Source organism: uncultured Bradyrhizobium sp., assembly GCF_936928535.1.
GTDB lineage: Bacteria > Pseudomonadota > Alphaproteobacteria > Rhizobiales > Xanthobacteraceae > Bradyrhizobium.
Window position 1 is genome coordinate 1 of the sequence record NZ_CAKZHY010000091.1, and the last position, 56,498, is coordinate 56,498.

The 56,498-nt window shown below is 64.2% G+C and carries 54 protein-coding genes (1 of these 54 running past the window's edge); 24 read left to right on the forward strand and 30 right to left on the reverse strand.

Going from position 1 to position 56,498, the window contains the following annotated elements; translation table 11 throughout:
* Positions 1-55: 55 nt before the first annotated feature.
* Positions 56-3,112, reverse strand: a complete 3,057-nt coding sequence (locus tag Q0687_RS13710; RefSeq protein WP_298877480.1) for an adenylate/guanylate cyclase domain-containing protein — start codon at positions 3,110-3,112, stop codon at positions 56-58.
* A gap of 299 nt (positions 3,113-3,411) precedes the next feature.
* Positions 3,412-4,161: a trypsin-like peptidase domain-containing protein gene (locus Q0687_RS13715; RefSeq protein ID WP_298877482.1), complete on the reverse strand. Its 750-nt coding sequence runs from the start codon at positions 4,159-4,161 to the stop codon at positions 3,412-3,414.
* Positions 4,162-4,423: 262 nt separating this feature from the next.
* Between Q0687_RS13715 and Q0687_RS13720 the strand changes: the two genes are divergently transcribed.
* Together Q0687_RS13720 and Q0687_RS13725 are read left to right on the forward strand one after the other, a co-directional pair.
* On the forward strand, positions 4,424-4,639 hold the full coding sequence (locus tag Q0687_RS13720; protein ID WP_298877484.1) for a hypothetical protein: 216 nt from the start codon (positions 4,424-4,426) through the stop codon (positions 4,637-4,639).
* Between the two features lie 20 nt (positions 4,640-4,659).
* A complete protein-coding gene (locus Q0687_RS13725; protein WP_298877486.1) occupies positions 4,660-4,797 on the forward strand; it encodes a hypothetical protein in 138 nt (45 codons plus the stop codon).
* 42 nt (positions 4,798-4,839) lie between these two features.
* On the opposite strand, the gene Q0687_RS13730 is transcribed toward Q0687_RS13725, so the two are convergent.
* A complete protein-coding gene (locus Q0687_RS13730) occupies positions 4,840-5,598 on the reverse strand; it encodes a CBS domain-containing protein (RefSeq protein ID WP_298877488.1) in 759 nt (252 codons plus the stop codon).
* Between Q0687_RS13730 and Q0687_RS13735 the strand changes: the two genes are divergently transcribed.
* The gene (locus Q0687_RS13735) at positions 5,597-6,424 is read left to right on the forward strand and encodes a cytochrome c (RefSeq protein ID WP_298877490.1); all 828 of its coding nucleotides are present in this window, start codon (positions 5,597-5,599) and stop codon (positions 6,422-6,424) included. The genes Q0687_RS13730 and Q0687_RS13735 overlap by 2 nt on opposite strands.
* A gap of 52 nt (positions 6,425-6,476) precedes the next feature.
* On the opposite strand, the gene Q0687_RS13740 is transcribed toward Q0687_RS13735, so the two are convergent.
* Positions 6,477-7,292, reverse strand: a complete 816-nt coding sequence (locus tag Q0687_RS13740; RefSeq protein ID WP_298877492.1) for a hypothetical protein — start codon at positions 7,290-7,292, stop codon at positions 6,477-6,479.
* 208 nt (positions 7,293-7,500) lie between these two features.
* On the opposite strand from Q0687_RS13740, the gene Q0687_RS13745 reads away from it, so the two are divergent.
* Positions 7,501-8,037: a helix-turn-helix transcriptional regulator gene (locus Q0687_RS13745; protein ID WP_298877494.1), complete on the forward strand. Its 537-nt coding sequence runs from the start codon at positions 7,501-7,503 to the stop codon at positions 8,035-8,037.
* Here Q0687_RS13745 and Q0687_RS13750 read toward each other — a convergent pair.
* Both Q0687_RS13750 and Q0687_RS13755 read right to left on the reverse strand, forming a co-directional pair.
* Complete coding sequence (locus tag Q0687_RS13750; RefSeq protein ID WP_298877497.1) at positions 8,034-10,025, reverse strand: primary-amine oxidase; 1,992 nt, start codon at positions 10,023-10,025, stop codon at positions 8,034-8,036. The two genes, Q0687_RS13745 and Q0687_RS13750, sit on opposite strands and share 4 nt — an antisense overlap.
* A 15-nt stretch (positions 10,026-10,040) precedes the next feature.
* Positions 10,041-11,237, reverse strand: coding sequence for a serine hydrolase (locus Q0687_RS13755; protein ID WP_298877499.1), 1,197 nt, complete (start codon positions 11,235-11,237; stop codon positions 10,041-10,043).
* A gap of 180 nt (positions 11,238-11,417) precedes the next feature.
* Between Q0687_RS13755 and Q0687_RS13760 the strand changes: the two genes are divergently transcribed.
* Entirely contained in the window at positions 11,418-12,401 is a 984-nt protein-coding gene (locus Q0687_RS13760) for a helix-turn-helix domain-containing protein (RefSeq protein WP_298877500.1), read from the forward strand.
* Between the two features lie 6 nt (positions 12,402-12,407).
* Here the strand turns inward: Q0687_RS13760 and Q0687_RS13765 are convergent, their stop codons facing one another.
* The 4 genes from Q0687_RS13765 to Q0687_RS13780 form a co-directional block, all read right to left on the reverse strand.
* Positions 12,408-13,073 carry a methionine ABC transporter permease gene (locus Q0687_RS13765; RefSeq protein ID WP_298877502.1) on the reverse strand — a complete coding sequence of 222 codons (666 nt, stop codon included), beginning with the start codon at positions 13,071-13,073 and terminating at the stop codon, positions 12,408-12,410.
* On the reverse strand, positions 13,063-14,184 hold the full coding sequence (locus Q0687_RS13770) for a methionine ABC transporter ATP-binding protein (RefSeq protein ID WP_298877504.1): 1,122 nt from the start codon (positions 14,182-14,184) through the stop codon (positions 13,063-13,065). The genes Q0687_RS13765 and Q0687_RS13770 overlap by 11 nt, the downstream gene beginning before the upstream one ends.
* 232 nt (positions 14,185-14,416) lie before the next feature.
* The gene (locus Q0687_RS13775) at positions 14,417-15,907 is read right to left on the reverse strand and encodes a DASS family sodium-coupled anion symporter (protein ID WP_298877507.1); all 1,491 of its coding nucleotides are present in this window, start codon (positions 15,905-15,907) and stop codon (positions 14,417-14,419) included.
* Between the two features lie 102 nt (positions 15,908-16,009).
* The gene (locus Q0687_RS13780; RefSeq protein WP_298877510.1) at positions 16,010-16,816 is read right to left on the reverse strand and encodes an enoyl-CoA hydratase/isomerase family protein; all 807 of its coding nucleotides are present in this window, start codon (positions 16,814-16,816) and stop codon (positions 16,010-16,012) included.
* A 121-nt stretch (positions 16,817-16,937) separates the two neighbouring features.
* Between Q0687_RS13780 and nthA the strand changes: the two genes are divergently transcribed.
* The 3 genes from nthA to Q0687_RS13795 are packed head-to-tail and all read left to right on the forward strand — an operon-like array spanning position 16,938 to position 18,603.
* Complete coding sequence (gene nthA / locus Q0687_RS13785) at positions 16,938-17,570, forward strand: nitrile hydratase subunit alpha (protein WP_298877512.1); 633 nt, start codon at positions 16,938-16,940, stop codon at positions 17,568-17,570.
* Positions 17,567-18,226 carry a nitrile hydratase subunit beta gene (gene nthB, locus Q0687_RS13790; protein WP_298877514.1) on the forward strand — a complete coding sequence of 220 codons (660 nt, stop codon included), beginning with the start codon at positions 17,567-17,569 and terminating at the stop codon, positions 18,224-18,226. The genes nthA and nthB overlap by 4 nt, the downstream gene beginning before the upstream one ends.
* The gene (locus Q0687_RS13795) at positions 18,226-18,603 is read left to right on the forward strand and encodes a nitrile hydratase accessory protein (RefSeq protein ID WP_298877516.1); all 378 of its coding nucleotides are present in this window, start codon (positions 18,226-18,228) and stop codon (positions 18,601-18,603) included. The genes nthB and Q0687_RS13795 overlap by 1 nt, the downstream gene beginning before the upstream one ends.
* Positions 18,604-18,777: 174 nt before the next feature.
* Here the strand turns inward: Q0687_RS13795 and queC are convergent, their stop codons facing one another.
* A complete protein-coding gene (queC, locus tag Q0687_RS13800) occupies positions 18,778-19,491 on the reverse strand; it encodes a 7-cyano-7-deazaguanine synthase QueC (protein WP_298877518.1) in 714 nt (237 codons plus the stop codon).
* A 125-nt stretch (positions 19,492-19,616) separates the two neighbouring features.
* Here queC and mazG point away from each other — a divergent pair, with 125 nt between their 5' ends.
* Positions 19,617-20,471, forward strand: a complete 855-nt coding sequence (gene mazG / locus Q0687_RS13805) for a nucleoside triphosphate pyrophosphohydrolase (protein ID WP_298877521.1) — start codon at positions 19,617-19,619, stop codon at positions 20,469-20,471.
* A gap of 24 nt (positions 20,472-20,495) precedes the next feature.
* Here mazG and hflX read toward each other — a convergent pair whose 3' ends face one another.
* The 8 genes from hflX to Q0687_RS13845 all read right to left on the reverse strand — a co-directional run bounded on the left by hflX (position 20,496) and on the right by Q0687_RS13845 (position 30,367).
* Positions 20,496-21,878: a GTPase HflX gene (gene hflX, locus Q0687_RS13810; protein ID WP_298877522.1), complete on the reverse strand. Its 1,383-nt coding sequence runs from the start codon at positions 21,876-21,878 to the stop codon at positions 20,496-20,498.
* An 11-nt stretch (positions 21,879-21,889) separates the two neighbouring features.
* Complete coding sequence (gene hfq, locus Q0687_RS13815; RefSeq protein WP_007591126.1) at positions 21,890-22,138, reverse strand: RNA chaperone Hfq; 249 nt, start codon at positions 22,136-22,138, stop codon at positions 21,890-21,892.
* A 248-nt stretch (positions 22,139-22,386) separates the two neighbouring features.
* Positions 22,387-23,757: a sigma-54 dependent transcriptional regulator gene (locus Q0687_RS13820; protein ID WP_298877524.1), complete on the reverse strand. Its 1,371-nt coding sequence runs from the start codon at positions 23,755-23,757 to the stop codon at positions 22,387-22,389.
* A gap of 17 nt (positions 23,758-23,774) precedes the next feature.
* Positions 23,775-26,171, reverse strand: a complete 2,397-nt coding sequence (locus Q0687_RS13825) for a PAS domain-containing sensor histidine kinase (RefSeq protein WP_298877526.1) — start codon at positions 26,169-26,171, stop codon at positions 23,775-23,777.
* Positions 26,172-26,357: 186 nt separating this feature from the next.
* A complete protein-coding gene (locus Q0687_RS13830; protein ID WP_298877527.1) occupies positions 26,358-26,534 on the reverse strand; it encodes a hypothetical protein in 177 nt (58 codons plus the stop codon).
* 75 nt (positions 26,535-26,609) lie between these two features.
* Entirely contained in the window at positions 26,610-26,960 is a 351-nt protein-coding gene (locus tag Q0687_RS13835) for a phasin (RefSeq protein WP_298877528.1), read from the reverse strand.
* A 27-nt stretch (positions 26,961-26,987) separates the two neighbouring features.
* The gene (locus Q0687_RS13840) at positions 26,988-27,851 is read right to left on the reverse strand and encodes an alpha/beta hydrolase (protein WP_298877530.1); all 864 of its coding nucleotides are present in this window, start codon (positions 27,849-27,851) and stop codon (positions 26,988-26,990) included.
* An 8-nt stretch (positions 27,852-27,859) separates the two neighbouring features.
* A complete protein-coding gene (locus tag Q0687_RS13845; protein WP_298877532.1) occupies positions 27,860-30,367 on the reverse strand; it encodes an alpha/beta hydrolase in 2,508 nt (835 codons plus the stop codon).
* Between the two features lie 131 nt (positions 30,368-30,498).
* Here Q0687_RS13845 and Q0687_RS13850 point away from each other — a divergent pair, with 131 nt between their 5' ends.
* From Q0687_RS13850 to Q0687_RS13870, 5 genes are all read left to right on the forward strand, one after another.
* Positions 30,499-31,425 (forward strand): alpha/beta hydrolase, encoded by a 927-nt coding sequence (locus Q0687_RS13850; protein ID WP_298877534.1) that lies wholly within the window; start codon positions 30,499-30,501, stop codon positions 31,423-31,425.
* Positions 31,422-32,030, forward strand: coding sequence for a hypothetical protein (locus Q0687_RS13855; RefSeq protein WP_298877536.1), 609 nt, complete (start codon positions 31,422-31,424; stop codon positions 32,028-32,030). The genes Q0687_RS13850 and Q0687_RS13855 overlap by 4 nt, the downstream gene beginning before the upstream one ends.
* A gap of 76 nt (positions 32,031-32,106) precedes the next feature.
* On the forward strand, positions 32,107-32,754 hold the full coding sequence (locus tag Q0687_RS13860; RefSeq protein WP_298877538.1) for a CoA transferase subunit A: 648 nt from the start codon (positions 32,107-32,109) through the stop codon (positions 32,752-32,754).
* 4 nt (positions 32,755-32,758) lie between these two features.
* Positions 32,759-33,409, forward strand: coding sequence for a 3-oxoacid CoA-transferase subunit B (locus Q0687_RS13865; RefSeq protein WP_298877540.1), 651 nt, complete (start codon positions 32,759-32,761; stop codon positions 33,407-33,409).
* Positions 33,410-33,422: 13 nt separating this feature from the next.
* On the forward strand, positions 33,423-33,881 hold the full coding sequence (locus tag Q0687_RS13870) for a MaoC family dehydratase (RefSeq protein WP_298877542.1): 459 nt from the start codon (positions 33,423-33,425) through the stop codon (positions 33,879-33,881).
* Positions 33,882-33,887: 6 nt separating this feature from the next.
* On the opposite strand, the gene fabI is transcribed toward Q0687_RS13870, so the two are convergent.
* From fabI to Q0687_RS13890, 4 genes are read right to left on the reverse strand one after another with little or no spacing between them, the layout of a single operon-like run.
* Positions 33,888-34,676, reverse strand: coding sequence for an enoyl-ACP reductase FabI (gene fabI / locus Q0687_RS13875; protein WP_298877543.1), 789 nt, complete (start codon positions 34,674-34,676; stop codon positions 33,888-33,890).
* A complete protein-coding gene (locus Q0687_RS13880; protein WP_298877545.1) occupies positions 34,673-35,887 on the reverse strand; it encodes an acetate/propionate family kinase in 1,215 nt (404 codons plus the stop codon). The genes fabI and Q0687_RS13880 overlap by 4 nt, the downstream gene beginning before the upstream one ends.
* Positions 35,888-35,892: 5 nt before the next feature.
* Entirely contained in the window at positions 35,893-36,855 is a 963-nt protein-coding gene (locus tag Q0687_RS13885) for a phosphate acetyltransferase (RefSeq protein WP_298877546.1), read from the reverse strand.
* 29 nt (positions 36,856-36,884) lie between these two features.
* Positions 36,885-39,107 (reverse strand): DUF3141 domain-containing protein, encoded by a 2,223-nt coding sequence (locus Q0687_RS13890; RefSeq protein ID WP_298877548.1) that lies wholly within the window; start codon positions 39,105-39,107, stop codon positions 36,885-36,887.
* Between the two features lie 232 nt (positions 39,108-39,339).
* Here Q0687_RS13890 and Q0687_RS13895 point away from each other — a divergent pair, with 232 nt between their 5' ends.
* Complete coding sequence (locus Q0687_RS13895) at positions 39,340-39,486, forward strand: hypothetical protein (protein WP_298877550.1); 147 nt, start codon at positions 39,340-39,342, stop codon at positions 39,484-39,486.
* A gap of 194 nt (positions 39,487-39,680) precedes the next feature.
* Here the strand turns inward: Q0687_RS13895 and ntrC are convergent, their stop codons facing one another.
* The 3 genes from ntrC to dusB are packed head-to-tail and all read right to left on the reverse strand — an operon-like array spanning position 39,681 to position 43,300.
* Positions 39,681-41,123, reverse strand: a complete 1,443-nt coding sequence (ntrC, locus tag Q0687_RS13900; protein WP_057754959.1) for a nitrogen regulation protein NR(I) — start codon at positions 41,121-41,123, stop codon at positions 39,681-39,683.
* 9 nt (positions 41,124-41,132) lie between these two features.
* A complete protein-coding gene (locus tag Q0687_RS13905; protein WP_298877552.1) occupies positions 41,133-42,302 on the reverse strand; it encodes a nitrogen regulation protein NR(II) in 1,170 nt (389 codons plus the stop codon).
* Entirely contained in the window at positions 42,299-43,300 is a 1,002-nt protein-coding gene (gene dusB, locus Q0687_RS13910) for a tRNA dihydrouridine synthase DusB (protein ID WP_298877746.1), read from the reverse strand. Before dusB ends, Q0687_RS13905 begins: the two co-directional genes overlap by 4 nt.
* Positions 43,301-43,581: 281 nt before the next feature.
* Between dusB and Q0687_RS13915 the strand changes: the two genes are divergently transcribed.
* The 8 genes from Q0687_RS13915 to Q0687_RS13950 all read left to right on the forward strand — a co-directional run bounded on the left by Q0687_RS13915 (position 43,582) and on the right by Q0687_RS13950 (position 50,750).
* Positions 43,582-44,763 carry a bifunctional 2-C-methyl-D-erythritol 4-phosphate cytidylyltransferase/2-C-methyl-D-erythritol 2,4-cyclodiphosphate synthase gene (locus tag Q0687_RS13915; protein ID WP_298877553.1) on the forward strand — a complete coding sequence of 394 codons (1,182 nt, stop codon included), beginning with the start codon at positions 43,582-43,584 and terminating at the stop codon, positions 44,761-44,763.
* 3 nt (positions 44,764-44,766) lie between these two features.
* On the forward strand, positions 44,767-45,375 hold the full coding sequence (locus Q0687_RS13920) for a CinA family protein (protein ID WP_298877554.1): 609 nt from the start codon (positions 44,767-44,769) through the stop codon (positions 45,373-45,375).
* A 254-nt stretch (positions 45,376-45,629) separates the two neighbouring features.
* Positions 45,630-46,337 carry a c-type cytochrome gene (locus Q0687_RS13925; RefSeq protein ID WP_298877556.1) on the forward strand — a complete coding sequence of 236 codons (708 nt, stop codon included), beginning with the start codon at positions 45,630-45,632 and terminating at the stop codon, positions 46,335-46,337.
* An 11-nt stretch (positions 46,338-46,348) separates the two neighbouring features.
* Positions 46,349-47,581, forward strand: coding sequence for a cytochrome c (locus tag Q0687_RS13930; protein ID WP_298877748.1), 1,233 nt, complete (start codon positions 46,349-46,351; stop codon positions 47,579-47,581).
* An 8-nt stretch (positions 47,582-47,589) separates the two neighbouring features.
* The gene (locus Q0687_RS13935; RefSeq protein ID WP_298877557.1) at positions 47,590-47,766 is read left to right on the forward strand and encodes a hypothetical protein; all 177 of its coding nucleotides are present in this window, start codon (positions 47,590-47,592) and stop codon (positions 47,764-47,766) included.
* Positions 47,763-48,326, forward strand: a complete 564-nt coding sequence (locus Q0687_RS13940) for a cytochrome C oxidase subunit II (RefSeq protein ID WP_298877558.1) — start codon at positions 47,763-47,765, stop codon at positions 48,324-48,326. The genes Q0687_RS13935 and Q0687_RS13940 overlap by 4 nt, the downstream gene beginning before the upstream one ends.
* Positions 48,313-49,935: a b(o/a)3-type cytochrome-c oxidase subunit 1 gene (locus Q0687_RS13945; protein WP_298877560.1), complete on the forward strand. Its 1,623-nt coding sequence runs from the start codon at positions 48,313-48,315 to the stop codon at positions 49,933-49,935. Before Q0687_RS13940 ends, Q0687_RS13945 begins: the two co-directional genes overlap by 14 nt.
* Positions 49,935-50,750, forward strand: a complete 816-nt coding sequence (locus tag Q0687_RS13950) for a c-type cytochrome (RefSeq protein WP_298877562.1) — start codon at positions 49,935-49,937, stop codon at positions 50,748-50,750. Before Q0687_RS13945 ends, Q0687_RS13950 begins: the two co-directional genes overlap by 1 nt.
* On the opposite strand, the gene Q0687_RS13955 is transcribed toward Q0687_RS13950, so the two are convergent.
* Positions 50,751-51,233 (reverse strand): SRPBCC family protein, encoded by a 483-nt coding sequence (locus Q0687_RS13955; protein ID WP_298877564.1) that lies wholly within the window; start codon positions 51,231-51,233, stop codon positions 50,751-50,753.
* Between the two features lie 6 nt (positions 51,234-51,239).
* The gene (gene lipA / locus Q0687_RS13960; protein WP_298877566.1) at positions 51,240-52,196 is read right to left on the reverse strand and encodes a lipoyl synthase; all 957 of its coding nucleotides are present in this window, start codon (positions 52,194-52,196) and stop codon (positions 51,240-51,242) included.
* 130 nt (positions 52,197-52,326) lie between these two features.
* Between lipA and Q0687_RS13965 the strand changes: the two genes are divergently transcribed.
* Positions 52,327-52,929: a DNA-3-methyladenine glycosylase gene (locus Q0687_RS13965; protein ID WP_298877568.1), complete on the forward strand. Its 603-nt coding sequence runs from the start codon at positions 52,327-52,329 to the stop codon at positions 52,927-52,929.
* Between the two features lie 92 nt (positions 52,930-53,021).
* Here Q0687_RS13965 and Q0687_RS13970 read toward each other — a convergent pair whose 3' ends face one another.
* On the reverse strand, positions 53,022-55,898 hold the full coding sequence (locus Q0687_RS13970) for a valine--tRNA ligase (protein ID WP_298877570.1): 2,877 nt from the start codon (positions 55,896-55,898) through the stop codon (positions 53,022-53,024).
* 129 nt (positions 55,899-56,027) lie between these two features.
* Positions 56,028-56,498, reverse strand: partial view of a DUF2497 domain-containing protein gene (locus Q0687_RS13975; RefSeq protein ID WP_298877572.1) — the 3' portion only. The gene runs 303 nt beyond the window's last position; only the last 471 of its 774 coding nucleotides appear in the window; the start codon falls outside the window, past its right edge — the gene reads right to left on this strand; it ends in the stop codon at positions 56,028-56,030.

Consider the following 56,498-nt stretch of genomic DNA (forward strand, 5'->3'; position numbering starts at 1 on the left):
TACAAGCTCGCCGAGGCTGCCTGATATGATTCGAACTAAGGAAACGCCCGACTAGTCAGGCTCGGCCGGCGGCTACACCGCTCATGGATCGAATTGCCCGTTCCGCGTGCCAATGCATTCCGAGTGCATGGAGCTTCTCGGCAGCTTCGGCTGCAGTCTGGTGGGCCGCTTCGCCCTGCCCTTGCAACGCGTGAAGCTCAGCGCGTGCGGCGAGATTGAGCGCAGCATCGCGCAGCGAGCCGCGCCAGCCTGCCGAGGTTTCGGCCCGCAGCAACCAGCGCCGGCTTCGTACAAAATCCCCGCGGCGTGCCGCGAGCTTCGCAAGCGCGCGGCACGCCATCGCCTCGCCCAGCCGCTCGCCCTCGCGCGCGCGGCCGAGGACATGGGCTGCGTATCGCCGCGCCGTATCGACGTCGTTGGCATCCGCCGCCGCCTCGACCAGCCAGCTATATTGAACCGAGGTGTAGAAGTGGAAGTTGCGCCGTTCCATCCATTGCGCGGCATCTCGCAGCTGTTGCAAGCCGTCGGCATCGCCGGATGTCGACCAGCGGGCAAATCCTGATGCAGCGCGGCACGCCGCCAGCATCAGCAGGCTGCGCATGTTCTCGGCGGCGCGCGCGCCCTCCACCGCCAGTTCCTCCGCCTCCCGCCAGCGCCCTTGCCAGACCAGCGCAACCGAGATCCAGTTACGCACTGAGCTGACGACCGGATGGGTCGAATCTTTGACCAGGCTCATCGCTTCGGCGAAGCACTCGTGGGCGCCATCAAAATCGCCGCGGTCGGCCAGGATACTGCCTTTGCAGGACAACGAATAAGCCGAGCCGACGGCGATCGCATTATGGGGGCGACTGCGCTTGGTCGAGATGGCAGCCTCGATCAAGGCGGTGGCTTCGTCGTATTGGCAGCTCGCGGCGAGAATCTGACCCAGCACGGCTTCGATCCGGGCAATCAGGCGGCGCTCGCCGAGCTTGCGTGCCCATTCGAGTGCGGTTCGTGTATGTGTCGCTCCCTCGCGAAAGCGGCCGAACCCGTAACACATGTAGCCGAGCCACTCATAAGCGGTGGCCGTCGCGCCGATGTCGCCGAGCGAGGACGCGATCGCGACCGCTTTTTCGAACACGCTGGTGTCGTCGGTCAACGACAGCGGATCGAAGATGTTGGCCATTCCAAGTTTGTTCGCCAGCAGGCACCAGCGCAGCGATTGCTCGCGCGAGCGGTCCGGCACCTGATCCAGCGCATCCATCGCAGCCTTATATTGGGACCCGGCGACGTCCAAGGCGAAAGCCGCCATGGCCTTGTCGCCGGCGCGTTCGGCATAATGGGCCGCGTTTTCCCAATGCCCTGCGCCGCGCGAGTGGTAGGCCAGGGCTTCCAGCGTGTCTTCGCGTTCGGCCTGCTCGGACCGCGCCAGCAGACCGGCTTCGATCCGCCTGTGCAAGGCCTGACGTTCGTGCAGGCCGATGGTGTCGTAGACCGCATCCCGCGTGATGCCGTGTTTGAAGCGAAGCACGTCGCCAGCTGGATCGGCGAAGAGAAAATCCGCGTCGGCCAAGGCCCGCAGCGTCGCCGGGTCGGGCTCGCTGCCGCAGGCCGCAAACAGCAACCCTTTCGGCACCGTGTTGCCGATGACTGCCGCGGCGCGGACCACGTTGACCTGGTTCGGCGGCAGGCGCGCCAGGCGCGAGGCGACCAGCGTTGCGATCCATCCTCCTTGTTTGTTGCGCAATTCGAACGAGGCGGGATCGTTGGCCGCGATGGAATGGCACAGCTCCTCGATGAACAGCGGCACGCCGCCCGCATAGGCGTGAACGCGGGCCACCAGGAAGGGATCGGCTTGCGGCACCCAGCGCCGTACGGCGAGATCTGTTTCCTGTCCCCCGAAGGGCTCCAGCCGCAGCTGCGGTGCGCCGGAAATCCACTCGGTGCCGTCGTCGCGCGGCCGGGCGGCGAGGATGAAGCGCGGTCCATTGGGCAATTGCAGGAGCTTCTCCAGCAACTGCCGGCTTGCGTCATCAGACCATTGCCAGTCGTCGATCACGAGCACCAACGCGCCCTGCTCGGACAGGACGGCAAAGAAGCCCAGCAGGGCACCGACGACGCCGTTGACGGTCATGTGGCCGCCGCGCGCATCGGCGCCGGTCGAGGCGAGTGCGATGATCGCCTCCGCGCGCGGACCGAGCTGGGCGAGCCATGGCTGCAGGGCGTCACGGGCCGCATCGTCCGCCTCGGCAATCGAGGCGTCGGGCCGTATCCCAAAATAGGCGCGCAGCATCTGCAGAAATGGTTGCAGCACCTCGGCACCGACATAGCTCTCGCAACTGCCACGCAGCAGCTTGAACTGATCGGTCTCACAGTGGCGCAGCACCTCTTCGAGCAGCCGCGTCTTGCCGAGACCGGGACCGCCGACGACGATCGCGCAACGTTGCGAGGCCGGCTGAGGCTCGTCGAGAAACCCGGTCAGATAGTCGAATATCTCGTCGCGCCCGATGAAGGGCGTCAGGCCCCGCCGGGACGTTGCGTCGAACCGCCGCGTCACCATGCTTCGTCGCAGCACCGCCCGCGCCTGCGGCATGCCCGAAGCAGCTTCAACGGGGGCACCGAGCTCGAAGAAATTCGCGTGCGGCCCGAGGGCATCGACGCTGGCGAGGATCTGGCCCGGGGCAGCCTGGCGCGACAAATGCGCCGCCGTGTTCACGACATCGCCGATCAGGTCATACCGGCCTGACTCGATGTCTCCTTCCGTCAGGAGCAGGGTGCCAGCGTGGATACCCGAATGCATGCGAAGCGGCATCAGAGCCGCGGACACGCCATCGGGCCGCAACAGCCCGACCCAACGGTGAATATCGATGGCGGCTTCGGCCGCACGACGACCGTCATCCTCGCCCGACCTGGGATAGCCGAACACGGCAAGGACACCATCTCCCTGTGTCCGGATGACGCGGCCGCCATGCTTGGCCACCGCGCGATGCCAGATATCCCTGAGCTGGCCGAGCAGCTCGGAGAGATGTTCCGACTCGATATCCCGACCCAGCACGGTGGACCCGACGAGGTCAGAGAAAAGCACCGTCAATCGATGACGTTCGCCTTTCGGGTCGTGGGTCTGTGTGTTCATCGTCGCTGTCGAGGCCAGCTCGTTCCCAAACAGCAAACACGGCCAAAGCTGGCGCCAGACCGGATGCCGCAAGGCATCATACACACCCACAGGATGTCGGCTAGCGTCCGCAGGTACAAAGGTAAATCTCGCACGGCGGCATATGCAATCGGCAGATTTGCTGCCGCGACCGCCCTAAAATCCAACTCCAACCCGTCAAAACCTGACGAATTTCCTCGGCGGATCACGCAAAGGTTCGCCGGGACACGAAGGCCGGTCCGCACCTGCCGTCCCGAAATGGCCGGTTGAGTTTTGGCTTCCTATTGTGCGGCCACAAAGAGCCTCCTGACCGCGGCAACCGGCGCAGCAAAGGCAAAGCCGCTGCGTCGTGCAAGCACGACCCCGATCAGCTTCCCCTGCAGATTGACCAACGCACCGCCCGAACTGCCTTGGGCGACGCGAACATCCGATTGGATCAGATCGCTATTGGCGATCCCCGGGCAGGAACGATGCAGGGCCGACACGATGCCAAGTGTCACGCTCTGTCCCCAATCCCCGGGATTTCCGATCGCCAGGACCGGCTCGCCCACCTCGAGGGCGCCAGCGTCATCGAGCGTCATCGCGCGAAGATTGTCGGGAGCGACGCGGAGCAGCGCAACGTCGTCTCGATCGGATCGCGCGAGCACAAGGGCCTCCAACGCACGGCCATCCTGGAGCTGAGCCTTCACGACAGATGCGCTGGCGACCAGGTGATTTGCCGTCACGATGAAGCCCGCCAGGGCGTCTACAATGACACCCGCGCCCTGCCATTCCCGGAGCGTGGGAGGATCAGGAAATCCGGCTTCCGGATCAAATATTCGGGGTTCCGATGGCACGCCCCAAGCCCGGATTCCGACCACGGCCGGCGAGATGCGTTTCACGAGAGGCGCAAGGTTCGTCGTCGAGAGCGTCTCTGCCTGCTCCCTATAGAATTCATTGGCTCGGCAGACGCCGGATCCGAGGAGAAGCGCCAGGCTCAATGCCGACGCGACCGTCCATTTGAGGGACCGGTAGAAGGTACCAAGCGGCATGAGAGACGCCTCCGTCGATCCGAGTGACGCTGCTCCAGCAGCCTAACGACAGCGGTCAGGCGCGGTTTGAGGTGTCTCAAGTCCGCCATGCCAGGCTTCGGACTCTCCACGCCCATGTCGGGCCACCGCACGCGCCGGCGCCCTCCTTCGTGCCGACTTACGGATATTTCCTTAGGTGACATGCCCGAATTTCGGGATTCCGACTGATGCGTTAGACGTCTACTGGCAGCACGAATTCGGCTCGTTGACGATGGAGCCTGCAGTGAATCACTCGATCTACACCGCAGACAAGACAACGCACCTGAAGGTGGTGGTCCTGGTGCTTGTCGGCAGCATCGCCCTGATGGTGATGATGCTGACCGCCCGCGTGGCTCATCCAGAATTCAACGCGCGAGCGACGGCGACCCGGACCGTCTACGAGCCTCATCCAGACCGTGCCCTGACCGCGCTGACCCGACCAGAGAAGCATCCAATCTAGATCATTGACGGAGAGCCCCGATGACCAACGAAGCGATCAAGGCGTTGATGGTACTTGCGCTCTACGGAATCCTCGAGATCGCACTGTTCTCCCCGTCCATTGGCAAATTTGCCAAGCGCATTGTGCCGTCGGGAAACCGTCGCGCTCGCGGCAGGTAAATTCAGGAGATCGCACCCCGCGATTGCGGCGTGCGCTTTCGACTACAACGGTTCGTCGTCCAGCGTGGACGGCTCCATCTGAAGCGACACGAAGTCGCCGCCGCCGTAATCATCCTCGGGATCCGGTCGGTCGGGCTGGAGATAAAGCCGGTCCTCGACCGCTCGAACGCCTGCAACATTCTCGCACGCCACGATAAGCGCCCGATGCGCGTTTTCCCCCCTGACGACGCCACGTAGCGTGACCGTGCCGTCCTTCACGCTGACGTTCAGGCAGACCGGCTGCCACGGCGCCCCGGCCAGCGCGGCCAGGACGGAGCGGCGAATCTGACCATCATCCCTGGAGTAGCCGGAGGCGCTGGTCAGCGGGCCGGCAACTGCGGACAGGAAGTCGGATCGGGTGATGATCCCGACGATGCGTTCGCCACGCATGACCGGCACATGATTCAGCCGCCGTCGCTCCATCATGTCGGCAACCTCCACAAGGGACGCCTGCTCAGTGGTGGAAAGCGGCTCGCGGGTCATCACCTGCTCGACCGTACGTCCGTGCTCCTTCACGAACTCGGCTGCGGTCCGATCGGCTCCACGCAACATCGTCAGCAAACGGTTGCGTTCGTGCGCCGTGCCGATTTCGGCCCGCCTCAGGAAATCGCTTTCGCAGAGGATGCCGACGAGTTTGCCGGCCGGGTCGACCACGGGCAGGCCGCTGATGTGATGGGCAAGCATCACCTTGATGGCCTCGGCGACCGGCGCCTCCGGCCGTATCGTCAAAACGCGTCTGGACATGATCTGGTGTACGCGCATGTATTCCTCCGAGAGAGATACAACAGGTATTTGCCGTGACGAACGACGTCTTGATCAGGATCAACGCCCGCGCGGTCTACGATGCCATCCTGAAATCAGACATCGGAACATTTCGAACATGCGCCTACGAACGGTTCTGCTGAGTGCGATCATCGTCGCGCTGTCCGCCTCCGGCGCAGCCGCGCCGGCCGAGCTGTCTGCGACATTGTCCGACCTCATGACCAGACTTCAGCTTCAGCACGCAAAGCTTTGGTTTGCGGGCAAGCTGAGCAATTGGAACCTAGCCAATTACGAGATTCAACAGATTGACGCCAATCTTGAAGCGACCAGCCGGTTGCTCGCGAATCCCTCACAAGCCGATCGCGCCAGGGAGCAGATCAGGGCCGTACGCCAGGCGCTCCAATCGAAGGACGGTCCCGCGTTCATGACATCGTATGCCGGCCTGACAAACGAGTGCAACGGTTGCCACCGGAGCAGCGGGTATGCCTGGATCGCCATGCAGATCCCGCTCACCCTGCCCGTTCCCAATCAGTTGTTTGTCGACCAGGTGTCCGAGGGGCGCGCAATCGCCAACGCATCTTGCGGGACGTGCCATGTCGTCGCCGATGCTGCGAAGGAAGCACCTGCGTTCCGGCCGTCCCCACCGCCTTTCCCGGAGATCATCAGCAGACCGTCCTTCTCCGCGGACAGTCTGCGGCATTTCCTGACGTCGGGCCATCGGCGGCTGGGGCCGGACCAGGCCATGCCGAATCCGCGGCTCTCCGAATCCCAGATCGAGGCTGTGGTCGCCTATCTGGAGACATTGCGAGCCGATCCGCGGCGTTGAGACGGGCTCCATCTGCTCCGGCGCCCGTCGCAGAGCCTCCGGCCGATGCACGCTAGCGCAGCGGCAGCAATTCCAGTTGGCCTTGCGCCGTCTTGACCGCGGCTCCGAACCAGCTCTGGCTCGGCGCCTCCTTGGCGAAACACTTGGTATAGGCCGCCATCGCCTGGTCTTCCTTGGCCATGGCGTCTTCCGGCATCTTCCTGGCCATCATCTGCTTCCAGACCTTTTCGCAGGCCGGGATTTCAGCCGTCTTGACGGCCTCGGTCGCGGCAAGGAAGTAGACCTTGTCGCCCCTGACAGCGACGACGTCGATCTCGTGCGGCGGTCCCTTCAGGTCGCCATTGCCACGCACGCCGAGCACCGCGACCGCGGCGCTCACCGATGCCGGCTTGGTGATAGGAAGCTCGGCATATTTGGCGAAGGCGGCGTCCTGGATGGCGGCATAGTAGAAGGTATCGGATCTGAACGCCGCGTCGATCTCTTGCGGCATGGGATCCTTGCGGTGCTCGGCAAGCCAGTGCTTGATCAGCGTCGTCGTCGTCACCACGGCCTGCTGCTTGTCGCCCTCAGTGGCGAAGGCGAGCCCGTCCAGGTGGCCAAAGCCGGAGTCGCCCTTGAACAGCGTATCGACATTCGACTTGCCCGCTGCCGGCAGCCCCTTGATGGCCACCGTCCCGACCAGGCCACGCAGCACGCCGGTCAACTCGTCGAGCGCCGCATCGTGCTGCTTGCTGGTCTCGTCGCTCTCCTTGGCCTTCGAGAATTTTGCGATGTAGCGGTCGCGCAGATCGAGATAGTGCTGCTCGGGAGAGGCTGCGCGTGCAGGCGTGGCGAGGGCAAGCAGGCAGAGCAGAACGATCAATTTCATCGCGGTATCCGAAGCGCTTCTGGGTAATCTTCAATCTTGGTGACGTGACCGACCCGGAAGGTTCATCGCCGGCAGCATGCCCTGCTCCGACGGACAACCAATCCTTCACCATGCCCGCCGGGTTCGATTGAGCGCCGGGAGCCCGACAGGTAAAATCGGCGACTGATTTTTCGGCAAGTGCCGGTATCTAGGTTCGGGAATGACTTCCATGAGCGACTTGCGCGCTGCGACCAGGCAACCCACGGCGAGAACCGGAATCATCGAGTTCGAAGGCGCCAGGGGCGCGGTGAGCATCCCCTGCACCATCGCCGATGTCTCCGGCACCGGCGCACAATTGAAGCTCGACTGGTCGCTGGCGTTTCCGAAAGAGGCCACGCTGATCTTTGCCGACGGCTTGCGCAAGACCTGCCGCGTGGCCTGGCAGAAGCGGCGGCTGCTCGGCGTCGCGTTCGCTGACGGGGTCGCCAGCGCGGACGAGCAGGCCCTGATGATGACGGAGCAAGAGCAGGCCCTGCACCGGCGGCACATCGGCGCCCAAGTCAAGGGTGCGCGCGAGGCGCGTGGCTATACCGAAGCCCAGATTGCTAATCTCGTCGGCGTCTCGCCTGAGTTCATCTCGCGCGCCGAGCGTGGCGAGATCAGCATTCCGCTGCACCAGCTCACGCACATGGCCGAGCTGTTTCTGGTTGACCTCGACAGTCTCGTCGCAGGCCCGGCGTCGTTTGCTCTGCCGCCGGCAGCTTAAGGCTTGTGGCAGCACGAGCTGCTGGCGGTGTCCTGTTCGCCTGCGAGCACGCTGCGGCTGTTACGCTCCGGCGGGATATCGCCGGCTGCATTGGCGGCGAAGAAGCCGGTCGGCTTCAGCGTGAAGCCGGCATATTCGACCGGCATGATCGGAAAATCCTCGGGCTTGCAGATGTGGGTGTGGCCGAAGGAGTGCCACAGCACGATGTCCGTGTTCTCGATGTTGCGGTTCTGCGCGGCATAGCGCGGCAGCCCATCGCCGCCGGCGTGGTTGTTGGGATAATCGCCGCTGGCGTATTTCTCGGCCCTGTCGAACGCGGTGACCCAGACGTGCCTAGTTGCGAAGCCGCCCCGCTTGCGTACATAGCTGCCCTCCTGCGCCAACATCAGCGGGCTCGGATTGACCATGAGCTTGTAGGCCGGCGCATTGCCGACCGAATTGACCTCGTTGGGATTACTGATCTTCCAGAACCGGCCGGTTTCGCCATTGGCGATGGAGGCGGCATCCCGCTCGCGTGAGAGCACGCGCGTGGTCGTGTCGAATGCGTTGCCGTGGGGATTGTCCGCGCCCCAGGGCCGCGGCACGAACTCGTGCTCGCTGACGGTGTTGCCGCCGCCATCGAGATCCATGTGCATGCGCACGTTGAAGAAGTGCTGGTGCGTCGGGCCGCCGAGGCCGTCGTCGACCATGCCGCCCCATTTGTATGTCTCGCCGGGCTGCACGGCGGCGGTCTGGATGATGCCGGTGAGCTTTGTCTCGAGCTGGATCGTGCCGTCCTGGTAGAGGTACCAATAGAAGCCGTAGTCGTAATTGCCGACGGTGGCGAAGAACGAGATCACGAGCCGCCGGGACCTGCGCACCTCGAACAGGCCGTTGCGGAATTCGTAGTGTTTCCAGGCAATTCCATAGTCTTCTTCATGCATGCAGATGGCGTTCTGCATGACGAAGGGTTTTCCGTTGTTGTCGGCGGCCGGCACGTCGAAATATCTGATGTGGCCGAGGCAGTCGCAGCCGAGCTCGAGCGCATTGGCGAGCATGCCGAGGCCGTATTCGCCGGCATCGAACGCCGACTTCCAGAAATGGTTCGCGGTCGGATCGGCGTAAGGAACCACCATCTCGGTAACGCTGGCGCGGTGGATCAGCGAGCGTTTTCGCGCGCCGTCCTGGTAGGCGAGCTGATGCAGCACCAGCCCCTCGCGCGGCGTGAAGCCGACGCGAAAGCTCCATTTCTGCCAGTCGACCTTCCAGCCATCGACCGTGAAGCTCGCGCCTTCCGGCTGCTCGATATGCAGCGGCTTGATATCGGTGCGTGGGTTCGCAACCTCATGCGCGCCGTAGTTCCGCTTTTTGCGCGGAATCGGCACGATCGGATCCGCGTCGGTGAGGTCGATGATCTTGCCGGCGATGAGGTCGACGACCGCGACGACGCCTTCGATCGGATGGGCATAGCCGTTGTCCTGCAGGTGCTCGCGAAAGAAGCTGACGGCGCGAACGATACGCGCGCCGCGCTCATAGTCGAAATCGAAGAATCCGGACGAGAACGGATCGACCTGGACCAGCTCGATGTCCTTGTCGGTCAGCCCTCGCCGATACATCGCCGCGCGCCATCGAGGATCGGCCTTCACCACGGCCTCGCATTTGAAGAACTCTTCGAGCATCACCGATGGCTGCCCATAGGGCGCCTCGCGGTTCCCGATGACCTTTCGGGCGACGATCTCGTCACGGGCGAGATCAACGATGTGCTCGATCGCCTCACCCGTCACGACGTCGAGGGTCAGCGCGAAGGCGCGGCGCCCGACGCCGCTGGCAGCCAGCTCCTGCTTGGTCGGCTCTTCCAGCCGAACCGTCGGAAAGCGGCAATCCTCCGGCGAGGCGGCCGCGGCCCGGACCAGCGTGCAGGCCGCGGTGATCTCCTCGGCGGTCAAGGGATCAAGCGGATGCGTCGTCGCGGTCTGCGTTGATGAACCGGCCTTGACTGTATCGAGCATGGCGATGTCCTGAAATCAGCGCGGAGCAAGATGAGTTGAGATGGCGCGGTAGGCCGCGAACCAGCGTTGGTCGACCGGGACGTCCATCGCCTTGGGCTGCGTCGCGAGCTTGACGATGACGGTGTCGGAGTCGAGATCGACATAGAGGTGCTGGCCGTGAATGCCGATCGCCGTCAGCGCGTTGCGCGCGGGATCGATCGTGAACCATTTACTGCGATAGCGTGCGCCCGGGAAGAATTCTGCGAGGTCGCCATCGGCCCAGGCCTTGGGATCGCCGTTCTCCCTGATATCGTCGATCCACCAGCCCGGCACCACCTGCCGCCCCTCGACTACGCCACGATTGCGCATCATCTCGCCGAAGCGCAGCAGATCGCGCGCGGTCACGGAGATTCCGCCGGCGATGCGGCCCATGCCGTGACTATCGAGCGTGAGCGAACCGTCCTCCTCGGCGCCCATGGGCTGCCAGAGATAGTCGGAGAGGATGCGGTGGTAGGGCATGCCGCAGGCGCGTTCATACACCCAGCCAAGCACTTCGGTATTGGTCGAGACGTAATGAAACACCTTGCCGTGCGGCTTGCCGGTGCCACGAAGCGTCGCCAGATACGCGCGCTGATGGCCGGGTTCGACGCCTGATGGCGGCACGTCCCAGCCCGAAGAAAAGCGATAGCGCGCGACGTCGCCGGCCGGGTCCTCGTAATCCTCCTCGAATTGGATGGCGACGGCCATGTCGAGGAGATTGCGCACGGTGCAGCCGGCATAGACCGAGGCCTCCAACTCGGGCACGTAGCGGACCACCCTCGCCTCGGGATCGATCAGGCCGCGCGCGGCGAGCACGCCGCCGAGCGTACCCGCGATCGCCTTGCTGATCGAGCAGATCAGATGCGGCGTGGTCACGGTCATGCCGTCGCCGTACCATTCGTGGACCAGTGTGCCCCGATGCATGACCAGAAGCGCGTCGGACTGGGTCTCGCGCAGCGTGGCCTCGATCGTGGTCGCCTTACCGTCAGGCGAGGTGAAGCCAAGTTTTGTCAGCTCACGCGGAGCACTCGCGATCGGCGTCGGCTGCGCGGAGCGACGGATCTCGGCAGTCGGCAGCACTTCGCGAACGTGGGTAAAGCCCCAGCGGATCGCCGGAAAGCTGCGCCAATTGGCGCGCGTTACCTGGGCCTCGGGCGCCGGTGGGCTGCCGCGCATGATCTCGGTCGGTCGCATCTCGATCCCTCCGCAAGCGATCCCGGCTCCGGTGCCGGCAACGATATTGCGGAAGACTGCACCCAGCCGCCTCAATGCGTTATCGAGATCCCGCAATATTTTGCTGGACTGCGCCTGTGGTCGTGCCAGTCTGGCGTCGTTCCCGCCAGTCGCATGGCGACCGGATTTCGACGTGCTGTCATGGCCTTAAGCGCAACTCTTCCGATTCAAGACTCGGCTGCCAACCTGTTCCAGGCGAGCAGCACCGACGTGGATGAGCATTGCGCCGCGCTTGGCCGCTGGCGACTGAACTACGACCAGATCAGTGCCGGCGCGTTTCGGGGCAGCTTTACCCAGCTCTCGCTGCCCCGCGTCGATGTGTTTCGTGAGATGACCAGCCAGCAGGTCCGCCAATACGGCCAGCTCGGCGCCGATAGCTTCGGCATCGGCCTGCCCTGGCACGGCGACGGCGAGGTCAATTGCAACGGCGCCGGCGTTGCAGGTAGCCAGGTGATCACCTGCATGGACGCCGAGGTCGACATGTGCACGCCGAAGGCATTCGAGTTTCGCGGCGTCGTCACCAGCGCGGCGCTGATCGAGCAATTAGCCGCTTGCCTCAACATCGAGCTGCCGCGCGCAGTCTGGCACCAGTTACGCGCCATGGAGATGGCGGAAGCGCCGGTCGCGCGGCTGCGCGCCCATCTTGCCGCGATCCAGGAGACCATCACGACCGTGCCGGAACGTTTCGACGATGCAGTCACCCGGCAAGCGCTGGAAGATGCCCTCCTCGTCGAGATCATGGATATGCTGCCCGCGGCGCGCCCTGCCGATCCCGGCCGCAGTGCCGTGGCGCGCAAGCGCACGGTCGATCGCGCCCGCGCGCTGATGCATGACAGCGGTGACCGCACGCTCTCACTGCTCGAGATCTGCAAGGCAGTCGGCGCCAGCCCGCGCAAGCTCGGCTATTGCTTCCAGGAGGTTTTGGGCACGAGCCCGATGCATTACTGGCGCGCGATGCGGCTGAACCGCGCGCGACGGGACCTCAAGCGCGGCACCGATGCGTCAGTCTACGACATCGCCGTGCAGCACGGCTTCTGGCACTTCAGCCAGTTCTCGCTCGACTACAAGCGCCACTTCTCCGAAAAGCCCTCGGAGACGCTGCGGCGCGCCAAGCTGGCGGCTTGATCGGGATCAGTGGTGCCGCAAGCGGCGATTGACCCGCCGCGCCAAGTAATCGCCGGCACTCTGGACGAGCTGGACCAGCGCGATCAGCACGACCACCACGGCCAGCATCATCTCCGGCATGAAGCGCTGGTAGCCGTAGCGGATGCCGAGATCGCCCAAGCCCCCGCCGCCGACCGCGCCGACCATGGCGGAGTAGCCGAGCAGGCTGACCACCGCGAGCGTCAGCGCCAGCAACAGGCCCGGCAGCGCCTCGGGGATCAGCACCTTGAACACGATCTGGAACGGCGAGGCGCCGAAAGAGGATGCGGTCTCGATCAGGCCGCCATCGACCTCCCGGATCGCGGCTTCCACCAGGCGCGCGATGAATGGCGTCGAGGCGATCGTCAGCGGCACGATCGCCGCGGTCGAGCCGATCGAGGTGCCGGCGATAAGGCGCGTGAACGGGATGATGGCGACGACCAGGATGATGAAGGGCGTCGAGCGGGTCGCGTTCACGACCATGCCAAGTGCAGCGTTGACGGCGGGGGCCGCAAACAGCTCGCCCTTGCGGCTGGTCGCGAGGAACACACCGAGCGGCAGGCCAAACACGGTGCCGAGCACTGCTGCGATCCCAACCATGAACAGGGTTTCGCCGGTAGCCTGGATGATGAGATTGATGAGTTCAGGCGACATAGCCGAGACGCTCCGCCCAGACTTGATGTTGTGACAGAAAGGCGAGCGTCCGCGTTGCCGCCCCCTCGCCTCCGGGAATTCCGAGCACCAGCGATCCGACATGCTGGCCGCCGATCTCGTCGATGCGCGCCGACAGCAGCGAGACGTCGAGGCCGAGTTCGCGGGCAAGCCGCGCGATCAGGGTGTCGCTGGCTCCTGCCCCGCGGACCTGAACGCGGATCACGGCGTGGCTGCCTGGCTCCTGCACGATCCGGCTCGCCAGCGACACCGGCAGTCTGTCGCCCGTGACCTCGGCCAGGAACGACTGGGTGATCGGATGCCTGGGATGGGTGAAGATGTCGGCGACATGACCGCTCTCGACCACGCGGCCGGCATCGAGCACCACGACTTCCTTGGCGAGCTGACGCACCACGGACATTTCATGGGTGATCAGCACGATGGTCACGCCCAGCTCGCGGTTGATATTCGCGAGCAGATCCAGGATGGCGCGTGTGGTCTGCGGATCGAGCGCGGAGGTCGCCTCGTCCGACAGCAGCACGTCAGGTCGCGTCGCCAGCGCGCGGGCAATGCCGATGCGCTGCTTCTGGCCGCCCGAGAGCTCTGATGGATAACGGTCGTGCTTGTCGGCGATGCCGACCAGCGCAAGCAATTCGCTCACGCGTGCCTTGATGTCGGCTTTTGACCAGCCGGCGATCTCCAGTGGCAGCGCGATATTGTCGGCGGCGGTGCGCGAGGACAGCAGGTTGAAGTGCTGGAAGATCATGCCGATCGAGCGCTGCGCGAGGCGAAGATCGCGCCCTGTCAGCGCCGAGATGTCCCTGGCATCGACGACGACGCGACCCGTGCTCGGCTTCTCCAGCCCGTTAATGAGCCGCACCAGGCTAGACTTGCCGGCGCCGGAGCGGCCGATCACGCCGGTGATGGAGCCGCGCGCGATCGCGAAATCGATCCCTTGCAGCGCGAGGACGCCGGGCTTGCCACGATAAGTAGGATAGGTCTTCGAGACGGTCTCGAAGCGGACCATCGCGTCCGGCTGGGATGAGGCGTCTCGGATCTCGACGGGTTCTCCGATCACCAGCGACGGGTGCGCATTCATGGAAACGGCTTTCATGCAGGATATTAGCCCGGCCGCCCGAAAGGCGCACGCGGGACCGGGTCGCGATCCAGGCGACTAAGGGTGGAACCAAGGCAGGCGCGCGGGGGCGTCGCTGCACTGCAACACACCATCGCTCGTTCCAGGCTTTCTTGCAATGTCAGATATTTGCGGGGGATTGGACGAAGTTTTCCCAATCCCTCGCCCCCAAAGAAAATTCGTCTGCCGGGTTGATCGGCCTGCGACCGGCCTACCGGACCATGGTCAGCCAGGGCAGCACGATCACCAATAGCCCGGCGAAATAGAGCACCCCGAAGATCAGGCCAAAGCCCCAGAACTGGCCCTTCCCGATATAGCCGCTGCCGTAATACATCGGCGCCGGCCCGGTTGCGTAGGGCGAGATCACGCCCATCAGACCGAGCGAATACATGCAGAGCATCGCGAGTGTCGTCACGGGCAGATTGGGGATGCCGGAACCGACCGCGAGCACGACAGGCAATACGGCCGCCGCGTGCGAGGTTATGCTCGAGAAGAAATAGTGAATCCAGAAGAACAGCGCGACCAGCAGAATCATCGCGGTCGACGGCGAGAGCCCTGCGAGCGGCTTTGCGAATTCATTGGCGAACCATTTGATGAAGCCGATCTCGTTGAGGCCCGAGGCCAGCGTCAGCAGCGAGGTGAAATAGAAGAACACTTCCCAGGCGCTCTTCTCGCTGACGATGTCGGCGAATTCGATCACGCCCGTGATCAGCATCAGCGAGATCACGATGAACACGACGGTGGTGGCATTGACGAAATTCGAGCCGAGCAAGGGGATGTGAATGTCCGGGCTCGAGCCCGCGATCCACAGGAACATCGCGAGCACGATCAGCGCCAGCATGATCCACTCGTTGCGCGACATCGGGCCCATATCGCCGAGCTCGTTCACCGCCCAGTCCGAGATCTCGGGGCTGCGCTTCACCTCGGGCCGGCAGATCACATAGCTGAGCAGCGGAACGAGGATCATCAGGAGGATCCCCAGCGGCGCGAAGCCGATGAACCACTGGCCCCAGCTCACATCGACACCGACCGTCTTCTTGGCGATCGCCAGCGCGGCGGCATTCGGCGCCAGCGCGGTGAAGAACAGCGAGCTCGTGATCGCGGTCGCAGCGAACGCGGTCCACATCACATAGGTGCCGATCTTGCCCGCAGTTGGTCCAGGCTCCGAGCCGTAGATGCGCGGGATGTTGCTGATGATGGGATAGACGATGCCGCCGCTGCGCGCGGTGTTGGAGGGCGTTGCCGGCGCCAGCAGGAAGTCGGACATCGCAACCGCATAGCCGAGGCCGAGCGTGTTGGTGCCGAGGCGTCGCACCAGCACCAGTGCGATGCGCCGGCCGAGCTGGCTCTTGCGATAGCCGATCGAGAACACGAAGGCACCGACGATCAGCCATACCGTGCTCTCGGCAAAGCCGGCGAGCATCCAGCGGAGCGATTTATTGGGATCGGGATCGATATAGCCACTGATGCCTGCGACCGTCAGCCCGATCAGGCCGACCGCGCCCACCGGCATCGATTCCAGGATCAGCCCGGTGATGACGGCCGCGAACAGGGCAAAATAGTGCCATTGATTGACGTTGAGACCTGCCGGCACCGGCCACAGATAGATCGCAAGCCAGACCACGAGCGGTGCGATCAACTTCCCGCGAAAGCCTTTAGCTTCAGGGGCCTGCGCCTCAGGTGCCTGCGAACTGGCGGTCATAGGCCCTCCCCCTCACTCGACGTCGCATAGCCCGCTGGCGGGGCCGTTTTGTCCCGGGGCGGCGTATACGGATTGTCCGTGCCGCGATCAATGGGCAGGAACCTATCGTCCCCTGAAGCGCGGCCTGCGGCGGCCGAGGAACGCTTCGACACCCTCTCTGTGATCCTCGCTGAGGCTTGCGAGCGCGAACTGGTCGACGTCCATATGGCTGGCGAGATCGTCCAGCGCGTGCGCGAGCCGGTTGACGGTGAGCTTGGTCATGGCAACGGACAGCGGCGGCTGCGCGGCCACCTTGCGGGCCAGTTCCATGGCGGCATCGAAGGCGTAACCGGGATCGACCACCTTCTCGACCAGGCCCCATTCATAGGCTTCATCGGCGGAGATGCGCTCATCGGCCAGGATCACCGCCTGCTTGGTGCGGGCAGGTCCGATCAGATGCAGCATGCGCGGGATGCTCTGCCAGCTCATGTTCATGCCGAGCCCGATTTCCGGCACGCGCAGATGCGCATCGCTGCCCATCACGCGGAAGTCGAGCGCGACCGCGAGCGCCACGCCACCGCCAATGCAAAAGCCTTCGATCGCCGCGATCGTGATCTGCTCCATCTCCTGCCAGGCGTGCGTCAGGCGCGGGCCGAGCTTGAGATGCCGCCTCAGCGCGCCGAGGTCCATCTCCTTGCGCGATCGGCCTTCGGCATCCTTCAGATCGAAGCCGGCGCTGAACGCGCCTGAATTGCCTGTCAGCACCACGACCGACGTCGCCGCGTCATCCTCGAAGCTGCGCGCCGCTGCGGTGAGCTGACGCAGCGCTTCCGGCGATAATGCGTTGATTCCGTCATGATGATCGAACCGCACCACGGCGATCCGTCCGTCGGGCCCGAGACCTTTCTCGATCTTGACGAAGTCTTTCATGGGGTCCTCCGACGCTGATTGTCGTCCGATCGTAGCGCACATCAGGCGTCACGAAATGGGACCGAGTCCCCCGCAACGAGCGCTCGACAGGACAGGATCATTGCGCTTAATCTTTCGCGCCATGAGCCAAGATCACGACCACCATCACCACGATCACGATCATTCGGAGCTGTCGGAGACCGAGCTGCGCGTACGCGCGCTCGAGACTGTTCTGATCGAAAAAGGCTATGTCGAGCCGGCCGCGCTCGACGCCATCATCCAGGCTTACGAGACCAAGATCGGACCGCATAATGGCGCGCGCGTCGTCGCCAAGGCCTGGACCGATCCGTCGTTCAAGAAGGCGCTGCTGGAGGACGGCAGCAAGGCGATCGGCACGCTTGGCCATGTCAGCCGCGTCGGCGACCATCTCGTCGTGGTCGAGAACACGCCTGCAAGGCACAACATGGTCGTGTGCACGCTGTGCTCCTGCTACCCCTGGGAAATGCTGGGGCTGCCGCCGGTCTGGTACAAGGCCTCGCCCTATCGCTCGCGCGCTGTGAAGGATCCCCGCGGCGTGCTCGCCGATTTCGACGTCAACCTGCCGAAGGACATGGAAATCCGGGTCTGGGATTCCACCGCAGAAACACGCTTCCTGGTGCTGCCGATGCGCCCCGCCGGCACGGAAGGCTGGAGCGAGGAGCAGCTTGCCGAGCTTGTCACGCGCGATTCCATGATCGGCACGGGATTTCCCAGGACGCCCGGAGCTCCATCGTGAACGGCGTGCACGACATGGGCGGCATGGACGGGTTCGGCAAGGTCGAGCCCGAACCGAACGAGCCTGTCTTCCATGAAGAATGGGAGTCGCGGGTGCTCGCCATGGTGCGCGCGATGGGCGCGACTGGCGCGTTCAACATCGACACCTCGCGGTTCTATCGCGAGAGCATTCCGCCGCACGTCTACCTATCCAGCTCCTATTACAAGAAGTGGTTCCTCGGCCTCGAGGAGAATTTGATCGAGAAGGGATACCTCACCCGCGAGGAAGTCGCCGCCGGCCACGCGATGCAGCCCGGCAAAGCGCTCAAGCATGGCAAGTTCGATCTCGGTCAGGTCGAGCGAATCATGGTGCGCGGCAAGTTCGGCCGCCCTGCACCAGCGCCCGCCAAATTCAACATCGGTGATCGCGTGCGCGCCAAGAACATCCATCCGACCACGCACACAAGGCTGCCGCGCTATGTCCGCGGCCATGTCGGCGTGGTCGAGCTCAACCACGGCTGCCACGTGTTTCCTGACACGGCCGCGATGGAGCTCGGCGAGAACCCGCAATGGCTCTACACCGTCGTGTTCGAAGGCCGTGATCTCTGGGGCGAGGATGGAGATCCGACGCTGAAGGTCTCGATCGACGCGTTCGAGCCCTATCTGGATCCGGCGTGATGAGCAGCGCTGCTGCTGCGGCCGCGACAGCGGCCATCCCGAGCATTCCGCGCGACGACGACGGCCCGGTGTTCCGCGCGCCCTGGGAGGCGCAGGCCTTTGCCATGGCCTTGAGCCTGCACGATCGCGGCGTATTCACCTGGCCGGAATGGGCAGCGGCCTTGGCCTCCGAGATCAAGCGCGCGCAGGCTGCCGGCGATCCTGACACGGGCGAGACCTACTATCTGCACTGGCTCGCCACGCTGGAAGGCCTCGTCGCGCGCAAGGGTGTCGCCTCGATGGACACGCTGCATCGCTATCGCGATGCCTGGGATCATGCCGCGGACCGCACCCCGCACGGCAGGCCGATCGAGCTAAAGCCGGAGGATTTTAGGTAGGCCTTCGCGAGTGCTCTACTCGCAGCCAGTCACTCCGCCGTCATCCTGAGGTGCTCCTCGCGGGATGCGATGCGTCTCGTGAGGAGCCTCGAAGGATGGGCTCCGGGCGCTTGCGGCCCATCCTTCGAGGCGCGCGAGTGCGCGCACCTCTGGATGACGGCGGTGGGTGTGGGACTACTTTCCCGCCACAAACTCCCGCCACCCCTTCGCCCGCAGGCTGCACGCCGGGCACTCGCCGCAGCCATAGCCCCAATCATGCTGCGCGCCGCGTTCGCCGAGATAGCAGGTGTGCGACTGCTCGCGGATCAGATCGACCAGCGCATCGCCGCCGAGGTCGTGCGCGAGCTTCCACGTTGCGGCCTTGTCGATCCACATCAGCGGCGTGTGCAGCTCGAATTTGCGGGCCATGCCGAGCGAGAGCGCTGATTGCATCGCGCGAATGCTCTCGTCGCGGCAATCGGGATAGCCGGAATAGTCGGTCTCGCACATGCCCCCGACGATGTGGGTGATGCCGCGTCGATAGGCCAAAGCGGCCGCGAAGGTCAGGAAGACGAGATTACGGCCGGGCACAAACGTGTTCGGCAGGCCGTCGGCGCCCATCGCAATCGCGACATCGCGCGTCAGCGCGGTCTCGGACACGGCCGCCAGCGTCGGGATCGACAGCGTGTGGCTCTCGCCGAGCTTGCCGGCCCAATCCGCGCGCAGGGCTTTGATGCCGTCGAACAGCCGGTCACGGCAGTCGAGCTCGACGGCATGGCGCTGGCCGTAGTCGAAGCCCAGCGTCTCCACCCGCGCAAAGCGGCTCAGCGCCCAGGCAAGGCAGGTGGTGGAGTCCTGGCCGCCGGAGAACAGCACCAGCGCGGTCTGTGATGAAAATGCGTCGCTCATGGGCCGCGCTTTAGCACTGCCTGCCCGCCTCGCCAATCAGTGGAAATCGGCTTGTTCCGGCGCGCCCCGCTGGGAACGACCGCCTGCTTTTGGCATAAGGCTTTGGCCCAGGAGACCGCCCCGCAATGACCCCTTCCCGCGATATTTCCCGCCTGATCGAGATCATGGCTGCGCTGCGCACGCCGGTGACCGGCTGTCCCTGGGACCTCGAGCAGGATTTTTCGACGATCGCGCCCTACACGATCGAGGAGGCCTACGAGGTGGTCGACGCCATCGACCGCGGCGATCTCGACGATCTGCGCGAGGAGCTCGGCGACCTCCTGCTGCAGGTGGTGTTCCACGCCCAGATGGCATCGGAGCAGAATGCCTTTGCCTTCGGCGACGTGGTCGAAGCCATCACGCGAAAAATGATCCGGCGCCATCCCCATGTCTTCGCCGACAAGGAAGGCAATCTCGCCTCCTCCCACGTCAAGGAAGTCTGGGATCGCATCAAGGCCGAGGAGAAAGCCGAGCGCGCCGCGCGCAGGCCGCCGGAAGCATCGCCGCCGCACAAATCACTGCTGTCGGGCGTCAAGGCCGGCCAGCCCGCGCTGACGCGCGCCATGGAGCTGCAGCGCAAGGCCTCGACCGTCGGCTTCGACTGGAACGATCCGCGCGCAGTGCTGCGAAAAATCCGCGAGGAAGCCGATGAGATCGAGGCCGCGCTCGACCGCAACGACAAGGAGGAGATCGCGGAGGAGACCGGCGACCTCATGTTCGCCCTCGTCAACCTCGCCCGCCACGTCGACGCCGATCCGGAAGCCGCGCTGCGGGCCACCAATGCGAAGTTCGAGCGGAGGTTTGCCTATATCGAGCGGGCGCTGGCAGCGCAGGGACGCACGCTGGAGCAGGCGTCGCTGGCTGAGATGGATGCGCTGTGGAACGAGGCGAAGGGCGACGTGAACGCGGCGTCAGAGGGACGCAAAGAAGGGCGCCGCTAACTCCGCCGCCAGGACGACAGCGGTTTACGCCGACAGATGCGGCACTGCGTCGAACCTGTTCACCACGATATCCCGCTTGGTCTCGTCCACCCGCACGGTCATGTCGAAACGGCCGTCGTGCAGCTCTTTCGCCAGCACCTCGGAATTGCGGTGCAGCCAGGAGATGCCGGCGCCGTCGGCGGCATCGATGGAGAGGTCGAGCGTGGTGCGCCTGGCGGCGAGGCGCTCCTCGATCGCCGCAAGAAGCGCGTCGATCCCCTCGCCTGACACAGCCGAAACCAGCATCGCCGGATGATCTTCGGGCCGGCGTGCCGCGATATTCAAAAGCTCTTCGCGCTTCTCAGGTGCGTAGCGGTCGATCTTGTTCCAGACCTCGATGATGCGGCCGCTATCATCAGGGTTGATGCCGAGCTGGCGCAGCACGGCGTCGACATCGCTCTGCTGTGCCTCGGCGTCTTCATGCGAGATATCGCGCACATGCAGGATGACGTCGGCTTCCAGCACCTCCTCCAAGGTGGCGCGGAAGGCGGCGACGAGCTGGGTCGGCAAATTCGAGATGAAGCCGACGGTATCCGACAGCATCGCCTTGCCGCCATGCGGCAGGTTCAGCGCACGCAACGTGGGATCGAGTGTGGCGAACAGCATGTCGGCGGCCTGCACGTCGGCACGGGTCAGGCGGTTGAACAGCGTCGATTTTCCGGCGTTGGTGTAGCCGACCAGCGCCACGACGCGATACGGCACGCGCTGGCGTCCGGCGCGATGCAGACGGCGCGTCGCCTGCACCTTCTTCAATTCGCTTTCGAGCTTGGTGATGCGCTCCTGGATCAGGCGGCGGTCGGCCTCGATCTGCGTCTCGCCGGGGCCGCCCATGAAGCCGAAGCCGCCGCGCTGGCGTTCAAGATGGGTCCATGATCGCACCAGGCGTGAGCGCTGATAATTCAGATGCGCAAGCTCGACCTGGAGCGAGCCTTCCTTGGTCTTGGCGCGGCGGCCGAAGATTTCCAGGATGAGCCCGGTGCGGTCGAGCACCTTGGCACGCAGTTCCTTTTCGAGATTGCGCTGCTGGATCGGCGCCAGCGCGCAATCCATCACCACAAGCTCGACGTCGAGACTCTTGGCGAGTGCGGCGATCTCCTCGACCTTGCCCTTGCCGATATAGGTCGCGGGCCGGATCTGATTGATCGGCGCGATGATGGCATCGGCAATGACGAGGTCGATCGCGCGCGCGAGGCCCGCGGCTTCGTCGAGCCGGGCCTGCGTGTCGCGCTGAACATGACTTTCCGATTGCGCGTCGGCACTTCCCGCGCGCGCTCGCAAATAGGGGCCGACGACAAGCACCCGCCCCGTTTGCTTAGCCCCTGCCGATCGCGGACGATCGGCCTCCCCGTCGAAATTTCGGGGTTCCAATCAGATCACTCTCAAGCCGGCTGATCCTCGCCGCCTTCGAACAGCTGGATCGGAGCGCCCGGCATGATGGTCGAGATCGCATGCTTATAGACCAGCTGCGAATGACCGTCGCGCCGTAGCAGTAAACAGAAATTGTCGAACCAGGTCACGATACCCTGGAGCTTCACTCCGTTGACCAGAAAGATCGTCAGTGGCGTTTTGGTTTTGCGAACGTGATTGAGGAAGGTGTCCTGTAGGTTTTGTGCGCGGTCTGCCGCCATTGTTTTTTTCTCGCTTTGAGTTTCTTTTTATTGCGCCCGGGAGCGACCCTGTTTTCAAAATGGGGCCTTCTTCCGGTTGCCGCTCCTCATGAGATCCCCCTCGGAGGAGCAGCTTTTACGATTAGAGGACAGGTGGACCTTTTAGGCAAGCCGCTTCGCGCGGCAGGTCCCCTCCTAATTCTCCGAAAAACTACGGAAATAGATGATTTTTCTGAGGTATCCCGCGGGCGTGGCGTCGGCGTCGGCTCCTAGCCGACCCCGAGCGCCTTCAACTTCCGGTGTAGTGCCGACCGTTCCATGCCAACAAACTCGGCCGTACGAGAAATATTTCCTGAGAAACGGCTGATCTGGGCAATCAAATAGTCGCGCTCGAACACTTCGCGCGCCTCGCGCAGCGGCAGGCCCATGATGTGCTCGCCATTGTTGCTGGTCGGCATCGCCGGCACCATCGAGCCGACGTCCTGCGGCAGCATGTCGGCGGTGATGATCACCTCGGGCCCGCCCGCGGCCAGAATCATGACTCTCTCAACGTTGTTGCGGAGCTGGCGCACATTGCCCGGCCAGACATGCGATTGCAGCACCGCCATCGCGTCCTGGCCGATCTGGCGCTTCGGCAGGCCGCTGCCGGCCGAGATCTGCTCCATGAAATAGTCGATCAACTCGGGGATGTCCTCGCGCCGCTCCGAGAGCGCGGGCACCCGGATCGGCACCACCGAGAGGCGGTGATAGAGGTCTTCGCGGAAATGCCCGGCCGCGATCTCCTCCTCGAGATTGCGCGCGGTGGAGGAGATGATGCGGACGTCGACCTGCACCTTGGCGGTGCCGCCGACACGCTGGAACGACTGCTCGACCAGCACGCGCAGGATCTTGTTCTGGGTCTCGCGCGGCATATCCGCGATCTCGTCGATGAACAGCGTGCCGCCATGCGCTTCCTCGAGCGCACCGGGCTTGCGCGGATGCTCGCCATTGGACTGCTCGATACCGAACAGCTCGTGCTCCATGCGCTCCGGCGTGATCGCCGCGGCGTTGATGACGACGAAAGGACCGTCGGCGCGGCCCGAGGCCGTGTGCAGCGTGCGTGCCGTCAATTCCTTGCCGGCGCCGGCGGGGCCGACGATCAGGATGCGGCTGTTGGCCTTGGCCGCGCGCTCGATGGTCTGACGCAGCTGGTTCATGCTCGGCGAGCGGCCGACGAGCGAGCTTGCGCTCGGCGCCAGCTGCTTCAGCTCCTTGACCTCGCGCTTGAGCCGCGAGTTCTCCAGCGCCCTGGTGGCGACAAGGATCAGCCGGTCGGCCTTGAACGGCTTCTCGATGAAGTCGTAGGCGCCGCGCTTGATCGCGGCGACGGCGGTCTCGATGTTGCCGTGGCCGGAGATCATCACCACAGGCAGATCGGCATTATCCTTCTTGACCTGCTCCAGGAGCTGCAAGCCGTCGAGCTTGGAGCCCTGCAGCCAGATGTCGAGGAACACCAGATGCGGCCGGCGGTTGGCGATTTCGGCCAGCGCCGAGTCGCTGTCGCGCGCGGTCCTCGTGACAAAACCCTCGTCTTCGAGGATGCCCGCAACGAGATCCCGAATATCGGCCTCATCATCGACAATCAGAATTTCACTTGCCATGGGTCGCGCCTGTCTTCTCAGCTGCCTGTTGAGGCTTCGATTCTCGGTGAATCATTGGTCTTTTCAGCCGGCTCTTTGGTTTCGGCCGTCGGCTCTTTTGTTTCCTGCGCCGTCACGGAATCCGCAGGGGTTTGTTCGATATCCGCAGCGGTTGCGCCCTTGGCCGCTGGCGCCTGCTCGGCTCCCTCGGCCTTCTTGGCCTCGCCGGAGATCGCAAAGCGCATGCGCATCCAGGCGCCGCGCTGGCCTTCGCGGAAGTCGGAGGCATCCTTCAGCTCGATGCGGCCGCCATGGTCTTCCAGCACGCGGCCGACGATGGCGAGGCCAAGGCCAGTACCCTTGGCGCGGGTAGTGACATACGGCTCAAGAAGCCGCGAGCGCGCCACTTTGGGCAGGCCGATGCCGTTGTCGATGACGTCGATCAAGACATCCTCGCCATCGCGCGACACCACGACGTCGATGCGGCCTTTGCCGAGCTCTTCCGGCGGGACCTGCTCGATCGCTTCGGTGGCGTTCTTGACGATGTTGGTGACCGCCTGCGAGATCAGCCGGCGGTCGAACTGGGCGCGCAACGGATCCTCCCTGAACTCGGCCTCGATATCGAGCTCGGGATGGGCGACCTTCATCAGGAACACCGCCTGCCGGACGGTGTCGGCGACGTCCTCGCCTTCCATCACGGGCTTGGGCATCCGCGCAAAGCGCGAGAATTCATCGACCATCCGCCTGATATCGTCGACCTGGCGCACGATGGTGTCGGTGCACTGCTCGAAGATCTGCTTGTCCTTGGTCTCGGTGATGTCCTTGCCGAACTTGCGGCGGATGCGTTCGGCCGAGAGCTGAATGGGCGTCAGCGGGTTCTTGATCTCGTGGGCGATGCGGCGCGCGACATCGCCCCAGGCCGAGGTGCGCTGCGCCGAGACCAGCTCTGTGATGTCGTCGAGCGTGATGATGTAGCTGTCATGCGGCTGGTTCTTCTCGGCGCTGACGCGGACCGAGAGATTGCGCTCGGCGCCGTCGCGCGTGATCGTGATCTGGCCCTGCACCAGGCGCTGGGTGCCTTCCCGCGACGCCTTCATCATCTCGTCGAGCTCGGGTAGCACGTCGGACAGCGGATGGCCGAGCGTCTCGGCCTCGGAATGCCCGATCAGCTTCTCGGCGGAGCGGTTGAGAATGCCGACGCTGCCCGAGGTGTCGACGCCGATGATGCCCGCGCTGGCGGAGGACAGCACGGCCTCGATGAAGCGGCGGCGGCTGTCGATCAGGTCGCTGGCGTTGACGAGCTCGTCGCGCTGGCTGCGCAGCTCCTGCGTCATCTTGTTGAAGGTCTCGCCGAGTTGCGCGAGGTCGCCTTCGGACTGATGCACCGGCACCTTCACATGGAGGTCGCCGGTCGAGACGGTGTGGGCGGCGTTCATCAGCCGCCGGATCGGCGCCACCAGCGAGTTGGCGAAGTTGAGGCCGATCAGCACGGACGCCATCAGGATGGTCAGCGCGATCACCGCGAACATCAGCGCGAACGCGACCTGGATGCCGAGCCGGCGGGTCTCGAGCTGGGCGTATTCGGCGACGCTGATCTCCGTCTGGTTGACCTGACTGACGACGTTCGGGTCGAGCGGCCGGGCGACATACAGGAACGTATCGTTGAAGGCGCGCAGACGGATCACCGCAGCGACGGAGCTCGCGTCCGGAAGGATCGCGATTTCCGGCTCGCTCTCTTTGACGTTGCTGAGGAATTCCGGGGCCGGCGGCGAATAGGTCAACTTCATGCCGGTGTCGGCGGACTCCAGGATGTTGGTGTTCTTGTCGATGATCATCGCGCCCGGCAAGTTGCGGGAGGCGGCGCTGGCAGTCAGAATTTCGCGAAACGACCGCCGATCCTGATCATAAAGCGGCCGTGCGTGCGCGATGTCGTTGGCCATGCCGAGAATGTCGCCCTGGATCAGCTGGGCATGGTCGTTCATATAGGCCCGCGCGATCGTCAGCGAATTCTGGATCACTTCCCTGGTGGGACCCGAGAACAGCCGATCGAGACCGCGCTCGATCGTGACGTTGGCGACGACGGCAACCAGCACCGCCGGCAGCACGGCCACGATCGAGAACAGGCTGACGATCTGGACATGGAGCCGCGCCGCCGCCCGTCCCCGCCGCCGGGCCAGGATCAACTGCCAGAGCTCGCGGACGATGATGCCGACCAGCAGCAGGATCGTGGCCGCGTTGATCAGGTAGAACGAGCGGACAACCGCGGGCGTCGGCTCGATCCTGGTCAGACCGGTCAGGACCAGGAAAGTCAGGAACGCCGAGAGCAGCGCCAGGGCCACCGCAAACGGTGCCAGCCAGCGTCGCACGGACCAGCGCCGGGGCTCTTCGGCTGGGGCCGTGTCAAAGGATGCGGCCGAGGTATCTGCGCTGGTCATTCCGGCAATGGGTGCTGAAAACGGGGTCCGCTGGGCGGATACTGATGTATTCGTACCACATTGTTGCCGAATTGCGACAATTCCGCGGCGTCCCCGCCGCGGCAGACCGGCGCATCAACAGCCGAAAGTTCCAGCGGGTACCGCCGGGCGCTGCCGCTTACCGTGATCTGGCGCCCGACGGACGGGTTAACCGCGCCTGCGGGATGGCGGATCAAGGCGCGACCTTTGCGCCCGCATTCGCTTCATCTCGCTCTTCAGCGCCTCGGCCTTTTCATCTAGTTGCTCGCTCGCCGTTGCCGGCCGGTCCTCACGTCGCAGCTTCGCGAGCGTCTTCTCCACGGAGAGCTTATTGGTCTCAGCCATATCGAGCCTCTCTTGCGAGACTGGTCCTGGCGCAGCCGCGCACGCTGGGACCGGTCAATAAAAGAATCGGCCGCATCAGCTCTTCGGGCTGAACATGCCGCCGGCCGCCTTCATGACGGACTCGCCCATGGTCTTGGCCTGGTCCGTTAGCGCCCGCATCTGCTCCTGGAAAAATTCGGCCTGAAGTTTCAGCGTGTCCTGCACGTCCTTGGCCTGGATCAGCTTGTCGCCAAGATCGAAGGTCGCACTGACGTTGCGCTGCATGAAGCCGGTGAACTCCTTCGCCTGATTCGCGATCGGCAGGGGCGAAGATCCAAGGCCCTTCTCCAGCAGCTCGAAATAATCTGTATTGGCCTTGCGCAGGCGACCGAGGGCCTCGGTGAGTGCCGTTCGCACGCCTTCGATCGACGTATTGATTTCTGCCATGATATTTCTCCCTTTGGGAAGTTACAGTTACGCGGGAAGTCCCCCGAACCAGGCGCCGAAATAGCCGGCATAGAGGGCCGGCATCTCCAGATTCATCGAATGTCCGATGCGGGGCACGATGACGAGCCGGCAGTCCGGCATCGCTTCAGCCATGGCGCGAAGATCGGCCGGCGGAATCCAGCCATCCCATTCGCCCCACAGCACCAGATGAGGATGGTCGAGCTCCTTCATGCGGCGCTCCAACTCGCGGCTTTCTTTCTCCCGCGTCAGATTGACCGGCGTCCCAATCCAGATTCCCTCCGACACGCTAAAGGTCTGGTCGACGATGCGGTCGAACAATGTCCGGATCTCTCCCACCCCTTCGCGGAATCGCGGGGTGGCATTTGGTGCCATGCTCTCGGGCACGAACAGCGAGGAGGCCGCCGTGGCCATGATCGTCCGCGTCAACTGCTTGCTCGCCATCATCGCGCGAAACAGGCCGATCTGGTCGTCATTGAAGGCCATTCCGAGCGGTGTGACCGGGTCGAGGGCGAACACGCGGCCGAAGCGCTGGGGCTGTGCCAGCAGCATGCGCGCGGCGATGATACCGCCGGTCGAGTGCGTGGCGAGGTGGCAGTAGCCGATCTCAAGCGTATCGAGCGCGGCGAGCATGTCTTCGGCGTGCTGCTGCATCGAGTAATTGGCGTAGTCTGCCGTCGGCTTCGGCCGATCGCTGTCGCCGCAACCGCGCCAGTCGATGCCAATCACGCGAAGGCCCGATGGAAAAAGGGGCGCCGCGAGCTCGATCCAGTCCTTGCTGGCGAGATTGCCGTGGATGAAGACGACAGTGACATCGCCCTCTCCCCAACTCCGCCAGCCCAGCTGCATCTCACCCGCCTGCACCCTGGCCATGCGCGGTCCTATTTGTTGAGGCCGGCCGTGGGCGCCGCCCCCGGTGGGGTCGGCGCCACCGGCAGCGCCGAAACCACGGCGCCCCTGATCATGCGGTCGATGCCCTGCGGCGACGAGGTGTCGACGATGCCCCGGGTCACGAAATCCACGACGTCAGCCGAATACTCGACCGGATTGTCGGTGTGGACGAAGTGACCCGTCTCCGGATAGATTTTAAGCATCGGCCGGTTGCCGGCATTGGTCATCCGCGTCATGAACGGCGAGATCACGTCGCGGCCGAGATCCGTCAACCCGTTGAATGCGGGCGTCGGGATGAAGGGCTCCTTGTCACCGAACGCCAGGAAGATCGGCGCCTTGATCTGGGTAACCCCTTCATAAAGGTTCTTCGGGTCATCCTGCTGAAGCTCCGATCCGATCGTGTAGATGTCGTAAATGAAGACGTTGCACCACTGATCGAGCTCCTTGGGGCTGCCTTTGATGAGCCCGACGCGCTGCTCGGTGTGGAACCGGGCATACTCGCTGTCGCTGAAGAAGTAACCGCTCTTCGAGGCCGAGACCGCGCCGGTGTTCGGGTCCCGCTTCTTGAAGTAGAAGAAATCGCGGACGCTCTGTTCGTCACGCGCCTTCTCCGCGGCGAGGATGCCGGTCTGGTCCCAGGTCGCCTTCCACTTGTCGAAGTCATGGTCGAAGGCCGGATCGAACAGCTTTGCCTTCTTGTCCTTCGCGATCGTGATCTCGCGCGGATATTCTTCGAGGCCCGACGGCGCCTCGAGCGCAAGGCCCTGCACCGCATCCGGCCAGGTCAGCGCGTAGCCCATCACGAACTGGCCGCCGAGCGAGTGGCCGAGATAATAAGCCTTCGTCACCCCCAGCTGGTTGACGACGAGATCATAGATCACCTCGCGCATGTCCTGCATGGTGCGCGCCGGGCTCTTGTCGAGGTTGCCGGGGCCGGACATGCCGTAGTGCGGCAGGTCAGGCACGATCACGCGCAAGCCGCTGCGCAGTGCATACTGCATGATGTTGCCGTAGTGCCCGCCGAACGCGCCCTTGCCGTGGATGATGACGAGCACCTTCGGGTCCTTGTCGGTGCCGTTGTATTCGTCCATGTAGCCGATCTGCCACGTCTTGCCGCTCTTCTCCTTGGCGTTCGCGAACTTGACCGGATAGGGATAGGTCACAAAGTCCGTCCAGAACGACTTCTTGGGATCGATGTCGGCGGCGACGCCAGGCACGCGATAGTTCTTGTCGACGAACTTCTGCGCGCGATCGAGGCTCGCCACGTCGTCCATGAAGCCGACGAATTTCGGATCGTTCTTGCGATCGTTGATGATCGGGAAAACGCCGTAATGGGCGACCGGACTTTCCTCTGCGATGAGGTCCGCACCGGGCACGCGATCGACGGCCTGCTGGGCAAGCTTGAAGTTGAGCCACTGGTCATTGGTGATGTGCATCACCAGCGTGCGCGCGCGGATGCGGCCGAGATAGGGATTGATATTATGAATCTCGCCGACCCTGTTGCGCCAGACGAGGTCAACCGCGTCGTAGAGCTTGGCACGGTTAGTGACGCCGAGACCGGCCTTCTCATTCGGCGGATCCCAATAGAAAATCTCCGGCTGGACTGCGTTCCAGTTCTGGGTCGTACGGAAACCAAAATCATAACCGGTCATGCCCAGGATCGACCAGCCGAACGCGACGCCCGGCACTGGATGCTTCTCCTTGGGCAGCTTGTAATAGTCGCCCTTGGTCGCCTGCCAAACCGGATCGGACTCGATTGCGGCCGTCATCATCTGGAAGGTCCAGTTGCCAACGGGGTCCTCGCTGTCCGATTGCGTCGTGCCGCCGATCGGCATCAGCGCATTGACGTATTCTGGATGCATCACGCCCCAGACATAGGTCTGGGTGCCGCCCATCGAGACACCTGCCACCAACGCCACGCGCGCAACTTTCAACTCGTCACGCAGCAGGCGGTAATTCGCTTGCACCATGTCGTAGTAGCTGTATTGCGGAAACTTGATGCCAAGCCCGTCCGAAGGCTTGCTGGCACCCCAGGTGCCCAGCGGATCGACCATGATGACGTAATAGCGGTCGGTGTCGATCGGTCGGCCAGGGCCGATGATCGGGACGCCGCCCGATAGCGCAGCGCCCTTGACCCACTGCTCGTACATGTCAGTGGAATCGCCGGAGTAGTAGGAGTTGATCACGACAGCATTGGTGATCTCGCCGGCTGAATTTCGCCGAGCGTTGCCGATCGCGATGTAGGCGGTTCGCAGCTTGCCAGCACCAAGCGATTCCAGCGTGACCCCGCCTTCGCCGCCGTTCTCCCATTTGGAAGGATTGTCGAGATCATACTTGCCACCGAGACGGAAGTTCGCGACCTCATAGGTCTTCTTGAGACCGTCATGCTGCATCTGCGATGAGCGGCGCGTGAACGGCTGGGCCATCGCAAGCGCAGTGCCGACGAGCAGCAAAATGAGGCTGACTAAGCAACGCTTGAGCATGCTTGTCGCGGTCATGACAATATTCCTCCCGAGCGATGTTTTGCGAACGCTAGGCCGGCCCTCATGCCAAGGATTGATTTAGCTCAATGGATTGCTCACGTCGGCGTTGAGGATCTCAGCCATCATCACGCCAGCCGGTCCCCGCGATGCCCTTTCTCAATCATGGCTCCTACCGCATCCGCTATGAGCTGGACGGGCCGGCAGGTGGGCCCGCCTATGTGCTGGTCAACGGCCTCACGCAATATTCGGAGTTATGGGGCGCGTATCGCGATGCGCTGATCGCGCGTCGCTTCCGCGTCGCAACGTTCGATCTGCTCGGCCAGGGCGTCTCCGATAAGCCAGCGCTGTTCATCAACCAGGATGACCACGTCGCCGTGCTGCATCGGCTGATCGGCGAACTCGGTGACGGCCCGATCTTTCTCAGCGGTATCAGCTTCGGCGGCCTGATAGCGCTTCGCTATGCCATCGAGCACGGCGCGCGGCTGTCGGGACTTGTGCCGATGAGCTGCTTTGCCGAGCTGTCCCCGCAGCTGCTGCTGATCGGCAATGCCTTGCGTACGGGACTGACCCTCGGAGGCACCAGCTACCTCCAGGACCTGCTGCTGCCGATGAACCTGTCCGACCAGTGGCTGAAACCGCTGCTGGACAAGCTCGACAGCGTCAAGCGCCAGGGCTGGCTGGTCAATGACGTCTATGCCCTGCAGAACCTGATGGAGTCCTTCCTCGACTTCAAGCCGCTGACGCCGCTTCTACCCTCTATCGCCATCCCGACCATGATTCTCAACGGCGAGTTCGACTTCCTCACGCCGCGCGCGCTGCACGAGACCTTGCGGGTCGAGATTCCCGACAGCGCGCTTGTCATCATCCCCCGGGCCTATCACGCCTTCACGCTTGAAAAGGCGGAGCTGACCGCCGATCTCCTGGCACGCTTCGCCGAGGACGTGATGGCCGGCCGCTGGCAGGGCAACAAGCAGGTCCTCATCGCGCCGGAAGATCCCGGCGGGGCGTTGACGCCCTTCCCCGACGGTTACGACCATCTGCGCGCAATCCCGGTGCAGAGGATGGCGACATGAGCGCATTTTTTGGCCCGGTGGAGGTCGATGGCCGCGTGCCGCCCCGCCAGCAGACACGAGTCGCAGCGTTCCTCGTCTCGGCCCATGGCGCGCTGGCACGGCAATTCGGATTCGCCCTTCCGGCGACATTCGATGCGGCATGGCAGACGGAATTGAATGCGCAGTTCTATCGCGAGAGCGAGATCGTCTCGCTGCTGACGCGTGCCACGGCGTGGATCCCGGATTTCGCGCTTGCATCCATGGCTGCGTCCTGGGAGATGGCCTGGCTCCCCGCCCCCATCGACGGCATCGCCGATCACGGCCATGGACAAGCGATTCATCTCGCGATCCTCGCTCATGCCGTGCACGCCGCAATACGGCCGGCCGCGCTACTGCCGATGGAGGCCAACGCGGATGATCCCTTCGCATTTGCGCTGCGCCGGATCGAGTTCGAGAGCAGCCGGCTGTTGCAGGCTCAAATCCTGTTTCTGAAAGGGCCCGATCTCGTTCCTTTCCGGGATGCCGTAAGCGCGGCGCTCGAGCAGCGGCATGGAGAGGTGCGACAGCTCTGGCGCGAAGTCCTTGGCAGCATCGGCATCTCGGTCGCGAACGACACGAAGCCTTGACGCAGATCAAAAGCTGCAAGACCGCGCGCTCTCAAGATCCGTCCATCTCTCAAGTCTGCCGAGCGGAGTCCCGAACATGAAGGCCGTTTCCGTCGAAGAAGCCATTGGGTTGATTCCGGCCGGCGCCAGCATCATGGTCGGCGGCTTCATGGGCGTCGGCACGCCCGAGCGTCTGCTCGACGAGCTCGTGCGGCAAAACAAGACCGGCTTCTCGCTGATCTGCAACGATGCGGCGACACCCGGCAAGGGTGTCGGCAAGCTGTTCGACGCCGGGCAAGTCTCGAAGCTGACCGCGACCCATATCGGCCTCAACCCGAAGGCACAGCAGCAGATGCTGGGCAGCCAGATCGCGGTCGATCTCGTGCCTCAGGGTACCTTTGTCGAGCGCATCCGGGCCGGCGGTTGCGGCCTCGGCGGCGTGCTCACGCCGACCGGCGTCGGCACGCTCGTCGCGGAGGGCAAACGCCAGATCGAGGTTGACGGCAAGCCGTTCCTGCTCGAGACCGCCATCCGCGCCCAGTTCGCGCTGGTCCACGCCTTCCTCGCCGACTATCTCGGCAATCTCACTTACGTGCTGACCGCGCGCAATTTCAATCCGATCATGGCGATGGCGGCCGACACGGTGATTGTCTCGGCCGAGCACATCGTCCCCGTTGGCGTGATCGCGCCTGACCATGTCGTGACGCCGGGTCCGCTGGTCGATTACCTCATTACGAACGGGTGAGATTATGGACCCGCAGATCATCATCGCACGGCGCGTCGCCAAGGAATTGAAAAGCGGCAACCTCGTCAATCTCGGCATCGGTATCCCGACGCTGGTCGCGAACTACGTGCCGTCAGATCTCAAGGTGTTCTTCCAGTCCGAGAACGGCCTGATCGGCACCGGTCCGATCCCGGAGCAAGGCATGTCGCATCCGCTGCTGACCGATGCCGGCGGCCGGCCGATCAGCGCGCTACCGGGGGCGGCGACCTTCGACAGCGCGATGTCGTTCGGGCTGATCCGCGGCGGCCATGTCGACGTCACGGTGCTCGGGGGCTTGCAGGTGGATGCGCAGGGGCATCTCGCCAACTGGATGATCCCCGGCAAGATGGTGCCGGGCATGGGCGGCGCGATGGACCTCGTCAGCGGCGCCAAGCGTGTCATCGTCGCCATGCAGCACGCCGCCAAGGGAAAGTCGAAGATCGTCCCCAAATGCACCCTGCCCCTGACTTCGGCGCGGCCGGTGAGCCTCGTCGTGACAGATATGGCCGTGATTGGCTTTCCCGACGGCAAGGCGACGCTGCTGGAGACCGCCCCCGGCGTCAGCGTCGGCGAGGTCTTGGCGGTCACGGAAGCCGAGCTCGCCGTCCCCGATCAAGTCCCTGAAATGAAGCTCTGACGAGGTAACGCCGATGCGGGTGTTCAGCGACTTCAACGAGATCAAATCCGCCGTTGGGACCGAGATCGGGGTCAGCGACTGGGTCGAGGTGACGCAGGAGCGCATCAACCAGTTTGCGGAGGCGACCTGCGACGAGCAGTGGATCCATGTCGACCAGGCGCGCGCCGCCAAGGAAATGCCCGGCGGCAAGACCATCGCTCATGGCCTGTTGTCGCTCGCACTCGCGCCGCTCTTCATTCGCTCGGTGATCGGGCTGAAGGGCCTGCGCAACACGCTCAACTATGGCGCCGACCGGATCAGATATCTCGCGCCGGTGCCGGCGGGTTCGAAGCTGCGCGGCCGCGTGACCGTTGCCGAAGCCGAGGACGTGCCGCCGGATGGCCTGCGCGTGAACTATCACCTCGTGATCGAGATCGAAGGCGGCAAGAAGCCAGCCTGCGTTGCCGAGCTGATCGCCTTGCACTATCGCTGAGCAAGCTCAGTCGATGATGTGATATCCGCCGTCGATGTAGAGCACGCCGCCCGTGATCAGCTTGGCACCGTCCAGCGCCAGGAACGCGGTGGCGTTGCCGACATCGTCGATGCTGACGAGACTGCGCGAAGGCGCCTTGGACTGCGCCTTGTCCATGAGCTCGTCGAACTCAGGGATGCCTGACGCCGCACGGGTTGCCAGCGGGCCCGGCGAGATGGCATGGACGCGGATCCCCTTCGGACCGAGCTCGGCGGCGATGTAGCGAACCGAGGCCTCGAGCGCGGCCTTGGCGACGCCCATCACGTTGTAGTTCTCCACCACCATCTGGCTGCCGTAATAGGTCATCGTGAACAGCGTTCCGCCGTTCTTCATCAGGGGCTCGGCCAGATGCGCCATGCGCATGAACGACCAGCAGGAGACGTCCATGGTCTTGAGAAAACCATCGCGGCCGACATCGACGACGCGACCGTGCAAGGCCTCCTTGGGGGAGAAAGCGATCGAATGAAGCAGGAAGTCGAGCTGCCCCCACTCGGATGCGATGCGGTCGAATACCGCTTCGGTCTGGCCTTCCACCATGACGTCGAGCGGCATGAAGATCGGCGCTTCCAGCGCCTGCGCCAGCGGCTCGACATGTTTCCTGGCACGGTCGTTCAGATAGGTCACCGCGAGATCGGCACCGAGCGCGCGAAACGCCCGCGCACAGCCCCAGGCGATCGACTGATCATTGGCGATCCCGACGATCAGGCCCTTCTTGCCCTTGAGGGCAACCTTGCTGTCAGGGAATACTGGAATCATGACACCCTCTCAGGTCTTGTGTTGGTCGGCTGACCATTCATCAGAAGCGACAGCGTGTGCTGCGCGATCATCAATTCCTCGTCCGTCGGTACGACGTAGACCGGGATCTTGCTGTCGGCGCGCGAGATCAGCTGCGCATGGCGCGCGTTCTCACCGGCATCGAGGGTGACACCGAGCCATCCAAGCTGCTCGCTTATGCGTGCGCGGATCGAGGCCGAGTTCTCGCCAATGCCCGCGGTGAAGACGAAGGCATCCAGACCCTGCAAGGCCGCTGCCAGCATGCCGGCGTTGAGCCCGATGCGGTACACGAAATAGTCGATCGCGAGCCGCGCATGCGGATCGCTACTGGCTTCCAGCTCGCGCATGTCATTGCTGATGCCGGAAAGCCCTTTCAGGCCGCAATCGCGGTAGAGGAAGTCCTGCACCTTTGCCGCCGGCATGCCCTTCTCGGAGATGAGATACAGCACCACGCCGGGATCGATCTGGCCCGGCCGCGTTCCCATCGGCAGCCCGTCGAGTGCGGTAAAGCCCATGGTGCTCTCGACGCTGCGCCCGTCCCTGATCGCGCACATCGAGGCGCCGCTGCCGAGATGTGCAACGATGACCCTGCCCTTGGCGATCTCTGGCGCGACGCGAGGAAGCGTACGGGCGATATATTCGTAGGACAGGCCGTGAAAGCCGTAGCGCCTTACGCCCTCGGCATATAGCTGCTGCGGGATGGCATAGTGATCGGCGACGAGGTCGTGCGTGCGATGAAACGCGGTGTCGAAGCACGCCACTTGCGGCAGCGCCGGAAAATTGGCCAGCAGCGAGCGGATCGGCGCGAGATTATGCGGCTGATGCAGCGGTGCCAGGCTGATAAAGCGTTCAAGACGGGTGACGACGCCGTGGTCGATCAGGACCGGCCGAACATAATCCGGCCCGCCATGCACAACGCGGTGGCCGACCGCGATCGGCGTGACCCTGATCTCCTCCCGCAACCAATCCCCGGCGACCGCCATGGCAGCAGGGACATCAGGCACGGTTTCAATTGGATAGGCGCGATCAGCCAACGGATCGCCGCTCGCACCGCTCGCGCGCAAGCGCGGGCGGCTGCCGATGCCGTCCATCTGTCCCTTGATCTGGCGGCGGAGCATGCCATCGCCCTCGGCGGAATAGACCTGAAACTTGACGCTGGAGGAGCCGGCGTTGACGACCAGGACCGTATCCATGGCGATCACGCCCCCACTGTCGGCGCCTGCTGGCGCCGGGCACGCGCATAGAGCGCGGCCACGGCGCAGGAGGCCATCCGCGCACGTGGCGAATCCGCACGCGACGTCAGGACAACGGGTACGCGGGCGCCGAGCACGATGCCGGCTCCATCCGCCTTGGCAAAATAAGCAAGGTTCTTGGCCAGCATGTTGCCGGACTCAAGATCGGGAACCACCAGAATCTGTGCGCGACCGGCCACCTCGGATGTGATGCCCTTGATCCGCGCGGCTTCCGGGTCGATGGCATTGTCGAACGCCAGTGGACCATCAAGCACGCCGCCGGTGATCTGGCCGCGATCGGCCATCTTGCAGAGCGCGGCGGCTTCGATCGTCGATGGAATCTTCGAGGTTACCGTCTCCACTGCCGACAGGATCGCCACTCGCGGCTTCGTACCGAAACCGGCCAGGTTGTACAGATCGATCGCGTTCTGGATGATGTCGCGCTTGGCATCGAGATCGGGGAAGATGTTGATCGCGGCATCCGTGACAAAAATGGTCTCGGCATAGGCCGGCACATCCATGACGAAGACGTGACTGATGCGCCTGTTGGTGCGCAGACCGCCAACCTTGGCGGTGACGGCGCGCATCAGTTCGTCGGTGTGCAGGCTGCCCTTCATCAACAGCTCGCCCTTGGCGGCGTGGATGAGCTCGACGCCCTTGGCGGCGGCATCGTCGCTGTGCGCGGCATCGACGATCTCGAAGGGGGATACATCGAGATCGAATTTCGCGGCGGTCTCCCTGATCTTCCGCTCCGGCCCGACCAGTATCGGCCGAATGATGCCGGCACTGGCGCTGTCGACGGCGCCGCGCAGCGAGGTCTCGTCGCAGGGGTGTACAACCACGGTCGGCGTGGGCGGCGCGGCCTTCGCCGCCGCGATCAAGCGGTCATATTTGCTGCCGGATTGGGCTTGCGTCGTGTCGGCCGACATCCTGTCACTCCCGATTCCACCAATGCGTGTTACGAAGCTCTCGCTTGAGGGTCGAAAGGGGCGACTTTCGACGTCAACTCTCCTTCCCCCTCCAAACCGAAGAGTTCGGCGACCTGCTTGAGGCGCTTGGCGCGCTCGCCGGTGATTTCCGCGCTCGCCGACAGTATTTCGCGCATCGCGGAAAAGGCTGCGCGCCGCTGGTTCATGTCGTCAGGCAGCAATCCGGGGATTGCCGCAAGGGCGGCTTCGCGATCGAGCAACAGCATGAAAAACTGCTCGCGCACCAGCATCTTGAACTCGGACAGCGTCATGCGCGGGCCGGAATGGTCGCGTCGAACCTGCCGCAGCGCCTCGATGCTGCGCTCGTCGATCATGCCGCGCGCGGAGCCGACATAGAGCAGCGCACGGAGCGCAGCCTCGCGAATGCCGCCCTCACCGATACGAGATTTCAGCTCGGCAATGCGCTTTGCGAGCATCGCTTGATGCTCGGCCGACATCTCGCGACGGCGCGACGGCGCCGAATTCGGGTCGACGCCGAGGGCAGCCTGCAGCACCGGCGAACCATAGACGTTGAGGAAGACGGTTTCGCTCAGCGCCTCCTGAGCGTCGCGCCAGCTGTCGAGCGCATGGACGATCTGCTTCGACATCTGCTCCTGGAAGGCCAGGAAAGGATTGTCCTTCGAGACCGGCTTGCGATTTTCCTCGACACGGTCGGCAGCCGACTTCATCGTGGCCATCCAGGGATTCTCGCTGCTGAAGACCTCATATTGCAGCCGCAGCGGGTGCATCTTGTGGGCCCATTCCGCCAGTTGCGGCGTCACCATGCCCTTCACCAGCGGCCGCAGGAATTTCTGGTAGGCCGCCAGATTGAGTTCGGAGACGCGCTTGGCGGCGGCAAAGCGCCGCTCGTCCTCCGGCGAGTTGCCGCCCATGGCCCTGACATCGTCGAGCGTCCGCGCCTCGCAGCGCATCACCCACTGCCCCACGGCGAGATCGCTGTTGAGCGTCTCCTCGCCCCGGGCCTCGAACGTCGCCTCATAGAGGCCAGGCGGCAGCACATCGATCAAATCGATGTTGCTCGAGAACTCGGCATGCTCCTTCTTCGCCACGCCACCGGATACGAAGATGCCGAGATGGCCGATGCTGTCGTGAACGCTATAGACGATGGTCTGTCCATAGGCCCTGATCTCATCGACGTCGGCATAGCAGTCTAGGATCCAGTCCAGCGCCTGCTGAGGCGGCGTGACGTTGTCGCCTTTGGAGCAGAACACCACGATCGGCGAACGGATATTGCGCAAGTCGACTTTCTCGCCGTCCGACATCTCGATCCGGCCGGCCGCAAGGTTGTTGCCGATGAAGAGCTCGTCGACGATGAACTGGATTTCTTCGGCATTGAGGTTGACGTGACCGCCCCACCAGCGTTCGAAGTCGAGGTAGCGCTCGGCCTCGGTATCGACCTTGGAATAGACGTTGTATTGCTTGGTCCAGAGCGTGTTCGACGGGTTCTGGTTCTCGAAGTTTTGTACCAGCCAGGCGCCGTCGAACTTGCCGGCGCCGAGGTCGCTCGTCAGCGCCGTGAGCCAGCTTCCGCCCAAGAGACCACCGGAGTAGCGCATCGGATATTGACCGTGGACACCGGCCCAATAGGCGAGCGGTGCGCCGGCGATGATCAGCGGTCCGAACAGCTCCGGCCGCAGCGAGGCCAGGATCATGACGGCCCATCCGGCCTGACAGTTGCCGATCACACACGGCTTACCGTCGGCGTCGGGGTGACGGCTGATGACGGTTTCAAGAAATTTTGCTTCGGCCCGTGCGATGCGCTCGATCGTCTGGCCCGGCATGGGCTCAGGCAGGAACCCGATGAAATAGCAGGGATGGCTCGCCTTCATCGCGACGCCGATCTCGCTGTCGGCCTTGAAGCCGCCGATGCCCGGGCCGTGGCCGGCCCGCGGGTCGACCACGACGAACGGCCGTCGGGTCATGTCGATCTCAACGCCTTTCGGCGGGATGATGCGGACCAGCGCGTAGTTCACGGGATCGTCGAGCGTGCGACCGTCCGTGATCAATTCGGCGGCATATTGCAGCACATGCGGCGCGGTCTGCGCGATGTGCTCGCGATACTGATCGCCGCGCTGGCGCATGATGTCCAGGAACAGCACGCTGCGCTGTCCCGCATCGACCAGATATTCTACGGCCGATGCGACCAGCCCCGACAGGGGACCATCGGGCAGTTTCAGATTTTCCGTCGGCATGTTCGACCTCACTGTCGCGTGAGGTCATTCAAAGGGGACGGGCCAGAATTGAAGTTGATATAGGTCAATAGTCACGTTCGGCGCCGGCCTTGCGATCGTGCAGTCTTCATCGTCGTGACGATGGATGCCTCGCCTGGCAGAATGTCGGGAACCCTATTCTGAAACCTCCTGCAAACAACCCGAGTTAGGGTTCCGGCCGGAACAGACTCAGCCCCTTCCGGCTTGACCCGGCATGGATAGGTTCTTCCTCGCAACGATGGTTTCGGCGGTGCTGCTGCTGATTGTGGCCTCTGACCTCCTGGTCAACGGGCCAAGCAGGCAGGATCAGACCGCCGAGCTGGCCAACATCCAGCCGGTCGCAGCCCGCATGCTCAGATAGGTGCGAGGCTGCCCCTGCGACGTATTCGAATGTTCCAGCGGAACATTTCAGCCTGACCAGGACTTCTGATATCCGCGCCTGCCACGAACGGCCAGCGCGATCCGGACAGGCTCAGCTCCGCTGTGGTAGGGGGAGCTGAGCCACCGTCGCGCAAATGCGTTTAGCGTTTGTCACGCCGCGTTTGTCGCGCGAGGCTACCCCCCGCTCCTGTAAACCTGGATATCGAGGTCCCGGATCTTCTTCCGCAGCGTGTTGCGATTGAGGCCGAGCAGATCGGCGGCGCGGATCTGGTTGCCACGGGTGGCGGCGAGCGCGGCCGTCAACAGCGGCACCTCGATTTCCTTGAGAATGCGGTGATAGAGGCCCGGCGGCGGCACGCCGTTCGGGAAGCCCTGGAAGTGCGATGAGAGGTAGGCCTCCACCGCGCCGCCGAGATTGTCGACGCCTTGCTGGACCGCGGCACCCGGACTGACCGAGGGCGGCGCCAGCTCGCCGTCGATAACGGACGCCGTGATCACGTCCTGCGGATAGAGCGCGGCGAGACGGCGCGCCAGGTTCTCGAGCTCGCGCACGTTGCCGGGCCAGCGGTGCTGCTTCATCCGCTCCAGCGCCAAGGCATCGAGCTTCTTCGGCGGCAATCCGTCCTTCTCGGCGAGCGCGAAGAAGTGACGCACCAGATCCGGCAGATCCTCAATGCGCTCGCGCAAGGGCGGCAGCCGCAGCGGCACGACGTTGAGGCGGAAGAACAGATCCTCGCGGAACAGCCCTTGCTGGATCAGCACGCGCAGATCCTTGTTGGAGGCCGCGACGATGCGCACGTCGGTCTTGATCGGGGTACGGCCGCCGACGGTGGTGTATTCGCCCTGCTGCAGCACGCGCAGCAGGCGGGTCTGCGCCTCCATCGGCATGTCGCCGATCTCGTCGAGGAACAGCGTGCCGCCTTCGGCCTGCTCGAACCGGCCGGACGCCCGCGTGTTGGCGCCGGTGAAGGCGCCGCGCTCATGGCCGAACAGCTCGGATTCAATGAGGTCGCGTGGGATCGCCGCCATGTTGACCGCGACGAACGGGCCGTTGCGGCGCTTGCCGTAATCGTGCAGCGCGCGCGCCACCAGCTCCTTGCCGGTGCCTGATTCACCCGTGATCATCACGGTGAGATCGGTCTGCATCAGCCGCGCGAGCACGCGGTAGATTTCCTGCATCGCCGGCGAGCGGCCGACCAGCGGGATCGCCTCCATCTCGGCGTCATCGTCCGCCGTTGCGACCCGCTCCTTCGGCTCGGCGAGCGCGCGGCCGACGATCGCAATCAGCTCCTTCAGATCGAAGGGCTTTGGCAGATATTCATAGGCACCGCGCTCGGAGGCGCGGATCGCCGTCATGAAAGTGTTTTGCGCGCTCATGACGATGACGGGCAAATTCGGCCGCATCTTCTTGATCCGCGGCAACAGGTCGAAGGCGTTTTCATCCGGCATCACCACGTCGGTGATGACGAGATCGCCCTCTCCCTGGCTGACCCAGCGCCACAGCGTCGCGGCGTTGCCGGTCAGCCTGACTTCATACCCGGCCCGGGAAAGTGCCTGGTTGAGAACCGTGCGGATGGCGGTGTCGTCATCAGCTACGAGAATGCTACCTGCGGGCATCGTTAATCCTCATCTTGCCCCCTGTGATGCAGACGACGACTTCCCGGCAGAGCCGTCGCGACTGCTGTGATCTGTGGTCTTTGCCGATGTCGAGTACATCGGCATCAGCACGCGGAAGGTGGTCTTGCGCGGCTGAGACTCGCATTCGATGATGCCCCCGTGATCGCCCACGATCTTGGCGACCAGAGCAAGACCGAGGCCAGAGCCGGTCTGCTTGGTGGTCACGAACGGGTCGAACAAATTGGGCAGAAGGTCGTCCGGCACGCCTGGTCCATTGTCCCTCACGCAGAATTCGAGCGGCAGGGATACCCGGGATTTTTGACCGGGGACTGACAGGCGCACGCCGGGGCGGAACGCGGTGGTAAGCTGGATCTCGGCGTCGGGGACGTCGATCAGCGCTTCGGCGGCATTCTTCACCAGATTGAGGAACACCTGAATCAGCTGGTCCTGATTGGCCAGCACCGGCGGCAGCGAGGGATCATAATCCTCGATGAAGCGGATGTTACGGGCAAAGCCCGATTGCGCCAGCCGCTTCACGTGATCCAGCACGGAATGGATGTTGACGGGACCGCGCACCACCGGGCGTTCGTCGCCGAACACCTCCATGCGGTCGACCAGCGTGACGATGCGATCGGCCTCGTCGCAGATCAGGCGGGTCAGCATGCGGTCTTCCGAGGACGCCTGCTGCTCCAGGAGCTGCGCGGCGCCGCGGATGCCCGAGAGCGGATTCTTGATCTCATGCGCGAGCATCGCTGCTAGCGCAATCACCGAGCGCGCAGCGCTGCGGTGGGTGAGCTGGCGATCCATCTTGTCAGCGATGGAGCGCTCCTGCAGCATCACCACGATGTGGCCGGGCCGCTCGGTGAGCGGGGCGACATGCAGATCGACCTGCCGGTCGCCGCCCATGCGCGGCGTGCCCAAATCGACCTTGTATTCGTTGACCGGCGAGTTCGACGACCGCACCTGGTCGATCAGCGCGAGCAAGGGGCTGCCAAACGGCACCAGCTCTTTCAGCGACTGACGCTTCAGGAACTGTGTCGAGATTTCGAAGAACGCTTCGGTCGCGATGTTGGCGGCAACGATCTTGCCGTCCGGCCCGATCATCAACACGGGATTGGGCAAGGCATCGAGAATCGCGTCGCTGTCGGCGGGCTTGCGATGGTCGGCGGCTGAGCTCATGCAGCAGCGCTCCATGCAAAATCGTCGAAGGCATCCTGCAGCGAGCGGTGGACGAGCCCGGGATCCTCGGACGTCAAAATCTTCTGGCGCCAGGCCTTTAGCGTCTCGACCGGCGCACCACTGGCTTCGGCAGCAACATCGAGCGCCCAGCCGAGATGTTTGCGCGCGTGCCTGAGGCCGACACGCAGGCCGTAGAGCGCGCAGACGCCCTCATAGAGCGTGCGGACATAATGCAGCTGCGTCGCGAGCGAGGGCGCGGCTTCAGCCGCCCCACCGTTCAGCCGTCGCCCGATCTCGCCGGGCAGCCAGGGCTGGCCATTGGCGCCGCGACCGATCATCACGGCATCGGCGCCGGAGGCCTCGAGCGCCGCGAGCGCCTTCTCGAAAGACGTGATGTCGCCGTTGACGACGAGCGGAATGGAGATCGCCTCGCGCACAGCGCGGATCGCATCCCAATCGGCCTCGCCTTTGTAGAACTGGCAACGGGTGCGGCCGTGAACGGTGACGAGCTTGACGCCGGCGGCCTCTGCGCGTCGCGCCAGCTCAGGCGCGTTGCGGGTGCGATCGTCCCAGCCGAGCCGCATCTTCAGCGTCACCGGCACGTTCACCGCTGATATCGTCGCTTCGATCAGGCTGACGGCGTGATCGAGATCGCGCATCAGGGCCGAGCCCGACTGGCCGCCGGTAACGTGACGGGCCGGACAGCCCATGTTGATGTCGATGATGTCGGCGCCTTCGGCTTCGGCGATCCGGGCACCCTCCGCCATCCAATGCGCCTCGCAGCCGGCGAGCTGGACCACATGAGGCCCAACACCCGTCGCTTCGCAGCGCAACCGCGACATGCGGTGGCCATTGGCGAGCTCGTCGCTGGCGGTCATTTCGGAGACGACCAGACCGGCCCCCAGCTCGGCGGCCAACCGGCGGACGGGCGAGTCTGTCACTCCCGACATCGGTGCCAGGAAGACCGGATTGGCGATTTCAATATCGCCTATTTTCAACGGCTTAGAGCCTGATACTACCGAGCCGGTCACAGGGGTCTCGTTGCGTGGGCGGCGCCTCATCGCGCCTGCCATGACCTATCTTGCGCACAATTCTTGTGCAGTCAAGCGTCATGCCTACAGTTTAGACAGTTCTGCAGATCTTTCAAGTGCAGTGCAGCAAAATGCTGAATCCCACGATCCCGGGAAACCCCCTTTTTTTGCGGGCCTGCCGTGCTAGAGGCATGCCGGCAATCACCTCACTCCCCCTACTCCCCTTAGCAGTTGAATATTTGAGTCCTATGGCGAAATCACAGCGCACCGCAGTCGTTCTCGTCGCGGCCGGACGTGGCCTTCGCGCAGGCGCCGGTGGCCCCAAGCAATACCGGGAGATTGGCGGCGTGCCCGTGATCTACCGCGCCATGGAAGCGTTCAGCACGCATCCCGATGTGTTCGCCGTGCAGCCGGTGGTGAACCCCGACGACAGCGCCATGTTCACGGCAGCGGTCGCAGGGCTCAAGCACGAGGCACCGACCAATGGTGGCGCAACGCGCCAGGCCTCGGTGCTCTCGGGTCTCGAAGCGCTTGCGAAGCACAAGCCCGACATCGTCCTGATCCATGACGCCGCGCGGCCCTTCGTGTCAGCGAGCGTGATCTCGCGCGCCATCGAGGCGGCAAGCCGCACTGGCGCGGCGATCCCCGTCGTCCCCGTCACCGACACCATCAAGGTCACGAGCGCCGATGGCAACGTCGAGGACACGCCAGACAGGGCCGGTCTGCGAATCGCTCAGACGCCGCAATCCTTTCGTTTCGATGTCATCCTCGAGGCGCATCATCGCGCGGCCAAGGACGGTCGATCCGATTTCACCGATGATGCCGCGATCGCCGAATGGGCGGGATTGACGGTTGCGACCTTTGAAGGCGATGTTGCCAATATGAAGCTCACCACTCCCGAAGATTTCGTGCGCGAGGAAGCGCGCCTGGCCAGCCTGCTCGGCGACATCAGGACCGGCACGGGCTACGACGTGCACGCCTTCGGTGAAGGCGACCATCTCATGCTCTGCGGCGTGCGCGTGCCGCACACGAAAGGCTTCCTGGCACATTCCGACGGCGATGTCGGGCTGCATGCGCTGGTCGATGCCATCCTCGGCGCGCTCGCCGACGGCGACATTGGTTCGCACTTCCCGCCGAGCGATGCGAAGTGGAAGGGCGCCTCCTCCGACCAGTTCCTGAAATACGCCATCGAGCGCGTCACGGCGCGCGGCGGCCGCGTCGCCAATCTCGAGGTCACCATGATCTGCGAGCGGCCGAAGATCGGTCCGCTGCGGGACGTCATGCGCGCGCGCATCGCCGAGATATCAGGCGTCGACATCTCGCGCGTTGCGGTGAAGGCGACCACCAGCGAGCGGCTCGGCTTCACCGGGCGCGAGGAAGGCATCGCGGCAACCGCGAGTGCCACCATCCGCCTGCCCTGGAGCCTGTAGGTCATGGGCGGCAGCGACGCACGCGCCCTCTCCCGCTCGCTGCTCGATTTGTGCCGGATGCGCAAGCTGACGATCGCGACCGCCGAGTCCTGCACCGGCGGCCTCGTCGCCGGCGCGCTGACCGACATCCCCGGCTCGTCTGACGTCATCGACCGCGGCTTCGTCACCTATTCCAATGAGGCCAAGCGCGCGATGCTCGGCGTCGAAGCAGGCACTCTCGCCAATTTCGGCGCAGTCAGCAAGGAAACCGCGACCGCGATGGCGGTCGGCGCGCTTGAACGCGCGGATGTCGATCTTGCCGTTGCCATCACGGGAATCGCGGGTCCCGGCGGCGCAACGCCGGGCAAGCCGGTCGGCCTTGTCCATTTCGCCGCCGCCGCGCGCGACGGCCGCATCATCCATCGCGAGCAACGTTTTGGCGCGATCGGCCGGACCGCGGTGCGCCAGCGCTCGGTGGTCGAAGCCCTGCGCATGCTGATGGAGCTCGCCCGCGGCCCGCAAGTCGCAGCCAAGCCGCAACGCGCTGCCGCGAGCCGCCTGCGTCCCCGCGTCACGCGCACGCCGCGCAGGCATGCGACAAAGCGCCGGCCGCCACGCTCGCCGCGGGGCTGAGGCGCACCGGCATTTTGCAGGGTGGATTACGCTGACGCTAACCCACCCACGAACCTACACCCTCTTGCATGCGTCATCTCCAGTTTTCAAAAAGGCATGCATTTCTGTCGAATTCGATCGTCATGTGCGATGCAGCGGACGCGACCAAATGTCATCGCGCTCCTGCGACCTTGCGCGGAAAAATATTGGCGCAATAATGCCGCTCTACGTTGTGCTCCGGAATCAACCGGACCAGCCTTGTGGAGGGCGACAAGGTGTTCGCTCGCGTCGCGGCTTCGGCCGTACTCGTTGTCACTTTGGCCGCCTTTGATGGTGCGGCTGCGCAGACGGCCAATCAGGCGCCGGATACGATGGCGGCCCGGGTCGAGGCCTGCACGCCCTGTCACGGCAATAAGGGCGAAGGTACCAGCGACGTCTATTTCCCGCGCCTCGCCGGCAAGCCGGCCGGCTACCTCTACAACCAGCTCCTTGCCTTCCGCAGCGGCCGGCGCAAATACCCACCGATGAACTATCTGCTGGAGTTCTTGCCTGATCCGTATCTGGAGGCGATGGCAGAATATTTTGCTGGGGAGCACCCGGCGCTGCCGCAGCCCGTGCCGAGCGACGTCAGCAAGGAGGTCCTCGCGCAAGGCGAGCAGCTCGCGACCAGCGGCGATGCTAGCCGCAACATCCCAGCTTGCGTCAGCTGTCACGGCCCGGGCCTCACGGGCATGCAGCCCGGCATCCCCGGCCTGCTCGGCTTGCGCGCCGCCTATATCAGCGCCCAGCTGGGTGCCTGGCGCTACGGCACCCGCACGGCGAAATCGCCCGACTGCATGCAGCTCGTCGCCGGCCATCTGACCGAGGCCGACGTCACCGCGGTCGCGGCCTGGCTTGCGACACGCCCTGCCCTCGACAATCCTGCTCCCGTGGCCAAAGGCACCTACGCACTGCCCTTCGGCTGTGGCAGCCAGCCCAACTGACGAGGCGGATGATGGGCTCGAAACTCTCGATCGCACTCCTCGCTCTCGCCGCGTTCACCACGTCTGTGCAGGCACAGGACAAGGACATCATCGCGCGTGGCGAGTATCTCGCCCGCGCTGGTGACTGCACGGCCTGTCACACCGCGCCCGAGGGGCGCCTGTTCGCCGGCGGCCGCGCCATGCCGACGCCGTTCGGCACGCTTTACACCTCGAACATCACGCCGGATCCCGACACGGGAATTGGCAAATGGAGCGCCGACGATTTCTACAAGACCATGCATAGCGGGCGCTATCCGGACGGCGGGCTGATCTATCCGGCAATGCCATTCGCCTCCTACACCAAGGTGACCCGCGCCGATAGCGACGCGATTTTCGCGTATTTGCGTTCCATCGCGCCGGTGAACCAGAAGAACCGGCCGCACGAGCTGCGCTTCCCTTATGACAACAGGCAGCTCATTTTGGGCTGGCGCACGCTGTTCTTCAGCGAGGGCGAATTCAAGCCCAATCCGACGAAATCGGCCGAATGGAATCGCGGTGCCTATCTGGTCGAAGGCCTCGGCCATTGCGGCATGTGCCATTCGCCGATCAATGCGCTCGGCGGCACGTCGCAATCGGACGCCTTCAAGGGCGGCCTGATCCCGATGCAGAACTGGTACGCGCCCTCGCTCACCTCCAACCGTGAGGCGGGTCTCGGCGACTGGAGCATCAAGGACATCACCGACCTGCTCCAGACCGGCGTCTCCGCGCGTGGCGTGGTCTACGGTCCGATGGCCGAGGTCGTGCACAACAGCCTGCAATATCTCGACGACGCCGACACCAAGGCGATGGCGGTGTACCTGAAGGGCATCGCGGAAGGCTCGACGCCGCCGCCGGCGAGCACGGTGCTGCCGAACACCGAGAGCAGCCTGCTGATCAGCCTCGGCAAGACCGTCTACGATAAGGACTGCGCGAGCTGTCATGGGACGCAGGGCGAAGGCAAGCCGCCGCACTGGCCGCCGCTCGCCAACAACCAGTCGATCGAGATGCAGTCCGCCGTCAACCCGATCCGCATGGTGCTCAATGGCGGCTATCCGCCGGGTACCAAGGGCAACCCGATGCCTTACGGCATGCCGCCCTTCGCCGGCCTCCTCTCCGACAACGAGGTCGCCGCCGTCGTCTCCTACATTCGCACGGCCTGGGGCAATCGCGGTACGCCGGTCTCGGCGCGCGAGGCCAACGAGCTGCGTTCCGCACCGCTGAACTGAGAGGCATCATGTTCAACTCCGATCAGCCGACCAGCCCGGCGGCCGCCGACCAGGCCGTCGAGGAAGTCGTCGCGCAAGGACCGTCCGGCGCGATCGTGGTCGCCGGCATCGCCACGGCTTGCGTGGTGGCGATGTGGCTTGCGTTCTATCTGTTCGTCTTCTTGCCGCGAGGGCCGCTGCAATGAGCGCAGAAGACACCCATGGCAGCGTCGAGGTCGCCGCCCGCGTCGAGCGACGCTGGGCCGCCATTGCCGTCCTCATCATCGTGGGCATGGCGCTGCTGGCGGCTTTCGCCGGCATCCATCAGGCCACCATGCCGCAGCCGCGTGTCGAGACCACCGATCCGTCGCGCATTCATCTCACAGGCGAATTCGTCGAGAGCAATCTCGGCAGCGTGCTGGAGGCCAACGGCAATGTCACCGTGCGGGCGATCGGGCAGCAATATTCCTTCACGCCGGCCTGCATCGTGGTGCCCGTCGATACGCCGATCACGCTGCGCGCCACCAGCGCCGACGTCGTTCACGGCATCCTGATCCAGGGTACCAACGTCAACACCATGCTGGTGCCGGGCTACATTTCCGAGCAGCTGATGCGCTTTGCCAGGACGGGCGACTATCTGATGCCGTGCCAGGAGTTCTGCTCCTTCGGCCATGAGGGCATGTGGGGTAAAGTCAAGGTAATCGACAAGACCGACTTCGCATCCCGCGCGAAGTCCGACGGGAGGCTGAGCTGTGTTGGCCAATAGGAAGCTCATCCTCGCCCATTTCTCGTTTGCCTTCGCCGTGTTTGGCGTCGCGCTGACGCTCGGCGCCTGGCAGATGTTCATCCGCAGTCCGATCGGCACCTGGCTCTCGAACCCGGAGCTCTACTACCGCTCGCTGACTGCCCACGGCACAGTGATGGGCTACGTGTTCCCGACGCTGGTCGCGATGGGTTTCGGCTACGCCATTAGCGAATCCGCGCTGGAGCAGCGCCTGGTCGGCGTGCGCTGGGCCTGGACAGGATTCTGGCTGATCGTCTTCGGCAGCGTCATGGCGGTGACCCCGATCGCGCTGGGGCGCGCCTCCGTGCTCTACACGTTCTATCCGCCGCTGATCGGCAATCTGTTCTACTACCTCGGCGTCGTCCTGGTCGTTGTCGGCTCCTGGATCTGGGTCGCGCTGATGTCGATCAATCTGCGCGTCTGGCGCAACGCCCATCCCGGTGCGCCAGTGCCGCTCGCCATGTTCGCCAACGTCGCGGGCTCATATCTGTGGGCCTGGACCGCGGTCGGCGCCGCGCTCGAGCTGCTGCTCCAGATCATCCCCGTCGCGGCGGGGCTGAAGAACACGATCGATGCCGGCCTCGCCCGTATCTTCTTCTCGTGGACGCTGCATGCCATCGTCTATTTCTGGCTGATGCCGACTTATATCGCCTATTACACCATCGTGCCGCGCGCGATCGGCGGCCGGGTCTATTCCGACACCATGGCGCGGATCTCTTTCATCCTGTTCCTGGTGGTGGCGATGCCGATCGGCATGCACCACACGTTCGCCGATCCGCAGGTCGGCGCCGGCTTCAAGTTCATCCATTCGGCCTTCACGGCGCTGGTCGCACTGCCGACGCTGCTGACGGTGTTCACGATATGCGCCTCGGTAGAGATCGCTGCGCGCCTGCGCGGCGGCCGCGGCCTGTTCGGCTGGATCAGGGCCCTGCCCTGGGACAATCCGATGCTGCTGGCGCTGGCGTTCTCGTTCGTCATGCTCGGCTTCGGCGGCGCGGGCGGGCTCATCAACATGAGCTATCAGCTCGATGCGTCGATCCACAACACGCAATGGATCACCGGCCATTTCCACCTGATCTTCGGTGGCGCCATCGTGATCATGTATTTTGCGATCGCCTATGACCTCTGGCCGCATCTGACGGGCCGCGAGATGATCGATGTCAGGCTGATCCGCACGCAGCTCTGGCTGTGGTTCATCGGCATGATCGTCACGACCTTCCCGTGGCACTGGGTTGGCATCCTGGGCATGCCGCGCCGCATGGCCTATTTCGACTTCGGCGATCCCGCCATCGCGCCGCAGGCGCTGTCGGTGATTTTCTCCGTGATCGGCGGCTTCATTCTCCTGGCCTCGGGCATCCTGTTCCTGGTCATCCTTGCCCGCGGCATGCGCGCTCCTCAGGCAGACGCCGGCGCCTATCGCTTTGCGATCGCCGTGCACCAGCCGACGACCGTGCCGGTTGCGCTCAACACCCATGCGCTGTGGGTGGCGCTGATGATCGCGCTCACCATCACCAATTATGGCTATCCAATCCTCAATCTCGCGACCACGGCGGGAACATCGGTGCCGGCCGTCTATGTGGGAGCGCAGTGATGGGCACGCGCGACCTCTTCACCTTCAGCAATCCGCACTTCGCGCGTGGCGTCGGCATCACCGCCGCGATCCTGATCTTGACGGCGATTGCCGGCTTCATCGTGCTGCCTTTCGCACAGCCCTGGGTCCAGTTCGCCAATGTCTGGGACGCGATCTGCAGCGCGGCCGGCGTGCCACAACGCGCTGCGAGCGTCACGGCGCCCGAACAGGCCAAACGCCTGTCGGAGGTGGTGCTGACCTCGCACACGCTGTCGCGTCCGAGCCAGGAGGCCATCGGTCGTGGCGCGACGCTGGCGCAGCGTTGTGCGATCTGCCACGGGCCGACCGGAATCAGTCGGGCGGATTCGCCCAACCTTGCCGGCCAATATGCCGCCGTGATCTACAAGGAGCTGTTCGATTTCCGCTCGGGCGCGCGCTCCAATGCCGTGATGTCGCCGTTCGCCGTCAACCTCACCGATGAAGAAATCGCCGATCTCTCAAACTATTACGCCTATCTGCCGCGGCTGCCGGCCTATCACCCGACGCCGCAATTGCCGAAGCCGAACATCGTCATTTACGGCGCGCCGATGCGCGGCATCGCGCCCTGCGGCGCCTGCCATGGCAGCCTCGACAACAAGACCGGAAGCCCGTGGCTCGAGGGACAATCCGAGGCCTACATGAAGGCGCAGCTCCAGGCGTTTGCGTCCGGCGAACGCCACAACGATATCAGCCAGCAGATGCGCAACATCGCCCGCGCGATGACGCCGCAGGAGATCGAGGCCGCCGCGGCGTACTATGCTTCGCAGCCGCCGGAGGTGGTGAAGGCGGTGGATTGATTACGACGACGCCAGCTTCGGCCGGCCGTAGATCGCATCCGCCCGTTTTTCGAACGCGATGGAAAAGCGCGCGAAGGCCGCGTCGAACATCGAGCCCATCAGCATCGCCAGCATGCGGCTCTTGAACTCATAGGCGAGGAAGAAGCCGACGTCGCAGAATTCATTGCCGTCCTGCTGGCCCTTCGGCTCGAACGTCCAGCGGTTTTCGAGATTGCTGAACGGACCTTGCAGATATTCCACCAGGATCTTCAGATTGGCGCGGTCGAGCGTGACGCGGCTGGTGAAGGACTCTTTCACCAGTTTGAACGACACCGTCATGTCGGCGACCAGCACCTCGGTGCCATCGGGCTTGGCCATGCGCTGGCGGATCTTCAGCGCGCTGCACAGCGGCACGAATTCCGGATAGCGCTCGACATCGGCGACCAGATCAAACATCTCGGATGCGCTGTGATTGACACGGCGCTTGCTCGAAAATTTGGGCATATCAGTTCAGCGGGTGCTAGCTGCCCGCGCCGCCTTCAGTCGCGCAAAATCCTCGCCGGCGTGATGCGACGAACGGGTCAGCGGGCTCGCCGATACCATCAGGAAGCCCTTGGTGTAGGCGACCTTTTCGTACGACGAAAACTCGTCCGGCGGCACGTAGCGCATCACGGCGTGATGCTTGCGGGTCGGCTGGAGATATTGCCCGATGGTGAGGAAGTCGACGTCGGCGGAGCGTAAGTCGTCCATCACCTGCTGCACCTCGTGGCGCTCTTCGCCCAGGCCAACCATGATGCCTGACTTGGTGAAGATGGCGGGATCGAGCTCCTTGACCCGCTGCAGCAGCCGGATCGAGTGGAAATAGCGCGCGCCAGGCCGCACCGTGAGATAGCGCGACGGCACGGTCTCGAGATTGTGGTTGAAGACGTCGGGCCGCGCAGCCACGACGATTTCGAGCGCGCCTTCCTTGCGCAGGAAGTCCGGCGTCAGGATCTCGATCGTGGTCGAAGGACACGCGGCGCGGATGGCACGGATGGTCTGGGCAAAATGCTCGGCGCCGCCGTCGGCGAGATCGTCGCGGTCGACCGAGGTGATGACGACGTGGGCGAGGCCGAGCTTGGCGACAGCCTCGGCGACGTTGTGCGGCTCGGCCGCATCCAGCGCGTTGGGCAGGCCGGTCTTGACGTTGCAGAAGGCGCAGGCCCGGGTGCAGGTGTCACCCATGATCATGAAGGTGGCGTGCTTCTTGTCCCAGCACTCGCCGATATTCGGGCAGCCGGCCTCCTCGCACACCGTGTGCAGCCCGTTGGCGCGCACGATGTTGCGGGTGTCGGCATAGCCGCGGGTGTTGGGCGCGCGCACGCGGATCCAGTCCGGCTTCGGCGGCGAAGCGGAATCAGGGCGATTCACCTTTTCAGGGTGGCGCGGGCGCAGCGGGTTCGTGATGGTATCGACAATAACGACCATGATCTGTCCGGTCTGTTCAGGTCCTACCTAGTCGGTCTGGCTGCCTGCCGCAACCCGGCTCGCGCCGCCTCAGGGAACATGGCAGATATGGGCAATATCCTGCTCTGTTCTCAGGCGATTCTCACCTCGAATGGCTCCAGTCTCGAAGACGCCCACACCCCGGCTCGGCAAGGCCCTGAAGCGCAGCTTTTTCGATCGCGACGTCCGCGAGGTTGCCCGCGACCTGATCGGCGCGACCATGCTGGTCGACGGCGTCGGCGGGGTCATCGTCGAGGTCGAGGCCTATCATCATACCGAGCCGGCGGCGCACTCCTACAATGGTCCGACGCCGCGGAACCAGATCATGTTCGGTCCGCCCGGCTTTGCCTATGTCTACCGCTCCTACGGCATCCATTGGTGCGTCAACTTCGTCTGCGAGGCGGCAGGCTCGGCCGCCGCCGTGCTGATCCGCGCGCTGGAGCCAACGCATGGCCTCGCCGCGATGCGCCGCCGCCGTCACCTCCAGGAGGTGCACGCCCTGTGCTCGGGCCCGGGCAAGCTGACCGAGGCGCTCGGCATCACCATCGCGCACAACACCCTGCCCCTCGATCGTCCTCCGATCGCGTTGCATGCGCGGACCGAGGATGTCGAAGTCGCGACCGGCATCCGGATCGGCATCACCAAGGCGGTTGAGCTGCCCTGGCGCTATGGCGTCAGGGGCTCGAAATTCCTCAGCAAGCCGTTTCCGAGATAGCTGTTGTCGTTCCGGGGCGCGTCGAAGACGCGAACCCGGAACGTCGAGGTTCCGGATTCGATGCTCCGCATCGCTCCGGAATGACGACGAGGTTACGACGCCTGCTTCAGCCGCTCCAGCGCCTCGAGCAGCTTGGCCTTCCGGGCCAGCGCCGCCTCGCGCTTTTCGCGCTCCTCCTCGACGACCTCTTCGGCCGCGTTGGCCACGAACTTTTCGTTCGCGAGCTTGGACTCGGCACGCTTGATGTCGGCGTCGGCCTTCGCGATCTCCTTGTCGAGACGCGTGCGCTCGGCGGCCACGTCGACCACGCCCTTGATCGGCAGCGCGGCCACCTCACCTCGAACGAGCAGCTGAACGGCGCCGTCAGGTGCGCGGTCGGCGAAGGAGATCTCGGACAGCCGGGCCATGCGCTTAATGACGTCAGTCCAGCGCGGCGCGCGTTCCTTGGTTTCTGCCGAGGCACCCGCGAGCACCAGCGCCGTCAGCGTGGCCGGCGGAATGTTCATCTCGGCGCGGACCGAGCGGATTTGCGTGACCAGATCGATCACCCAGCCGATCTCCGCCTCCGCCTTGGGATCGGTGAAGTCGGCATGGTCGAAGATCGGCATCACGAACGCCGGCGAGACCAGCGGATCGGTCGGTCCGGCCGCGGCCGCAAGCATCGCAAGTTGCTCCGGTGTCGGCTCGGTCCGCTTCAGAGGCCAGTCAGCCAGTGCAAGCAGGCCGTCGCGTTTGGCTGTCACTTCCCACAGCTCTTCGGTGATGAAGGGCATGAAGGGGTGCAGCAGCTTCAGGATCTCGTCGCGCGCCCAGGCCACCATGGCGCGGGTCTCGTCCTTGGCGGGGCTGTCAGGGCCGAGCAGGACGGGCTTGGCGAGTTCGACATACCAGTCGCAATAGACGTTCCAGACGAAACGATAGATCGCGCCGGCAGCATCGTTGAAGCGATAGGCTTCGATGGCTTCGGTCACTTCGCGCGTGGTGTGCGCGCTCTCATGCGCGATCCAGCGGTTCAGCGTTTCCTTGGCCTTGGCCGGCTCGAACCCATCGGGTAAGGCGCAATGGTTCATCTCGGCGAAGCGCGAGGCGTTCCAGAGCTTGGTCGCGAAATTGCGGTAGCCCTCGACTCGGCTGGTGGCGAGCTTGATGTCGCGCCCTTGCGCGGCCATCGCGGCCAGCGTGAAGCGCAGCGCGTCGGCACCAAATTCGTCGATCAGGTTGAGCGGATCGATGACATTGCCTTTCGACTTCGACATCTTGGCGCCCTTCTCGTCGCGGACGAGGGCGTGGATGTAGATCGTCGAGAACGGGATCTCCTTCATGAAATGAAGGCCCATCATCATCATCCGGGCGACCCAGAAGAAGATGATATCGAAACCTGTCACCAGCACGTTGGTCGGGTAGTAGCGCTGCACCTCGGGCGCATCTTCAGGCCAGCCGAGCGTCGAGAACGGCCACAGCGCCGAGGAGAACCAGGTGTCGAGCACGTCCTCGTCGCGCGTGATGAAGCCCTCGCGCTTGTTGCGGTCGAGCGCCATCTCGCGGCCCTGCTCGGCCGTGATCACTTCCTGCTCGACGTAATAGCCGAGCGCGTGGCTGATCGCCTCTTCCTCTGTCTCTGCGACGAAGACCTTGCCGTCGGGGCCGTACCAGGCCGGGATTTGATGGCCCCACCAGAGCTGGCGCGAGATGCACCAGGGCTGGATGTTCTCCATCCACTCGAAATAGGTCTTTTCCCAATTCTTCGGCACGAAGGTCGTCTCGCCCGAACGCACCGCCGCGATCGCAGGCTTCGCCAACGTCTTGGCGTCGACGTACCACTGGTCGGTCAGATACGGCTCGATCACGCTGTTCGAGCGATCGCCGTGCGGCACCATGTGGGTGTGCGGCTCGATCCGCTCGACGAAGCCGAACGACTCCAGCCGCTCGACGATGCGCTTGCGCGCCGCGAAGCGGTCGACCTTGTTGAATTCCTCGGCGAACTGCGAAGCACCCTCCGGCAGGCCCTTCAAATAATCTTCGTTGTCGATGAGGTCGAGGCAGCCCTCCTTGTCCAACACGCTGATGCGGCGCAGGCCGTGGCGATTGCCGACCTCGAAGTCGTTGAAGTCGTGCGCCGGCGTCACCTTCACCGCGCCCGAGCCCTTCTCGGGATCGGAATATTCGTCGGCGACGATCCTGATCTTGCGACCGACCAGCGGCAGGACCACGTTCTTGCCGATCAGCTTCTGATAGCGCTCGTCCTCGGGATGCACGGCTACGCCGGTGTCGCCGAGCATGGTCTCGGGCCGCGTCGTGGCGACCACGATGAAGGTCGAGCGATCCTCTGGATCGAACGTCTTGCCCTCGATCGGATAGCGCAGATACCAGAGGTGGCCCTTCACCTCGGTCTGCTGCACTTCGAGATCGGAGATCGCGGTCAAGAGCTTGGTGTCCCAGTTCACCAGCCGCTTGTCCTTGTAGATCAGCCCTTCGCGGTGCAGCTCGACGAACACCTTGATGACGGCCTTGGACAGGCCCTCGTCCATGGTGAAACGCTCGCGCGACCAGTCGCAGGAGGCACCGAGGCGCTTGAGCTGGTTGATGATGGTGTCGCCACTTTCGGCCTTCCACTGCCAGACCCGCTCCAGGAACTTCTCACGGCCCATCTCGCGGCGGCCGGGCTGCTGGCGCTCCATCAGTTGGCGCTCAACCACCATCTGGGTGGCGATGCCGGCATGGTCGGTACCGGGCTGCCACAGCACGTCGCGGCCGCGCATGCGCTCGAACCGGCACAGGATGTCCTGGAGCGTATTGTTGAGGGCGTGGCCCATGTGCAGCGAGCCCGTCACGTTCGGCGGCGGGATCACGATGGTGAAGGGCACCGCGTCGCGGCGGTCGGGACGGCCGGCCTTGAAGGCGAGGCTGTCCTCCCACACGACGGACATGCGGGCTTCGATATCGGCGGGTCGGTAGTTTTTCTCGATCATGGGGCTGCTAGAAAGCCGCGCGCGGGGTTCAAGTCAACGGAAAGCTCAGCGGCAAAAGGGCTTTCCGGCCCGACCGGCAGGTCTTGTATGACACAGGAGCAGAGCTTTATCGGGGCCGTGGGGCCCGGTTCAGCGGCCGCCGCGCGAGACCCGCTCGATTTCGGCCTTCACGATGCGTTCGACCAGGCCCGGCAGATTGTCGTCGAGCCAGGATTTCAGCATCGGGCGGAGCATCTCCTTGACCAGATCCTCGAGCGTGCGCGCGTTGCTGCTGAGCACCGTGTGGGCCAGCGAGTTGAAGGCGGATTCGACCGCCGAGACGGTCGACTGGGCCAGAATCGGCTGCTGCGGCGGCAGCGGCGGCGCGTCGTAATCAACAGGCGCGTAGGACGGTGGAGGCGCCGGACGCGGCGGCGGCGCCTCGGCGAATTCCAGATCGTCGCGCGGCTCGACCTTCCGGACGCTCGGCGGCGGCGGCGCCGGGGTCGGCTCTGGATCCATCGCCATATCGTCGGTCAGTTCGAGCACGTCAGGCTCAGGCTCAGGTTCGGGCTCCGGCTCCGGTTCAGGCGCCCGTACCTCAGGCGCAGATGTGGCTTC

Coding starts and splice junctions, on each gene's coding strand:
- Q0687_RS13855 (WP_298877536.1), top strand. CDS start 31,422: ATGAGCGCATTTTTTGGCCCGGTGGAGGTCGATGGCCGCGTGCCGCCC.
- Q0687_RS13840 (WP_298877530.1), bottom strand. CDS start 27,851: ATGGCCAGGGTGCAGGCGGGTGAGATGCAGCTGGGCTGGCGGAGTTGG.
- ntrC (WP_057754959.1), bottom strand. CDS start 41,123: ATGCCCGCAGGTAGCATTCTCGTAGCTGATGACGACACCGCCATCCGC.
- Q0687_RS13950 (WP_298877562.1), top strand. CDS start 49,935: ATGGGCACGCGCGACCTCTTCACCTTCAGCAATCCGCACTTCGCGCGT.
- Q0687_RS13940 (WP_298877558.1), top strand. CDS start 47,763: ATGAGCGCAGAAGACACCCATGGCAGCGTCGAGGTCGCCGCCCGCGTC.
- hfq (WP_007591126.1), bottom strand. CDS start 22,138: ATGGCGGCAGACCGCGCACAAAACCTACAGGACACCTTCCTCAATCAC.
- Q0687_RS13765 (WP_298877502.1), bottom strand. CDS start 13,073: ATGTCGCCTGAACTCATCAATCTCATCATCCAGGCTACCGGCGAAACC.
- Q0687_RS13730 (WP_298877488.1), bottom strand. CDS start 5,598: ATGCGCGTACACCAGATCATGTCCAGACGCGTTTTGACGATACGGCCG.
- Q0687_RS13920 (WP_298877554.1), top strand. CDS start 44,767: ATGGGCGGCAGCGACGCACGCGCCCTCTCCCGCTCGCTGCTCGATTTG.
- Q0687_RS13830 (WP_298877527.1), bottom strand. CDS start 26,534: ATGGCTGAGACCAATAAGCTCTCCGTGGAGAAGACGCTCGCGAAGCTG.
- Q0687_RS13820 (WP_298877524.1), bottom strand. CDS start 23,757: ATGGCAAGTGAAATTCTGATTGTCGATGATGAGGCCGATATTCGGGAT.
- Q0687_RS13885 (WP_298877546.1), bottom strand. CDS start 36,855: ATGTCGGCCGACACGACGCAAGCCCAATCCGGCAGCAAATATGACCGC.
- Q0687_RS13740 (WP_298877492.1), bottom strand. CDS start 7,292: ATGAAATTGATCGTTCTGCTCTGCCTGCTTGCCCTCGCCACGCCTGCA.
- Q0687_RS13870 (WP_298877542.1), top strand. CDS start 33,423: ATGCGGGTGTTCAGCGACTTCAACGAGATCAAATCCGCCGTTGGGACC.
- mazG (WP_298877521.1), top strand. CDS start 19,617: ATGACCCCTTCCCGCGATATTTCCCGCCTGATCGAGATCATGGCTGCG.
- Q0687_RS13775 (WP_298877507.1), bottom strand. CDS start 15,907: ATGACCGCCAGTTCGCAGGCACCTGAGGCGCAGGCCCCTGAAGCTAAA.
- fabI (WP_298877543.1), bottom strand. CDS start 34,676: ATGATTCCAGTATTCCCTGACAGCAAGGTTGCCCTCAAGGGCAAGAAG.
- Q0687_RS13825 (WP_298877526.1), bottom strand. CDS start 26,171: ATGACCAGCGCAGATACCTCGGCCGCATCCTTTGACACGGCCCCAGCC.
- Q0687_RS13725 (WP_298877486.1), top strand. CDS start 4,660: ATGACCAACGAAGCGATCAAGGCGTTGATGGTACTTGCGCTCTACGGA.
- Q0687_RS13915 (WP_298877553.1), top strand. CDS start 43,582: ATGGCGAAATCACAGCGCACCGCAGTCGTTCTCGTCGCGGCCGGACGT.
- Q0687_RS13865 (WP_298877540.1), top strand. CDS start 32,759: ATGGACCCGCAGATCATCATCGCACGGCGCGTCGCCAAGGAATTGAAA.
- Q0687_RS13835 (WP_298877528.1), bottom strand. CDS start 26,960: ATGGCAGAAATCAATACGTCGATCGAAGGCGTGCGAACGGCACTCACC.
- lipA (WP_298877566.1), bottom strand. CDS start 52,196: ATGGTCGTTATTGTCGATACCATCACGAACCCGCTGCGCCCGCGCCAC.
- nthA (WP_298877512.1), top strand. CDS start 16,938: ATGAGCCAAGATCACGACCACCATCACCACGATCACGATCATTCGGAG.
- Q0687_RS13795 (WP_298877516.1), top strand. CDS start 18,226: ATGAGCAGCGCTGCTGCTGCGGCCGCGACAGCGGCCATCCCGAGCATT.
- Q0687_RS13895 (WP_298877550.1), top strand. CDS start 39,340: ATGGATAGGTTCTTCCTCGCAACGATGGTTTCGGCGGTGCTGCTGCTG.
- Q0687_RS13750 (WP_298877497.1), bottom strand. CDS start 10,025: ATGCTCGATACAGTCAAGGCCGGTTCATCAACGCAGACCGCGACGACG.
- Q0687_RS13955 (WP_298877564.1), bottom strand. CDS start 51,233: ATGCCCAAATTTTCGAGCAAGCGCCGTGTCAATCACAGCGCATCCGAG.
- Q0687_RS13715 (WP_298877482.1), bottom strand. CDS start 4,161: ATGCCGCTTGGTACCTTCTACCGGTCCCTCAAATGGACGGTCGCGTCG.
- Q0687_RS13760 (WP_298877500.1), top strand. CDS start 11,418: ATGGCCTTAAGCGCAACTCTTCCGATTCAAGACTCGGCTGCCAACCTG.
- Q0687_RS13965 (WP_298877568.1), top strand. CDS start 52,327: ATGGCTCCAGTCTCGAAGACGCCCACACCCCGGCTCGGCAAGGCCCTG.
- Q0687_RS13735 (WP_298877490.1), top strand. CDS start 5,597: ATGTATTCCTCCGAGAGAGATACAACAGGTATTTGCCGTGACGAACGA.
- Q0687_RS13880 (WP_298877545.1), bottom strand. CDS start 35,887: ATGGATACGGTCCTGGTCGTCAACGCCGGCTCCTCCAGCGTCAAGTTT.
- Q0687_RS13905 (WP_298877552.1), bottom strand. CDS start 42,302: ATGAGCTCAGCCGCCGACCATCGCAAGCCCGCCGACAGCGACGCGATT.
- Q0687_RS13755 (WP_298877499.1), bottom strand. CDS start 11,237: ATGCGACCGACCGAGATCATGCGCGGCAGCCCACCGGCGCCCGAGGCC.
- Q0687_RS13845 (WP_298877532.1), bottom strand. CDS start 30,367: ATGACCGCGACAAGCATGCTCAAGCGTTGCTTAGTCAGCCTCATTTTG.
- Q0687_RS13780 (WP_298877510.1), bottom strand. CDS start 16,816: ATGAAAGACTTCGTCAAGATCGAGAAAGGTCTCGGGCCCGACGGACGG.
- queC (WP_298877518.1), bottom strand. CDS start 19,491: ATGAGCGACGCATTTTCATCACAGACCGCGCTGGTGCTGTTCTCCGGC.
- Q0687_RS13930 (WP_298877748.1), top strand. CDS start 46,349: ATGGGCTCGAAACTCTCGATCGCACTCCTCGCTCTCGCCGCGTTCACC.
- Q0687_RS13890 (WP_298877548.1), bottom strand. CDS start 39,107: ATGCCGACGGAAAATCTGAAACTGCCCGATGGTCCCCTGTCGGGGCTG.
- Q0687_RS13935 (WP_298877557.1), top strand. CDS start 47,590: ATGTTCAACTCCGATCAGCCGACCAGCCCGGCGGCCGCCGACCAGGCC.
- Q0687_RS13710 (WP_298877480.1), bottom strand. CDS start 3,112: ATGAACACACAGACCCACGACCCGAAAGGCGAACGTCATCGATTGACG.
- Q0687_RS13970 (WP_298877570.1), bottom strand. CDS start 55,898: ATGATCGAGAAAAACTACCGACCCGCCGATATCGAAGCCCGCATGTCC.
- Q0687_RS13850 (WP_298877534.1), top strand. CDS start 30,499: ATGCCCTTTCTCAATCATGGCTCCTACCGCATCCGCTATGAGCTGGAC.
- Q0687_RS13770 (WP_298877504.1), bottom strand. CDS start 14,184: ATGAAAGCCGTTTCCATGAATGCGCACCCGTCGCTGGTGATCGGAGAA.
- Q0687_RS13745 (WP_298877494.1), top strand. CDS start 7,501: ATGAGCGACTTGCGCGCTGCGACCAGGCAACCCACGGCGAGAACCGGA.
- Q0687_RS13860 (WP_298877538.1), top strand. CDS start 32,107: ATGAAGGCCGTTTCCGTCGAAGAAGCCATTGGGTTGATTCCGGCCGGC.